This window comes from Methanothermobacter sp., from assembly GCF_049720995.1.
GTDB lineage: Archaea > Methanobacteriota > Methanobacteria > Methanobacteriales > Methanothermobacteraceae > Methanothermobacter.
On the sequence record NZ_JBNASF010000011.1, the window covers coordinates 1 to 52,011 of the forward strand.

At 49.4% G+C, this 52,011-nt stretch carries 60 protein-coding genes; 44 read left to right on the forward strand and 16 right to left on the reverse strand.

The features are described 5' to 3' along the window. From thsA to ACPLJI_RS04685, 3 genes are all read right to left on the reverse strand, one after another. Positions 1–1,349, reverse strand: a 1,349-nt coding sequence (gene thsA, locus ACPLJI_RS04675) for a thermosome subunit alpha (protein ID WP_424741151.1), incomplete at its 3' end; no start/stop codon positions are given. A gap of 135 nt (positions 1,350–1,484) precedes the next feature. After that, positions 1,485–1,898, reverse strand: a complete 414-nt coding sequence (locus tag ACPLJI_RS04680; RefSeq protein WP_424731120.1) for a hypothetical protein — start codon at positions 1,896–1,898, stop codon at positions 1,485–1,487. Between the two features lie 3 nt (positions 1,899–1,901). Beyond that, entirely contained in the window at positions 1,902–3,122 is a 1,221-nt protein-coding gene (locus ACPLJI_RS04685; protein ID WP_424731121.1) for an FprA family A-type flavoprotein, read from the reverse strand. A gap of 92 nt (positions 3,123–3,214) precedes the next feature. Between ACPLJI_RS04685 and ACPLJI_RS04690 the strand changes: the two genes are divergently transcribed. Beyond that, positions 3,215–3,772 (forward strand): hypothetical protein, encoded by a 558-nt coding sequence (locus ACPLJI_RS04690; protein ID WP_424741152.1) that lies wholly within the window; start codon positions 3,215–3,217, stop codon positions 3,770–3,772. 203 nt (positions 3,773–3,975) lie between these two features. Here the strand turns inward: ACPLJI_RS04690 and ACPLJI_RS04695 are convergent, their stop codons facing one another. The 4 genes from ACPLJI_RS04695 to ACPLJI_RS04710 form a co-directional block, all read right to left on the reverse strand. Beyond that, entirely contained in the window at positions 3,976–4,788 is an 813-nt protein-coding gene (locus ACPLJI_RS04695) for a 4Fe-4S binding protein (RefSeq protein WP_424731123.1), read from the reverse strand. Between the two features lie 85 nt (positions 4,789–4,873). Continuing rightward, positions 4,874–5,404 (reverse strand): RimK/LysX family protein, encoded by a 531-nt coding sequence (locus tag ACPLJI_RS04700; protein ID WP_424731124.1) that lies wholly within the window; start codon positions 5,402–5,404, stop codon positions 4,874–4,876. A gap of 15 nt (positions 5,405–5,419) precedes the next feature. Then, positions 5,420–6,808, reverse strand: coding sequence for a 2,3-diphosphoglycerate synthetase (locus ACPLJI_RS04705; protein ID WP_424731125.1), 1,389 nt, complete (start codon positions 6,806–6,808; stop codon positions 5,420–5,422). Positions 6,809–6,943: 135 nt separating this feature from the next. Continuing rightward, positions 6,944–7,252: a UPF0058 family protein gene (locus tag ACPLJI_RS04710; RefSeq protein ID WP_424731126.1), complete on the reverse strand. Its 309-nt coding sequence runs from the start codon at positions 7,250–7,252 to the stop codon at positions 6,944–6,946. Between the two features lie 318 nt (positions 7,253–7,570). On the opposite strand from ACPLJI_RS04710, the gene hisD reads away from it, so the two are divergent. The 4 genes from hisD to hemL all read left to right on the forward strand — a co-directional run bounded on the left by hisD (position 7,571) and on the right by hemL (position 12,172). Further along, the gene (gene hisD, locus ACPLJI_RS04715) at positions 7,571–8,842 is read left to right on the forward strand and encodes a histidinol dehydrogenase (RefSeq protein WP_424731127.1); all 1,272 of its coding nucleotides are present in this window, start codon (positions 7,571–7,573) and stop codon (positions 8,840–8,842) included. A gap of 44 nt (positions 8,843–8,886) precedes the next feature. Next, entirely contained in the window at positions 8,887–10,200 is a 1,314-nt protein-coding gene (gene aspS / locus ACPLJI_RS04720) for an aspartate--tRNA(Asn) ligase (RefSeq protein WP_424731128.1), read from the forward strand. A 12-nt stretch (positions 10,201–10,212) separates the two neighbouring features. Further along, positions 10,213–10,830: a cobalt-precorrin-8 methylmutase gene (locus tag ACPLJI_RS04725; RefSeq protein WP_424731130.1), complete on the forward strand. Its 618-nt coding sequence runs from the start codon at positions 10,213–10,215 to the stop codon at positions 10,828–10,830. A gap of 79 nt (positions 10,831–10,909) precedes the next feature. Next, entirely contained in the window at positions 10,910–12,172 is a 1,263-nt protein-coding gene (hemL, locus tag ACPLJI_RS04730; protein ID WP_424731129.1) for a glutamate-1-semialdehyde 2,1-aminomutase, read from the forward strand. A 115-nt stretch (positions 12,173–12,287) separates the two neighbouring features. Here hemL and ACPLJI_RS04735 read toward each other — a convergent pair whose 3' ends face one another. Continuing rightward, positions 12,288–12,860 (reverse strand): hypothetical protein, encoded by a 573-nt coding sequence (locus ACPLJI_RS04735; protein ID WP_424741153.1) that lies wholly within the window; start codon positions 12,858–12,860, stop codon positions 12,288–12,290. A 120-nt stretch (positions 12,861–12,980) separates the two neighbouring features. Then, entirely contained in the window at positions 12,981–13,691 is a 711-nt protein-coding gene (locus ACPLJI_RS04740) for a DUF4012 domain-containing protein (RefSeq protein ID WP_424741154.1), read from the reverse strand. A 221-nt stretch (positions 13,692–13,912) separates the two neighbouring features. Here ACPLJI_RS04740 and mtxX point away from each other — a divergent pair, with 221 nt between their 5' ends. The 3 genes from mtxX (at position 13,913) to ACPLJI_RS04755 (ending at position 16,270) form a co-directional block, all read left to right on the forward strand. After that, positions 13,913–14,608, forward strand: coding sequence for a methanogenesis marker protein Mmp4/MtxX (gene mtxX / locus ACPLJI_RS04745; RefSeq protein ID WP_424731330.1), 696 nt, complete (start codon positions 13,913–13,915; stop codon positions 14,606–14,608). 47 nt (positions 14,609–14,655) lie between these two features. Beyond that, a complete protein-coding gene (uppS, locus tag ACPLJI_RS04750) occupies positions 14,656–15,423 on the forward strand; it encodes a polyprenyl diphosphate synthase (RefSeq protein ID WP_424731329.1) in 768 nt (255 codons plus the stop codon). Between the two features lie 100 nt (positions 15,424–15,523). Continuing rightward, positions 15,524–16,270, forward strand: coding sequence for a TatD family hydrolase (locus ACPLJI_RS04755; protein ID WP_424731328.1), 747 nt, complete (start codon positions 15,524–15,526; stop codon positions 16,268–16,270). Positions 16,271–16,282: 12 nt separating this feature from the next. On the opposite strand, the gene ACPLJI_RS04760 is transcribed toward ACPLJI_RS04755, so the two are convergent. Further along, entirely contained in the window at positions 16,283–16,651 is a 369-nt protein-coding gene (locus ACPLJI_RS04760; protein WP_424731327.1) for a carboxymuconolactone decarboxylase family protein, read from the reverse strand. A gap of 89 nt (positions 16,652–16,740) precedes the next feature. Here ACPLJI_RS04760 and ACPLJI_RS04765 point away from each other — a divergent pair, with 89 nt between their 5' ends. The 4 genes from ACPLJI_RS04765 to ACPLJI_RS04780 all read left to right on the forward strand — a co-directional run bounded on the left by ACPLJI_RS04765 (position 16,741) and on the right by ACPLJI_RS04780 (position 22,760). Then, positions 16,741–17,391, forward strand: coding sequence for a 2,5-diamino-6-(ribosylamino)-4(3H)-pyrimidinone 5'-phosphate reductase (locus ACPLJI_RS04765; RefSeq protein WP_424731326.1), 651 nt, complete (start codon positions 16,741–16,743; stop codon positions 17,389–17,391). A gap of 11 nt (positions 17,392–17,402) precedes the next feature. After that, positions 17,403–17,939, forward strand: coding sequence for a DUF483 domain-containing protein (locus tag ACPLJI_RS04770; protein ID WP_424731325.1), 537 nt, complete (start codon positions 17,403–17,405; stop codon positions 17,937–17,939). Positions 17,940–18,178: 239 nt separating this feature from the next. Next, entirely contained in the window at positions 18,179–22,102 is a 3,924-nt protein-coding gene (locus tag ACPLJI_RS04775) for a cobaltochelatase subunit CobN (RefSeq protein WP_424731324.1), read from the forward strand. 508 nt (positions 22,103–22,610) lie between these two features. Further along, positions 22,611–22,760 carry a hypothetical protein gene (locus tag ACPLJI_RS04780; RefSeq protein WP_424730943.1) on the forward strand — a complete coding sequence of 50 codons (150 nt, stop codon included), beginning with the start codon at positions 22,611–22,613 and terminating at the stop codon, positions 22,758–22,760. A 217-nt stretch (positions 22,761–22,977) separates the two neighbouring features. Here the strand turns inward: ACPLJI_RS04780 and ACPLJI_RS04785 are convergent, their stop codons facing one another. Beyond that, on the reverse strand, positions 22,978–23,901 hold the full coding sequence (locus ACPLJI_RS04785; protein ID WP_424730944.1) for a hypothetical protein: 924 nt from the start codon (positions 23,899–23,901) through the stop codon (positions 22,978–22,980). A gap of 106 nt (positions 23,902–24,007) precedes the next feature. Here ACPLJI_RS04785 and ACPLJI_RS04790 point away from each other — a divergent pair, with 106 nt between their 5' ends. After that, positions 24,008–24,637, forward strand: a complete 630-nt coding sequence (locus ACPLJI_RS04790) for a hypothetical protein (protein WP_424730945.1) — start codon at positions 24,008–24,010, stop codon at positions 24,635–24,637. 13 nt (positions 24,638–24,650) lie between these two features. On the opposite strand, the gene ACPLJI_RS04795 is transcribed toward ACPLJI_RS04790, so the two are convergent. The 3 genes from ACPLJI_RS04795 to ACPLJI_RS04805 all read right to left on the reverse strand — a co-directional run bounded on the left by ACPLJI_RS04795 (position 24,651) and on the right by ACPLJI_RS04805 (position 28,009). Then, positions 24,651–26,060, reverse strand: a complete 1,410-nt coding sequence (locus ACPLJI_RS04795) for a replication factor C large subunit (RefSeq protein WP_424730946.1) — start codon at positions 26,058–26,060, stop codon at positions 24,651–24,653. A gap of 12 nt (positions 26,061–26,072) precedes the next feature. Then, positions 26,073–27,026, reverse strand: coding sequence for a replication factor C small subunit (locus ACPLJI_RS04800; RefSeq protein ID WP_300478044.1), 954 nt, complete (start codon positions 27,024–27,026; stop codon positions 26,073–26,075). A gap of 134 nt (positions 27,027–27,160) precedes the next feature. Then, on the reverse strand, positions 27,161–28,009 hold the full coding sequence (locus ACPLJI_RS04805) for a shikimate dehydrogenase (RefSeq protein ID WP_424731022.1): 849 nt from the start codon (positions 28,007–28,009) through the stop codon (positions 27,161–27,163). Between the two features lie 158 nt (positions 28,010–28,167). Here ACPLJI_RS04805 and ACPLJI_RS04810 point away from each other — a divergent pair, with 158 nt between their 5' ends. From ACPLJI_RS04810 to ACPLJI_RS04945, 28 genes are all read left to right on the forward strand, one after another. Next, positions 28,168–28,830 carry an RNA ligase partner protein gene (locus tag ACPLJI_RS04810; protein ID WP_424730947.1) on the forward strand — a complete coding sequence of 221 codons (663 nt, stop codon included), beginning with the start codon at positions 28,168–28,170 and terminating at the stop codon, positions 28,828–28,830. A 49-nt stretch (positions 28,831–28,879) separates the two neighbouring features. Further along, a complete protein-coding gene (gene hisS / locus ACPLJI_RS04815) occupies positions 28,880–30,163 on the forward strand; it encodes a histidine--tRNA ligase (RefSeq protein WP_424730948.1) in 1,284 nt (427 codons plus the stop codon). A 67-nt stretch (positions 30,164–30,230) separates the two neighbouring features. Beyond that, positions 30,231–30,635 (forward strand): phosphoribosyl-AMP cyclohydrolase, encoded by a 405-nt coding sequence (gene hisI / locus ACPLJI_RS04820; RefSeq protein ID WP_424731023.1) that lies wholly within the window; start codon positions 30,231–30,233, stop codon positions 30,633–30,635. Next, on the forward strand, positions 30,636–32,468 hold the full coding sequence (locus ACPLJI_RS04825) for a PINc/VapC family ATPase (protein WP_424730950.1): 1,833 nt from the start codon (positions 30,636–30,638) through the stop codon (positions 32,466–32,468). 8 nt (positions 32,469–32,476) lie between these two features. Then, positions 32,477–33,223 (forward strand): sugar phosphate isomerase/epimerase family protein, encoded by a 747-nt coding sequence (locus ACPLJI_RS04830; RefSeq protein WP_424730951.1) that lies wholly within the window; start codon positions 32,477–32,479, stop codon positions 33,221–33,223. A gap of 56 nt (positions 33,224–33,279) precedes the next feature. Beyond that, positions 33,280–33,954, forward strand: a complete 675-nt coding sequence (npdG, locus tag ACPLJI_RS04835; protein WP_424730952.1) for an NADPH-dependent F420 reductase — start codon at positions 33,280–33,282, stop codon at positions 33,952–33,954. A 26-nt stretch (positions 33,955–33,980) separates the two neighbouring features. After that, positions 33,981–34,565 (forward strand): 6-phospho-3-hexuloisomerase, encoded by a 585-nt coding sequence (gene hxlB, locus ACPLJI_RS04840; RefSeq protein ID WP_424730953.1) that lies wholly within the window; start codon positions 33,981–33,983, stop codon positions 34,563–34,565. Between the two features lie 131 nt (positions 34,566–34,696). Continuing rightward, a complete protein-coding gene (endA, locus tag ACPLJI_RS04845; protein WP_424730954.1) occupies positions 34,697–35,203 on the forward strand; it encodes a tRNA-intron lyase in 507 nt (168 codons plus the stop codon). A 15-nt stretch (positions 35,204–35,218) separates the two neighbouring features. After that, on the forward strand, positions 35,219–36,313 hold the full coding sequence (locus tag ACPLJI_RS04850) for a tryptophan--tRNA ligase (RefSeq protein ID WP_424730955.1): 1,095 nt from the start codon (positions 35,219–35,221) through the stop codon (positions 36,311–36,313). Beyond that, positions 36,303–36,947, forward strand: coding sequence for a stage II sporulation protein M (locus ACPLJI_RS04855; protein WP_424730956.1), 645 nt, complete (start codon positions 36,303–36,305; stop codon positions 36,945–36,947). The genes ACPLJI_RS04850 and ACPLJI_RS04855 overlap by 11 nt, the downstream gene beginning before the upstream one ends. Before the next feature lie 66 nt (positions 36,948–37,013). Further along, complete coding sequence (gene thrC / locus ACPLJI_RS04860; RefSeq protein ID WP_424731024.1) at positions 37,014–38,219, forward strand: threonine synthase; 1,206 nt, start codon at positions 37,014–37,016, stop codon at positions 38,217–38,219. Between the two features lie 221 nt (positions 38,220–38,440). Further along, a complete protein-coding gene (gene hmtB, locus ACPLJI_RS04865; protein ID WP_013295523.1) occupies positions 38,441–38,644 on the forward strand; it encodes a histone HmtB in 204 nt (67 codons plus the stop codon). 289 nt (positions 38,645–38,933) lie between these two features. Beyond that, positions 38,934–39,305 (forward strand): 50S ribosomal protein L7Ae, encoded by a 372-nt coding sequence (gene rpl7ae / locus ACPLJI_RS04870; RefSeq protein WP_013295524.1) that lies wholly within the window; start codon positions 38,934–38,936, stop codon positions 39,303–39,305. Between the two features lie 49 nt (positions 39,306–39,354). After that, positions 39,355–39,561 (forward strand): 30S ribosomal protein S28e, encoded by a 207-nt coding sequence (locus ACPLJI_RS04875; RefSeq protein ID WP_013295525.1) that lies wholly within the window; start codon positions 39,355–39,357, stop codon positions 39,559–39,561. 18 nt (positions 39,562–39,579) lie between these two features. After that, positions 39,580–39,741 carry a 50S ribosomal protein L24e gene (locus ACPLJI_RS04880; protein WP_013295526.1) on the forward strand — a complete coding sequence of 54 codons (162 nt, stop codon included), beginning with the start codon at positions 39,580–39,582 and terminating at the stop codon, positions 39,739–39,741. Continuing rightward, a complete protein-coding gene (gene ndk, locus ACPLJI_RS04885) occupies positions 39,738–40,193 on the forward strand; it encodes a nucleoside-diphosphate kinase (protein WP_370005244.1) in 456 nt (151 codons plus the stop codon). Before ACPLJI_RS04880 ends, ndk begins: the two co-directional genes overlap by 4 nt. A gap of 14 nt (positions 40,194–40,207) precedes the next feature. Next, positions 40,208–41,992: a translation initiation factor IF-2 gene (gene infB, locus ACPLJI_RS04890; protein ID WP_424730957.1), complete on the forward strand. Its 1,785-nt coding sequence runs from the start codon at positions 40,208–40,210 to the stop codon at positions 41,990–41,992. 21 nt (positions 41,993–42,013) lie between these two features. Next, complete coding sequence (locus ACPLJI_RS04895; RefSeq protein ID WP_424730958.1) at positions 42,014–42,394, forward strand: 30S ribosomal protein S6e; 381 nt, start codon at positions 42,014–42,016, stop codon at positions 42,392–42,394. Between the two features lie 24 nt (positions 42,395–42,418). Continuing rightward, a complete protein-coding gene (gene eif2g, locus ACPLJI_RS04900) occupies positions 42,419–43,645 on the forward strand; it encodes a translation initiation factor IF-2 subunit gamma (protein WP_424730959.1) in 1,227 nt (408 codons plus the stop codon). Positions 43,646–43,669: 24 nt separating this feature from the next. Beyond that, positions 43,670–44,023, forward strand: coding sequence for a PIN domain-containing protein (locus ACPLJI_RS04905; protein WP_424730960.1), 354 nt, complete (start codon positions 43,670–43,672; stop codon positions 44,021–44,023). Between the two features lie 14 nt (positions 44,024–44,037). Next, positions 44,038–44,568: an inorganic diphosphatase gene (locus tag ACPLJI_RS04910; RefSeq protein WP_424730961.1), complete on the forward strand. Its 531-nt coding sequence runs from the start codon at positions 44,038–44,040 to the stop codon at positions 44,566–44,568. Between the two features lie 29 nt (positions 44,569–44,597). Next, positions 44,598–45,143 carry a DNA-directed RNA polymerase gene (rpoE, locus tag ACPLJI_RS04915; RefSeq protein WP_424731025.1) on the forward strand — a complete coding sequence of 182 codons (546 nt, stop codon included), beginning with the start codon at positions 44,598–44,600 and terminating at the stop codon, positions 45,141–45,143. Next, positions 45,140–45,322 (forward strand): transcription elongation factor subunit Spt4, encoded by a 183-nt coding sequence (spt4, locus tag ACPLJI_RS04920; RefSeq protein ID WP_013295534.1) that lies wholly within the window; start codon positions 45,140–45,142, stop codon positions 45,320–45,322. Before rpoE ends, spt4 begins: the two co-directional genes overlap by 4 nt. Further along, on the forward strand, positions 45,322–45,810 hold the full coding sequence (locus ACPLJI_RS04925) for a GTP-dependent dephospho-CoA kinase family protein (RefSeq protein ID WP_424730962.1): 489 nt from the start codon (positions 45,322–45,324) through the stop codon (positions 45,808–45,810). Before spt4 ends, ACPLJI_RS04925 begins: the two co-directional genes overlap by 1 nt. 1 nt (position 45,811) lies before the next feature. Further along, complete coding sequence (locus tag ACPLJI_RS04930) at positions 45,812–46,114, forward strand: 30S ribosomal protein S24e (RefSeq protein WP_424730963.1); 303 nt, start codon at positions 45,812–45,814, stop codon at positions 46,112–46,114. Next, positions 46,115–46,270 carry a 30S ribosomal protein S27ae gene (locus tag ACPLJI_RS04935; protein WP_013295537.1) on the forward strand — a complete coding sequence of 52 codons (156 nt, stop codon included), beginning with the start codon at positions 46,115–46,117 and terminating at the stop codon, positions 46,268–46,270. It begins immediately after the preceding gene. A gap of 8 nt (positions 46,271–46,278) precedes the next feature. Next, on the forward strand, positions 46,279–47,688 hold the full coding sequence (gene argH, locus ACPLJI_RS04940) for an argininosuccinate lyase (RefSeq protein WP_424730964.1): 1,410 nt from the start codon (positions 46,279–46,281) through the stop codon (positions 47,686–47,688). Between the two features lie 59 nt (positions 47,689–47,747). Beyond that, complete coding sequence (locus ACPLJI_RS04945; RefSeq protein WP_171770393.1) at positions 47,748–47,888, forward strand: DUF3096 domain-containing protein; 141 nt, start codon at positions 47,748–47,750, stop codon at positions 47,886–47,888. A gap of 1 nt (position 47,889) precedes the next feature. Here the strand turns inward: ACPLJI_RS04945 and ACPLJI_RS04950 are convergent, their stop codons facing one another. Next, positions 47,890–48,903: an ATPase gene (locus ACPLJI_RS04950; protein WP_424730965.1), complete on the reverse strand. Its 1,014-nt coding sequence runs from the start codon at positions 48,901–48,903 to the stop codon at positions 47,890–47,892. A 236-nt stretch (positions 48,904–49,139) separates the two neighbouring features. Here ACPLJI_RS04950 and ACPLJI_RS04955 point away from each other — a divergent pair, with 236 nt between their 5' ends. After that, complete coding sequence (locus ACPLJI_RS04955; protein WP_424730966.1) at positions 49,140–49,748, forward strand: acyltransferase; 609 nt, start codon at positions 49,140–49,142, stop codon at positions 49,746–49,748. Positions 49,749–49,888: 140 nt separating this feature from the next. Here ACPLJI_RS04955 and ACPLJI_RS04960 read toward each other — a convergent pair whose 3' ends face one another. Next, positions 49,889–50,344, reverse strand: a complete 456-nt coding sequence (locus tag ACPLJI_RS04960) for a YbhB/YbcL family Raf kinase inhibitor-like protein (RefSeq protein ID WP_424741155.1) — start codon at positions 50,342–50,344, stop codon at positions 49,889–49,891. 46 nt (positions 50,345–50,390) lie between these two features. Here ACPLJI_RS04960 and ACPLJI_RS04965 point away from each other — a divergent pair, with 46 nt between their 5' ends. Both ACPLJI_RS04965 and ACPLJI_RS04970 read left to right on the forward strand, forming a co-directional pair. After that, a complete protein-coding gene (locus ACPLJI_RS04965) occupies positions 50,391–51,131 on the forward strand; it encodes an ATP-binding protein (protein WP_424730968.1) in 741 nt (246 codons plus the stop codon). Then, complete coding sequence (locus tag ACPLJI_RS04970) at positions 51,125–51,907, forward strand: UbiA family prenyltransferase (protein ID WP_424730969.1); 783 nt, start codon at positions 51,125–51,127, stop codon at positions 51,905–51,907. Before ACPLJI_RS04965 ends, ACPLJI_RS04970 begins: the two co-directional genes overlap by 7 nt. The last annotated feature ends 104 nt before the right edge of the window (positions 51,908–52,011 follow it).

Genomic DNA, 52,011 nt, shown 5'->3' on the forward strand with positions numbered 1-52,011 from the left:
AGTCCAGCGTTCTCTGCAAGTGTCTTTGGAACGATCTCAAGGGCATCTGCAAATGCTGAGACTGCAAGCTGCTCCCTGCCACTTATGCTATCAGCGTATTCCCTGAGTTTCCTTGCTATTTCCACCTCAGGTGCTCCTCCGCCTGCAACAACCTCGCCGTCCTCAATGGTTGAGGCCACGACACCTATTGCGTCCTCAAGTGCACGTTCCATCTCCTCTGCAACATGCTTTGTGCTTCCCCTGAGAATTATTGAGATGGCCTTTGGGTCCTTACAGTTCTCGACGAATGTCAGCACATCATCGAAGATCTTCTTCTCGTATACAACCCCTGCCTCTCCAAGGTCGTCCTCTGTGAGGTCATCAATGTTTGTAACAAGCCTTGCACCTGTGGCCTTCTCGATGCGTTTTATGTCAGATTTCTTGACCCTCTTGAGTGCAAGTATACCCTCACGTGAGAGGTAGTGCAGTGCAAGGTCGTCGATGCCCTTCTGGCAGAAGACAACGTTGGCACCTGAGCTCTTTATCTTATCAACCATGTCCCTGATCATCTGCTCTTCCTGCTCGATGAAGGCCTGCATCTGTGATGGGTCTGTCAGCCTTATCTTGGCGTCGGTTTCAAGGTCCTTGACCTCTATCGGGTACTTTAGGAGGGCTATTCTGGCATTTTCAACCCTCTTTGGCATTGAGGTGTCTGCCCTTGCCTTGTCTATCACTATACCATTCACTATTCTTGACTCGTTAACTGATGCTCCCTGTATCCTCTGTATGTTGATGTTGTCCCTGTCGATTTCACCATCCTCTTCCACCTGCATGACCGCATCCACAACCAGTTCAGCCAGTTTCTCCTTGGCCCTTTCTGAACCCTTACCTGTCATTGCGGTCACCGCAACCTTCATGAGTGTGTCCCTGTCACTTGCCTTGATGGATATGTCTTCGAGTATCTCCTGGGCCCTGAGGGCTGCCTGCCTGTAACCCACGGCTATTATTGTTGGGTGAACACCCATTTCAATGAGTTTTTCTGCTTCCTTAAGGAGTTCCCCTGCTATGATGACAGCTGTTGTTGTACCGTCACCCACCTCGTCTTCCTGGGTCTTTGCGACCTCAACAAGCATCTTTGCGGCAGGGTGGGATATGTCCATCTCCCTGAGGATTGTAACACCGTCATTGGTAATTACAATGTCTCCAAGTGAATCAACCAGCATCTTGTCCATGCCCTTGGGACCGAGAGTTGTCCTCACGGTCTCTGCGAGAACCTTACCTGCAAGTATGTTGATTCTCTGGGCTTCCTTTCCAACGTAACGGCTCGTGTCCTGTGGTAATATTAATATGGGCTGCTGTCCCTGTGCCATTAAATCACCTCTTAAATAAATAATGCAATTATCGATGGGTTTAAGGTTCTATAAATAATTTGTGCAGATGGAAGGTTACAGTCTAACATTTCAGGGTGCTGTGAAATGAAAGAATAAATGAATTCCAGTTTCATGCTACTGGTTGGGGAAGATTCTTGGAAGGAAGGTCTGGCAGAAGTCAGGTGTCAGCTTTGAGGTCTCATGTTGGATCTTTTCAACAATCTCATCCTCAAGTTCAGGAGTCTTTGATGCCTCAACAGCAAAGCCCTCGGAGTCAATCCAGACCCTCAGTGACTCCTCACCCATTGTCATCTCAAATTCAACCGTTTCACCCTTTTCAATATCACCGAGTATATCATCCATGACCTCATCTGAGAGCTTGAGGAGCTTCCTGCCCTCGGGTTCATAGGTGTTCTTCGATGTTCTGATCCTTTTGATCCTTACAGGGGCGCAGCCCTCCTCCCTTATCGTCTTTCTCACCGTCCAGAAGAGGCTGACAACAATTTTTTTCTCAGGGTCGTGGCTTCCCTGAAATTTAACGGACTTCATCAGTTACATCTCCTTTATCCTTTTGCCGATTGATTTTCCGATGCTGTAACAGCGCTCCAGGTCATCCTCATCAGGGACGTAGTTGACCTCAAGGGTCTCTGCAACCTCAAACCCCGCGGCACTGATTTCGTCTTTGAGTGTCCTCACTGCACCTCCACCCCATCCCTTTGATCCAAATACAACTGCCAGCCTCTTGAATCCGGTTCTATCGAATGTGAGCCCCTTGAGGTAGTACATTATGTCCCCAAGACTCGGGAATGGTCCGTTGAACATTGTGGGGCTTCCAATGAATAACGCCTTACTTTCAAGGATGTTCTTTACGATTTCACTTCTTTCATCCTCGTGGAGGAAGTGCATTGAAACATCCACGTCCTCGGCCATGAGTCCCTCTGCAAGTGCATGTGCAAGCATCCTGGTGGAGTAGTGCATGGTATCATAGATTATCGTGGCCCTGTCACTGCACTCCCCTGTTGCCCATGCTGTGTATGCCTCTATGATCTTCATGGGCTCTGTCCAGATCTGTCCGTGGGATGGCGCGATCATCCGGATCTTCTCGAGAAGCCCGAGGTCCTTCACCTCACTGAACTTCCTTAGCACAAGGGGTGATAGTGGTGTTAACAGATTGGCATAGAACTTCATTGCGGCGTCCATCAGCACGGTTTCAGGCACGTCGGTGTCGAACCTTCTGCTGATGCAGAGGTGCTGTCCGAAGGCGTCGTTTGAGAAGAGTATACCATCCTCCATGAGGAGGGTGAACATGCTGTCTGGCCAGTGGAGCATGGGGGCCTCAAGGAATGTGAGTGTCTTTCCCCCGAGGTCAATGGAGTCCCCTGTTTTCACGGTTTTAAACACGGCCTCATCAGGAAGCGGGTAGTGTTCCCTGAGTCCTTCAGAGGCCTTTTCTGTGCAGATTATTTCTGGCCTGTGGCGCTTCCAGACCTCCATGATTGAACCGCTGTGGTCCCTCTCTATGTGGTTCTGGATTACGATGTCTATTCTTTCATCCCTTTTCTCCCTTTCAAAGGCGTCACTTATCCTTCCAAACATCTGTGGGGATGTTCCGGGGTATGTGTTGTCAATAAGGGCGACCTTATCGTCTCCAAAGACGAGGTACACGTTGTATGTTGTGCCTCCAAGGGTGTAGCCATGGTAGTTCCTTATGTCCCAGTCCATGACACCAACCCAGTAGACACCATCTGCAATCTTCACTGCATCAGCCTTCATCTTATACACCATGTATCAGTTATGTCCGCCATTATTATTAAAATATAGCATTTTTTTATTGCCAGCACCTCATTTAGTATAAAAGATTATTTATGACCATGACACTCAACGCATACGATAAAAAACTAAAAAAGAGAATAGTAGAAGAAGCCCAGAATGTAGTAAACCTTGACAGAATCGCAGAAAAATACAGATTAGATACAAGCACCATCAGAACATGGATGAGAAAAGCGGGAGTAAAGCCATTAATCCCGGCTAACAGGGTCGATAAACAAATCCTTGAACTCTACCTCGAATGCGGTTACTCACCAGAAGAAATCGCCGAGAAAGTCAATAAACCCAAGAAGGCAGTCTCATACATCCTCAACCAGTACCCTGTCACCAGACCATCATCCAACCACCCATTCAACCTCCTAAAAAGGAGTATCTCCAGACTAATAACAGAATTAACCTCCTCTGGAAAAGAAGAAATAACCTATAAAGACTACAGATTCACAATGAAAGGCGGGGCAGTTTATGTCCAGCACCCAGAATACGCTCCTACACCGGAAAAACTATCATCAGTCAGACTGTACACCCATGACGGCCTAAAAATACACTGTTTCATCCACTACTATGAGGAGGATATACTCAACAAAATCAGAGACTAACTTATTTTATATACCTTTTGATGGGTATAGTTCTTTTTGATGAAGCCTACAATAAAATTCAACAATCCAGTATTCCATGAGGCCATCAACACAACAATCAGGAAATATTAAAATTAGATTTTTTTATTAGCAGCACATTTGTGGTGCTGTTTTTCGCTGGATCCAAAAATAGATACACTGAAATAAGCCAGACCTTTCCTGGCCTACCTCTGAGTTTTCGCTGCTCTTGTAAATGCCGACCTTATATTTTCATAGTCCTTACTGTAGAATGGGCAGCTCTCTATGCAGTGGGCGCATCCGTCACTGCAGCCGGTGCATCTATCATCAAGCAGCAGAACCGTGGATCCGCAGCATGTCTCAACCTCCACCAGGGCGTCCCTTGGGCAGGCCTTTATGCACCTGCCACATCTCCTGCAGTAGAAGGGTATCCATTCATGGGCACTGGAACCATAGGGAAGGTCTGATATTCCTGTGAGGACCGCGGATATCTTCTGTGCCGGGCCTTTCCCGGGGCTTATGAGAAGACCGTTCCTGCCCTTAAAACCGATACCTGCATTCTGTCCGAGGAGGGGGAGATCGATGAGGCCGCTCATGGGGTGAATGGCCACAGCACCATATCCGTTAATCCTGAGGTAATCAGCCAGCCTGAAGGTTAAATCTGCCAGTTTCTCGTATAGTCTGTCATTCAGCTCCCTCGCCTCTCTGCCTGGGGGAGTCAGCACGGCATCGTCATCCATGTCCACGGTGATGACCACGGCATTCCTGTAGGGGGGTTCACCTGCAAGGATAACATCAGGTGTTAGCCGGGCGTAGCCAATGTTCGTAATGCCTAGTGAATGTGCATATTCTTCGAGTCGGGCTATAAATTCATCATCTGCCTTTTCTGATGGATCTTCCGGCTCCGGCACCCTGCATTCATCAGGGTACTCCAGAAATCCGCAGCTGCAGATGCATTCACATTTTTCTTCATTAACTGCGGCTGTATCTTCACAGCAGCCACTGGTTTCTTTCTTCACTGTTAATCACCATCCATAACCACATTCTTATATTTACATATATGAATATGCTGGTTTGTGGAATCAGGGTAATCCATCTGAGATTTCAATCATCTTCTATTTCATATTTGAATTCCCAGAATGGGGTTCCCCGGGACTCCCTTCCCTCAAGGTGCTCCATCTCATGTGAAACACCATAGGCCCCCGAACCTGTGAATTTAAGGGGCTTCCTGAGCCTTTTAAGTTTAATCTTAAAATCAAGCGGATCAAGCACCGCCCTGAGGATGTAGTCACCATCCACGACGACCCGGTAGGGCCTCTTCACAAGTTCCCTCTCATTTTTTGAGCCACACTTCTCGAGCCGGTAAACGGTGCCCTCCTCCCTCACCACCCTGGGGTTCAGAAAGAGGTAAACTATCTCAAGGGTCCTCCCTGTCATTTCATCCTCATCAAAGCGGGTGACCTTCTCCTTCACCGCCATGAAACGCCCGGAGTTCTTCCTGAGGCTCCAGTCACCACCATACCTTATGGAAAAAAGGAGGGGTATGAATGCGTCGGGGGGTATCTGAAGCTCATCTATAACCCTCTTTTCACTGAGGGTGAACCTCAGAAGTTTCCTGATGTCGGAGTCATCCAATATACCACCTGCTCCCTATGGGGTCCTTCTGAGATTGAAGTCATCTATGGCGCTTTCCACAACCCTGATTATGGCGTCATCAAGTTCATCCTGCGAACCGTCCCTCACAATGGGTATGTTGTCGCAGTAGATGACCTCGAGCCCCGCCTCAAGGGCGTCCCTTGTTGCAACATCAACCGCAGCAGCCTTGAGCTCCGTCAGCATCACATCCGCGTCATCTATGTACCTCTCAATGTCCCGCTGGAGGAGCGGCCTGTTTGAAAGGTGTGGGGTTGTACCGACGACCCGGCAGCGATACTCAGACTCAAGGTATTCAACCAGTATATCCTTCACAGAGTCAGGGGCAGTGGTTGCAAAAAGAACATTCTTACCGCTGATATCCCCCAGTGGCTTGGGCCTGAAGACTGTGGTCACAACCTCTGCCCCGGGGTTCACGGATTCTATGAACTCAACTATCTCCTTAACCTTCCCATCATCTGCCATGGGCTCCTCGCACATAGTGACTATCACAAGATCTGCCAGCCTTATCCTGAAGGGTCCGAAGAAATTCTTTATATTTATGATGGGCTGATTTGCACCAACAAGGACTATGTGCCTGTTTGACTTCACCGGAGGTATTGCAGCCCCGCTTCCCTCGAGTATTATGAAGTCAGCGTCCAGGCTGTTGGCTGTCTCAGCACCCCTCTTCATGTTGGTTATGAACACATCCCCCACCATACCGCCACCGCAGCGCCTGCAACCAACCGTGAGTATCCGGCTCATGAGGGCGTCCTCCCAGTGGTCAGAGGCTGCATGAACACCCCTATCTGACTGCTCCATAAGGAACTCGGGGGTTATTTCTATCCTGTCACCCCTGACGATCTCCGGCTCCTCAGGACCGCCTCGACCCATCGCCACAACACAGGGGTTGTACTCACGTTCATGGATCAGGCGGGCCGCATAGGAAGATACAGCTGTTTTACCTATCCTCTTACCTGTCCCGAGAATCTTGAGGGATGGTTTTTTGAGTATATCATATTCTGTGAGGGGCTGGAACTCAAAGTCAGGACCCCTGTAGACCGCACCCTCCTCAAGGACAACAGATGCTATCCTGAACCTCTTTGAGTAGTCCAGGACGGGTTCATCACTGAGGTCCATAACCGTGTCTGCACCGTACTTTCTGATGAGTCTGGCTATCAGGTCATAGGGTATCCTGTGGGGATCATCACCGAAGTAAACGGGTCTTCCCATCATTTCGGTGTACTCCTCAGGTGATGATGTCCTGAGTTTTTCGGTTCCCCCTATGAAGATGAGTGCCTTGACGTCAATGTGTTCCATTGAGTCAAGGGTCTCAACAGCCGCCCTTGTCACGGGGAGGTAGTGCTCTCCATCAACAAGACAGATCATGCTTTCTGTGGCCTTCATAAAAACACCGTTTATGATATAAGTTGAGGAATATTAAAATAGTTGTTTCTTGTATGGAAGAGAATTGTTAAGGTTTGTTCCTGGCTGGCACCACATCTATTAGAAAAACTTAGGTTTTGGAGAATGGATGGGTTTCTATTTTGACTCCAGTCTGGCTTCCATCTTCACAACTTCCTTCCTTGACCGCTTTGCAAGTTCTGAGAGACCATTTACAACATTTGGCGGGAGGTTGTGTCCTTCCTTCTTTGCCAGGATCTCGGAGATGGCGCTTGAGAGTACAAAAATAGCGTATTTATGCTCGGCCTTTGTGCGGTGGATGTGGTGGGGGCTGATGTTGAGGGAGAAGTACTCTTCGCATTCATCCTTTATATCGTATCCATTCTCGAGGTACTTCAGAACATATACCAGAAATTGGTGCAGTTGTATCATTTCGTCCTTATACATGGTTACCAGCCTCAGTCTCCTTATAAGTGTGTATTAAATTTATTATTTAAAAATTTTGGTGGAGGGACAGTCCCATTATCAAAATTAAAGATATAATATGAATTAATGTAAAAATTACAGCAGATAGCCGGATATATCTGAATATCTTCCCTCATCTCACCATAGTTAAGTTAAAACTGATAAATAAAGCTTTATATTACTGAAACTTTTTAAATTATTAATTATGTGGGGGTGGGGTGTATCGTCTGCAAATTCTTAAAAGTGATGGATCCATAAAACTAACCATTCACCTTAACTTTTCCATGGAGGATCATCCTCATGAGGATAATAGAATTTGATCATGAAAGAGTCGATGAACTTGTTGAAAGAGCGAGGATTGATGTTGATGATGTCCTGGGACCGGTGGCGGATATCATCTCGATGGTGAGGACCGGCGGTGATGGTGCCCTCAGGGAACTCACAGAGAAATTTGATGGCGTCTCACCTGAGACCCTCACTGTTAGCCAGGAGGAAATAGATGCGGCCCATGAAAACCTGGACCCTCAGGTGAAGGAAGCGCTCACTGAAGCTGCAGGGAACATCGAGGAGTTCCACAGACTCCAGCTACCCTCTGAGTGGATGGCTGAGATCCGGCCAGGGGTCAGCGCAGGGCAGATAGTGCGACCCCTTGACAGTGTGGGCTGCTACATACCCGGCGGAAGGGCTGTTTACCCCTCAACAATACTCATGACCGTTATACCGGCAAGGATAGCAGGGGTGGAAAGAATAGTATGCTGCACACCACCGGCATCCGATGGCTCGGTTCCTGACGCTGTTCTTGTGGCTGCTGACATTGCAGGTGCACATGAGATATACCGTGTGGGGGGCGCCCAGGCGGTGGCTGCAATGGCCTACGGTACCGAGACCATTGGGGCGGTGGATAAGATAGTGGGTCCCGGCAACATATTTGTGACCGCAGCAAAGAAACTGGTATACGGTGACGTGGATATAGACTTTCCGGCAGGCCCATCGGAGGTGCTCATAATTGCAGATGAATCTGCAAATCCAGATTACATTGCCCTCGAGATACTGGCACAGGCAGAGCATGACCCCCAGGCTGCGAGTGTCCTTGTGACAGACTCAGAGGAGCTTGCAGCCAGTGTGGATGGGTTGGTACGTGAAAATATTAAATACATGGAAAGGGCCAATATCATAGAGGAGTCCCTTGAAGGATATGGAATGATAGTTTTAACGGAGGATATTGATGGGGCCGTGGACTTCAGCAACGCCTACGCCCCGGAGCACCTTGTTATAATGACGGATTCTCCTGAAAAAACACTCAAGGGTATCCGTAACGCAGGATCCATATTTCTGGGTGAACTCTCACCTGTGGCGGCAGGTGATTATGGTTCAGGGACCAACCACGTGCTTCCAACGTCTGGCTGCGCCAGGATGTATTCGGGGCTATCAACGGAGTCATTCCTCAAGAAACCAACGGTTCAGAGGATAAACCGGGAGGGTCTCAGGAACATCCAGGAAACCGTCCTCCGGCTTGCTGAATACGAGGGTCTATATGCCCATGCCGAGTCATTCCGGAGGAGACTTGATTAAACTTGAATCTGAAATAATTCACTTAGCTACAAGAGGTGATCTGATTGTTACTTGGAGATCTTAGAAGGACTCACTACTCAAAGGACATAAAACCTGAAATGGATGGAGAGGAAGTTACTGTCATGGGATGGGTCCATGAGATAAGGGACCTTGGAGGGATAATATTCGTGCTCCTAAGGGACCGTGATGGACTCATACAGATAACAGCACCCAGCAAGAAGATTGAGAAGGACCTCTTCAAATCCATGAGAAAGCTCAAAAAGGAATCTGTTGTGGCATTTGGGGGAAATGTGCAGGAGTCAGATAAGGCCCCAGGCGGCTTTGAAATAATACCATCCTTCATGAGGGTTCTGAACCCCTCAAAACAGCCACTGCCACTTGACCCCACAGAGAAGGTGAAGGCCGAGATAGACACAAGGCTTGACGCCAGGTTCCTTGACCTCAGAAAACCATCAGTGAGTGCAATATTTAAAATAAAGAGTCGAATGCTGCATTCAGTCAGGGTATTCCTTGAAGAGAATGGTTTTCTTGAAATCAACACCCCCAAGCTTGTTGCATCTGCAACAGAGGGTGGCACTGAACTTTTCCCCATAACCTACTTTGAAAGGGAGGCCTTCCTGGGCCAGAGCCCACAGCTCTACAAGCAGATGATGATGTCAACGGGCCTTGACCGTGTCTATGAGATAGCCCCCATATTCCGTGCAGAGGAGCACGACACCCTCAGGCACCTCAACGAGGTCATATCAATTGACATAGAGGCCTCCTTCGTTGACCATGAGGATGTCATGAATATACTTGAAAGGCTGATTGTGAGGGTCATTGAGGATGTTAACGAGCACTGCACCGACGCCCTTGAAACCCTTGGCAGGACCCTTGAGGTGCCTGAAACCCCCTTTGAGAGGCTTGAATATGATGAGGCAGTTGAACTGGTAAACTCCAGGGGGGTCCCAATGAAACAGGGCGAAGACCTTCCAAGGGCGGCTGAAAAGGCCCTTGGTGAGGTCATGGACGGCTACTACTTCATAACGTCATGGCCAACCGCAATAAAGCCATTCTATGTGATGCCAGATGAAGAAGATCCTGAAAGGAGCCATGCATTTGACCTCATGTACAGGGACCTTGAGATATCCTCGGGTGCAATGAGGGTCCACCAGCATGACCTCCTGGTTGAGAAGATAAGGAGGCAGGGATTAAACCCCGACTCCTTTGAGAGCTACCTTGCAGCCTTTGAGTACGGCATGCCACCCCATGCAGGCTGGGGTCTCGGAGCTGAACGGTTCAACATGACCCTCACTGGTGTCAATAATATAAGGGAGACAGTACTCTTCCCGAGGGACAGGAGGAGACTCACACCGTAGGTGATGGGATTGATGGGTGCATCCACAGGTCAGGGCTATGAGATAGCCAGAAAGAGCAGAGAAATAGTCAGGAAACTGATATCTGATGAGCTAGCCTCTCTCAGGGATGAGGAGGCAGCCATAGTTGAGCGCATCGTCCATTCAACCGCTGATCCGGAGTATGCCAGAATAACAGAGTTCAGCCAGGACTTTGTGGATGCAGCCCTGGATTCAATCAGGAGTTCAGGTGAGATACTCACCGACATTGAAATGGTCCGTGCAGGAATATCCAGACCTGCCAGCTGCCACATCAGGGACCCTGAGGTCAGGGAGATTGCAGAAAGAAGAGACATCACCAGGGCAGCCGCCTCAATGGAGTACGCTGCAGAGAGGGGCTTCAGGGGTGTTGTGGTTATAGGCAATGCCCCAACAGCCCTCATGAAGGTGATTGAACTTACAGTTGAAGGCATAATGGATGCAGAGGCTGTTATAGGAGTCCCGGTTGGATTTGTAGGGGCTGCAGAATCAAAGGAGGCTCTCAGGGAAACCGATATACCCAGCATGATAACCAGGGGCCCCAAGGGAGGCACACCGGTGGCAGTGGCAGCTTCAAATGCTCTTATAGCACTATCAGGGGGAGGGGAAGTTTAGAGGTTCTCCTGAGGAGACTATCATAAGTTTGAAGGGTTCTTAGCATCATCGAGGTTTAGAAATGTTTAGAGGTTCCATCATGAAGTCGAAAGAACTGTTTGAAAGGGCACAGAGGGTTCTGCCGGGTGGTGTTAGCTCACCTGTGAGGAGGTTCGAGCCACACCCCTTCTTTGCGGCTGGGGGTAAAGGGTGCATACTGGAGAGTGTTGATGGTGAGAGCTACATCGACTACTGCCTGGCGTACGGACCCCTGATACTGGGACATGCACACCCCCGGGTGGTTGAGGCGGTTGAAAGGCAGATAGAGAGGGGCACAACCTATGGTGTGCCATCTGAGGGGGAACTAGAACTTGCAGAGACAATAATAGATAGGGTCCCCTGTGCTGAGATGGTCAGGTTCATGAACTCAGGCACAGAGGCCACCATGGCCGCTGTGAGGCTTGCAAGGGCATACACAGGGAAAGAAAAGATTGTCAAATTTGAGGGATCCTACCATGGGGCCCACGATTACGTCCTTGTAAAGCCAGGTTCAGGCGCCGCCGCCGCACCCGATTCACCGGGTATACCTGAGGATACTGTAAAAAACACTCTCACCACAGTCTTCAATGATGAGGAGGCTATGGTTGAGCTCATTGATGGTATGGGGGATGATATAGCATGCATCCTGGTTGAACCTGTGATGGGTAACATCGGGTGCATAGAACCTGAAAACGGCTACCTGAATTTCCTCAGAGATGTAACGAGGGAGAACGACATTCTCCTAATCTTTGATGAGGTCATAACAGGCTTCAGGCTGGCAGCAGGGGGTGCCCAGGAGTACTACCGTGTTAAGCCGGACCTTGTGACACTGGGAAAGATAGTTGGGGGCGGCTTTCCGATGGGGGCCCTGGCAGGCCCACGACAGATAATGGAGAACATTGCGCCGGCTGGTAGCGTATATCAGGCAGGTACATTCAATGGAAACCCTGTATCGGTAACTGCAGGTCTTGAAACCCTTAAAATACTTGATGATAAAATGTATTCAGGTCTTGAGAGGATGGGTTCCCATCTCAGGGCAGGTTTAAGGGATTTCCTATCTGATATGGACCTTGAATACCATGTTGCAGGCCCGGCTTCAATGTTCCAGATATACTTCACTGAGAATGAGGTCAGAAACTACGCTGATGCCAGAAAATCAGACACCGAACTCTTCATGAAGTACTTCCATGGACTGCTGGAGGGGGGTGTCTTCATACCACCATCACAGTTTGAGTGCTGTTTCATATCCACTGCACATGAGATGGATCATATAAACAGTACCCTTGAGACTGCAGAGGATGTGCTAACCCATTTAAAGAATTAATAATCTCTTTATTTTTCATTGGCCTCCGGCTCACATGAACAGTTGGCCCTACTTTACCTGGTTTTTATGTGAATTTCATGGCTATGAAGAAGTAGAGGAAGCATAAATTAATTTTTTATGTGAATTTCATGGCTATGAAGAAGTAGAGGAAGCATATAACCACAAATATGAGAAGAACCGTGACGGCGGTCCTTAAAAATTTGCTGTTAAGTGTCTTTCCCTCACGTTCAGCAAGGAACTCCCTCTGTTCACGCACCTGTGATATGAAACTCTCTGCCTCTCCTCTGCCGCCTGTTACCAGATTGCTGTCTATTATCTCCTCATCAAGGAGTTCATCCACAATCTTTTTCTGCTCCTTAACATCGTCGATTATTCTCTTCTCTGCCACGAATTCCATGAGGGACCATTTGCCGCCTTTTATCTCCTGCAGTGTTCTCTCCTCATTGTCTATACTTCTGGAGAGGTTTTCAAGGAGGACTCTTTTCCGGTCACTTTCGCCGGGAATTTCAGGTTCAGGTTCCTCTGGTTCTTCATAGAAATCTTCGAGTGTGCTGTAGTATCCCAGTGAGCCTCCACATTCACAGGAATCAAAATCAGATGGGTCCTCACCATCTTTCAGCTGGTAGTAGCCCCCGCATTGTGTACATATAAGGTAGCCCATGGTTTTTTCCATGTTTTCATCGGACAAGGAGATCCCCCACACATAATATTTACATTATAGTAGTTAAGTTTTTTTGTTTAATCAGGCATTTTTTATGCACCGGGGTATCCTGTGATGTTTTTCAAAAAAAAATAAATGGTTTTTTTATCAGCTGGTCACCCTTTCAAGTCCTGTGGATATGAGGAACTGTATGAAGGCACCTTCGGGTACAACGACGATATTTCCCTGCTGATACTGCTGTATGCCCGCGTTCACCATGGCCATGTACTTTGAACGGTCCTTTGTGGCATTGAATATTGCCCTCATGAGTGACTGAACTGCAACGCCCCTTGCGGATCCCTGCTGCTGTTCCTCCCTGAGGAATGTTATGCTGTTTCCTGAAACATAACCCTGACCCTCAACATAAACGGGGCCTATTGCCTGTAGGATACCGTCCACTGCCTGGGGTGTCACTATCACGACGATGTCTGTTTTCACACCGGTGTTGTATTCCACGATCTCCTGTGCAAGTCTGGCACCCTTCTCTGTATCGTTTTCCCAGAGGGCGTCATGCAGGAGCCACCTGTTTACTCCCTGCGCCCTCAGTGACGCCGGAGGGGCTGCTGTTGGATGGGCCATGTTGTGAGGGTAGACAGCCGTTACATTGGTTATGTTACCCTCGTTCATGGTTATTATGAAGGCCATGTCAACGGCCCCTATACCTGGCCTTGGTTCACTGGGGTCTGCGCATAGAAGCAGCACGTGCTTTTCTCCCACAAAAACGTTCTGTGAATTTGTGATGTAATTTTCATATGTTACAACTGAAAGACCGAGTATAACTATGAAGAGGCCCAGTATTATCCTGTTTTTTGTGTCCATTATATCTTACCTTCCTTTAAGATGGATCTATTATTAGATCATGTGAGGAGTTGAAATTGAAAACCCTGCTTCAACAGATTTACGTTAACCTAAATTTTCTTAATTTCCATATAAATATTTGGCGCTGATGTATCATGTAAAACTGAATCTTTAATACATAAAACCTATATATTAATGTTGCTGTAGGTCCAGAGACATTCATAAGCTGGGGGACTTGATTCATGAGGATAGTGGCAGGGGTCGGTGAGAACAGGAACATCGAAAGTGCTGCATCATCTGTGGAATTTGATGTTGAACTGGTTTATTCCGAGGATGAATTCATCGAAAGGTTAAGAAGTGGAAAAGATGTATATGTGAGGGGATCTCTCCCATCAGCAGGAATAATGGCGGAACTCAGAAGTAATGGACCCTTAATGAGGGCTTCATGGATAGAGACGGGGAATGGGAGTTTTTTCCTGGCACCAGTGGGAATAGATGAGGGTGAAACGGTCACTGAAAGGCTCAGCATCGCAACTGCAGCAGGGGACTTTCTCAGGAAAACAGGAACCGAGCCGTTCATAGGTATAATATCAGGGGGACGGCCAGGTGATCTTGGAAGGTCCCCTGCAGTGGACAGTTCAATCCGTGATGGTGAACTTCTGGCTTCAATGGTAAAGGATAAATATGAAGTGAGGCACTACCATATACTGATAGAGGAAGCCGTGAGGGATGGGTGCAACGTCATCATGGCACCCGATGGGATAACAGGTAACCTCATATTCAGATCACTGGTTCTCGTTGGCACGGCCAGAAGCCACGGAGCTGTGGCCCTTGGATTTAATGGGATTTTTGTTGACACATCCAGGTCACAGACCACTGCGGGTTACCTCAGGGCACTGAGATTCGCCCACTGGCTTGCCACCAGTTGGAGAGATTAGATCAGCATTTTATAGATTATTAAAAACTCCAGTCAGGTAGATGGGAAATGTCACCTTTAAAACCTCTTTACAAACTTTATGAGTGGTACATATCGCGCAACCTCAAAAAGGACAGGATGCCAAGACACGTTGCCATTATAATGGATGGTAACAGGAGATACTCACGACTCCAGGGCAGCGTCGACCCTATAGAGGGTCACAGGAAGGGTATTGAGACACTGGAGAAGGTCCTGGACTGGTGCGTTGACCTTGGCATAGAGATAGTAACCGCCTATGCATTCTCAACTGAAAACTTTAAAAGGCCGGAAAACGAGGTTAAAGGCCTAATGAAGCTCTTCAAAGAGAACTTCGAGGCAATAGCAAGCAATGAGAAGATACATAAAAACCGTGTAAGGGTCAAGGCAGTCGGAAAACTTGAACTGCTCCCTGAAGATGTTAGAAAGGCAATAGAGGTCGCTGAGAGGTCAACGGAGGGATACTCTGATCGCCTTGTGAACATCGCAATAGGATATGATGGTAGGCAGGAGATAGTGGATGCTGCAAGGAAAATCGCCGAGGACGTCAGGGCTGGCCTCATTGACCCTGAGGACATAGATGAGGATATGATAAACAGGAACCTCTACACCGCTGGGCTGGAGGACCCCCACCTCATTATAAGGACCAGCGGTGAGGAGCGCCTCAGCGGTTTCCTTCTATGGCAGTCATCCTATTCAGAGCTGTACTTCTGCGACAGCCTGTGGCCGGAACTTCGAAAGGTTGACTTCTTAAGGGCCATAAGGTCATACCAGCAGAGGGAGAGGAGATTCGGTACCTAGTTACGCATCAGGTGATTTTAAGGGCTATAATGTCCTAACATGAACATGACCGGATCCTGATATCCATCAAGCGACTAATGGAGGGATCAGTATAATAGATGTGCACTGTCATCTGGACTTCAAGGACTTCAACAGGAACCGTGAAGAGGTTATTGAGAGGGCAAAAGGAAAACTCAGGGCTGTTATAGATTCAGGTGTTGGACTTGGGGGTAACAGAAGGGCCCTTTCCCTTGCCTCCGCTTATCCTGGATTCATATACCCGACCATGGGTTTTCATCCAGCCGACGCATCAAAGGCGAGGCCTGAACTCATAGAGGAGGTTGTGGGGCAGATAGAGTCACACATTGACAGGATAGTGGCCATAGGCGAGACAGGCATGGACTTCCACCACACCCGTGATGCAGGGGGTAGGAGAAGACAGGAGGAAGCATTCAGGATCTTCGCAGGGCTTGCAGAGGAACATGAGATGCCCCTGGTTGTCCATGCAAGGGACGCTGAGGAGAGGGCACTTGAGATAGTCCTCGAGCACAGCATACCCGAGGTGGTATTTCACTGCTACAGTGGCAGCCTATCCACTGCAGAGAGGATAATGGACGCTGGATACCACATATCAATATCGACACTGGTGACCTTCTCGGATCACCACATGAAACTTGTTGAGGAACTTCCACTGGAGTGCATGCTTACAGAGACTGACAGCCCATATCTCTCCCCTTTCAGGGGAAAACGCAACGAACCCGCATTTGTGGCTGAAGCGGTTAAGAAAATAGCGCTAATAAAGGATACTGATGTTGAGGATGTTGACAGGATGACAACGTCCACTGCAGAAAGGGTGTTTGGCCTATAAGGCCATCTGAATTTATTTCTCCATCTCCCTGAAAACCTCAGCTGCCGCGGTAACACCATTTATGGCTGCAGGAAACCCTGCATAGACCGCCATCTGGATGAGGACCTCAATTATCTCCTCCCTGCTGCACCCTGCATTGAGTGCACCCTTCACATGACTTTTCAACTGTTTTTCAGCCCCAAGAACCGTGAGTGCAGCCACAGTCACAAGTTCCCTTGTTTTAAGATCCAGAGAACCCCTGGAGTAGATGTCACCGCATGCAAATTCAACCACGTACCTTGAAAGATCAGGGGCAACGTCCTCAAGTTCATCACGCAGCTTCCTGTAGGACTCCCTGTGTATCCTTTCAAGTATCTCCATTCCAGCATTGTATCTGTCCATATTTCAACCTCCCGATCTGGAAACCACATGGTTTCCACAGTAATTTAATAGTATGGTGGCTATAAACCTATAGACTGGAGGAGAAGTTCATGAGGCCATACGTTATACTCAACGCAGCCATGACACTCGATGGTAAGATTGCAACAAAAACAGGGAGCTCTGAGATATCCGGTGAGGAGGACCTCAGGAGGGTCCATGAGCTTCGAAGGGAATGTGACGCCATAATGGTGGGTATAAACACTGTACTCGCAGATGACCCCCGCCTCACCGTCCACAGGGTTGATGCAGAGGAGGGGGATAACCCTGTGAGGGTGGTGGTTGACAGCAGGGCAAGGACACCCCCGGATTTCAGGGTTCTCAACGATGAGGCCCCAACGGTGATAGGTGTCTCTGAAAGTGCCCCTGCATCAAGGGTTAATGAACTCAGGAGGAGGGCTGAGGTTGTGGTTGCAGGAAAGGACAGGGTGGACCTGCACCTGCTCCTTGAAAGGCTCCATGAAATGGGTGTCAGGAGGCTGATGCTTGAGGGGGGTTCAACCCTCAACTACTCCATGTTAACAGGGGGCCTTGTTGATGAGGTCCGGGTGTGCATAGCCCCTATGATCGCAGGCGGTGAGGATGCAAGGACACTAGTTGATGGTGAGGGTATAGAAGATATGTCTGAGGCCATAAAACTTGAACTTGAGAGGTTCTACACCCTGGGGGAGGACCTCATAGTTGAGTACACCGTAAAGAGGTAGATGTGGTTTTCATGTTAGAGAGGATCTATGAGAGGATACTGAGGATAAGGGAAGATGGATGCAGGGACTGCCTGAAGGTTGTCTGCCGTATGGATGACTTTCAGTTCAACCAGCTCATGTCGAGGCTCCAGCTGCAGATTGAGATAACCTCTTGGTATGATCCGCCTGTGAGGCCCGCCCTGGATCCCATGATATCCACGGAACTTGGTGTTTACAGGGGTGATGATGAGAACATAGGGAGACTCCTTGGCTATCCTGAGTGCTGCATACAGAGCTTCTCTGAGAACACCAGGTATGCGATTGATGAGGATCACCTTTCAGAGGTGGATGAACTTGAGGTTCCCCCGGGTAAATGCGCCCTTGTGCTCCCATCGGGTTTCATACCCTGCAGCCTCAGATGCAGAGAGGCATGGGAGAGGAATCTCATAGCCTTTGCAGACAGGGAGGAGTTTAAGAGGATACTTGAACTTGAGGATGAACTCCGCATTAAGCTCCCACATTTTCACCTGGCATATGATGAGTATTTTGAGAAGATAATCCTTGAGTGAATCTTTTTATTTTTTTGGGTGATTTCTGAGTATTTTTGGAAGATAATCCTTGAGTGAATCTTTTTGGCGTGCCAGACAGGACATCGGCTTTTATTTAAATCAGGTATTACTTTTAACCGGTATATCATTTAAATTATTCATACTTTGAATTTTTTAATTAAGATTTAAATATAGTTAGATCAAATCTATTTAGGATATTTAATCAGAAAATTATTAAAAATTGTAAAGGAGGTGAAAAAATGAAGAAGTTTCTACTGATGGCACTTATTCTGCTCCTAGTTTCAGTTCAATCAGTATCAGCAGCAGACAACGATACCAACACAACGGATTCAAAGATGCTGAAGGACACAAACATGGTTGTGCTCCTCACAGGCTGCGTGGTGGGGACCGTTGACCCCATAATGAATGATGCATACCGCAACGACCTCCTTCCTGCCGGATACAACTTCACTCTGAAGATATACACAATGGACACCTTCAACCTCAACTCAACGGCATCCAGCCAGTTCAGAAATGACCTCAGGAACGCAGATGTATTCTTCCTCTTCACAAGACCCGGTTACCCGGTTACCGGGATGAGCTATGGGACAGAATTCGATGCAGCAGTCGACTTCCAGGCCCTTGCAGCCAGTATGAAACCAGGGGCGCGAATATTCGTCCTGGGCCCTGTAAAACCCAACGTCACAGGTGTTAATGTGACCAACCTTCCAGCCTATGGTCCAGTGGCAGCACCTGCACTTTCACAGGAAAACATAAAGAGGACGCTCCTGGAGGTCCTTAGGCTCAGCGGGGCCGTGAACCTCACGGCCAACGACACAAAACTGGTACCTGGAATGGTGGACTTCCTCTACCATCCACTGGCACCACGTGTTTACACGGACAGGGCATCCTACATGGACTGGTACATGAACACCACCCTCTACAGGCCAGGAGCCCCATGGGTGGGGGTTGCCATACTGAACCGTTACTACCTCTCGGGTAACATGGACGTCTATGAGACCCTCATACAGAAGCTCGAGGCGAAGGGACTCAATGTGATACCCTACTTCTACTGTTCAGACCCCATAGGGGCCTCAAGGCGCTTCTTCATGGTAAACAACAGTTCAGTGATTGACGCCCTTGTTGCCTGTGTACAGTTCGGTTACTGGCCAGACAACAATACCATAACCTTCTTCACTGACCTCAACGTGCCTGTGCAGGGACCCCTACCGGTTTTCCTGCAGACCTCCCTTGATGACTACATAAACAGCAGCAGACAGCAGGGCCTCAGGGGTCTGGAGTACTACTGGCTTGCAATGTTTGAGATGCAGGGACGAATAGAGCCCATCCTGATAGGTGGTAACAGGGTATCGGACCCTGACCCGCTAACCGGGGTCACACTCAAGGAATACGTGGCCTATGAGCCAGGGATAAACCAGCTGGTGGAGCGCACACTCGCCTGGGTTAAACTCCGGAAGAAGATGAACAGTGATAAGAGCATAGCCCTCATCTACTTCGACAGCACCCATGATGAGGGAATGCCAGCAACAAATGGCCTCAACCTATACGGCAGTCTGAGCAACATACTCCTCGCAATGAGGGCAGCGGGTTACACAACAGGAAGTGGAAACCTGACTCCAGAGTACATCTATGAACTCATAAACAGGGCTGGAAGGAACCCCAGGAACATGACACAGTCAGAACTCAGGAAACTAGTTGAAGCTGGATGCATCACAGTACCGGTTTCAGAGTACCTCAGGTGGTATTCAAAGCTCCCTGAAACCCTCAGACGCCAGGTTGAGGCAATTTGGGGTCAGGCTCCAGGAAACATCATGGTCTACAACGGTAGCCTTGTGATCCCTGGCTTCATGCTCGGCAACATTTTTATAGGTCCGCAGCCGGTCTGGAAGTGGAATGGCACACTCAACAACGGCACGCTACCACCGACACACCAGTTCATAGCATTCTACCTCTGGCTTCAGAATGGATTCAGGGCAGACGCAGTGGTACACATAGGACAGCACGGCACACTGGAGCTGCTCCCGGGCCATGTTAATGCCATGACAGAGGATGACTGGCCAAACACCCTCATAGGATCCATCCCCAACATACACCTCCTCAAGATGGAGGACCCACTTGAGGCTGTTATAAACCCTGCCAAGAGGAGGGCATACGCCGTTACCATCTCATACCTCATACCACCGGTAATGAGGACAGAACTCTATGGCGTATACCAGGAACTTTCAGACCTACTGGGTTCATACAGCACTGCAGAGGCATCAGGGGATAGGGATAGGATGAATGTCCTTGAATCCCTTATAAGGGATGGTGTGAAGAGGGCGGACCTTGACGTGAGGCTCAATGTGAGTAATTCAACCGCCTTCAGTGTTCTCAGGGTGAGGCTTGAGGAGTACCTCCATGAGCTCACAGAGATCCTCATGCCCTATGGACTCCACACATTCGGGGAGCTTCCTGACAGTGAAACCCTTGAGAGGTTCCTGGATGCAATCATATCCTTTGACCCTGCAAACAGGACAGCAAGGAGGGATGAGATAAGGGACCTCCTCATCATGAGCGCCAACAGTGAGATGGCATCACTCCTGAGGGCCCTTAACGGGGAATTCATACAGCCAGCTCCAGCAAGAAGCCCCATAATCAACCTTGCAGCGCTTCCAACCGGCCGGAACATGTACACCTTTGACCCATCATCCATACCTGACCCTGCAGCGTTTGTGATTGGCTCAAGGGCTGCAGAGGAGATGCTTAAACGCCACAGGGAGGCAAACGGCGGAAGGTTCCCTGAAACCGTTGCCGTTGATATAGGTGACGTCATATCAACTGGCGGCCAGAGCATCGCGGCAATATTCTACTTCCTGGGTGTTAAACCAGTCTATGAGAGCGGAGCACTCATCGGGACAGAGATCATCCCACTCAGTGAACTTGGAAGGCCAAGGATCGACGTTGTGATAAGCGACTTCCACAACTTCCGCGGGGCAATTCCAGGGGCAATGGACGTCATAGACAGCACGATTAAGAGGATAGCGAACCTCAACGAGTCAGCTGAGATGAACTACGTGAGGAAGCATTACCTTGCCCTCAGATCAGGCATCTACAGTGAACTGGTGGCCTCAGGAATGAACAGTTCAGCGGCTGATGAAATGGCTGACAGGCTTGCAAGGACCAGGATCTTTGGGCTGCCACCAGGTGCAGACCCCCATGGTGCGGGTGTCGACAGGATACTCTGGTCACGGGATGACTGGACAGCCGAGGAGCTTGCAGAGACCTACCTCAGCTACTACTCATATGCCTATGGAAGGGACATCAACGGCCTCCAGAGCCCGAAACTCCTGGAGTCCCTCCTTCGTACAGTTGACGCAAGCATGGTGATAATGCCCTACAGGGCACCCGGCGAGGGAACCTGCCTCTACAGGGTCTCGGTCACCGTGAACTTCATGGTGAACCACCTCACAGGGAGGAACATAAACAGCTACATTGCAAAAACAGCCTATGGAACACCCATCATAAGGACCCTCCAGGAGTCAGCCTACGATGACCTTGCAGTGACACTCCTCAACCCCACATGGATCCAGGGCAAGCTGCGTGAGGGACCATCTGGCAGCGCATCAATAGCACTGCAGGTGAGGGACCTCTTCACCAGCGATGCCCTCGTTGACGTGGCATCAGCCGATGTCTGGAGGAGGATTGCCGACACATTACTCTTTGACAGCTCTGTGAGGTCACAGCTTGATGCATCAGCCCTCCAGATGATAGCACGCTATGTGAGACAGGCCCATACGAGGGGGCTTGTGTCCCTCTCAGGGGCTGAACTTGCAGCAATATCAGGGATGCTGGGTGAGGGGACATCCACAGACACTGAGCAGGGAAACAATCAGGGTTCAGATGATGGAACCACCACAGGATCCCATGGATCAACTGGAAGAGGGGGAGGAAGATCTCCCGGCACACATGCAGGGGTTTTGGCACAGTCCCCTCCTTCAGAGTCAGGTTCATCATCCCCTGGGGTTGCAGGAGCATCAGAACAGAAACCTGGAAGTGCCTATGAGATCTCAACTCCAGAGGTAGAGGAGAAATCAGGCAGCGCACAGCTCTACGCTGTTGCTGGCATACTTGGAATCTTCTGCCTTCTGGGGGTTGGCTACTACTTCGGACCTCTCAGAAAATAATTTCATCCCCCTTTATTTTTTTAATTTTTGACGATAATTGATTTTTCCTCCTATCTAACGCTTAATAGCTGGTTTTTCATTATAAACATCATGAACCGCCAATTGTGATTTCCGCATATTTCTCATGGGCTGAATACCTTTTACTGAATTCATGGTTCTAAGATAAGCTTTAACATGAATCCCTAGGAAGTTACTGGCCATCTTCATTTTGTTTTTCCTGTAATGTTGAGGAGAATCAGGGGACTGCGATGAGTATGTAATCAAGTGCATGGAGAGGTCTCAGGGAGAGTCCAGCCAGGATAAGGAGGATAATCACAGCATTCAAGGATGAGGAACCATGGTATGGAACCGGCGAATGTGTGGATAATGCGGTCCATCCTGGCTATACCTGCGGGGAGGGATATGGGGGTTCTGATAAACGTCAGCACCCCCTGAGATAAGAATGGTATCATGCCCGTAACCCTCAAACCATTCATCGGCTGAGTTTGCCATCTGTTATCATGATGCAGTGGCCATACCTCGCAGGGAAGGGACAACCGCCCTTAAAACCTGCAATATAGGCGAGAGGGGAACCCAGAGGTTACCCGTTGTAACTGTAATTACAGCGCCAGTGAGGGCCAGATTACGCTGCCATGCCATGTATCCGCTGAATGGCTAACTCACCTGGAACTGGTAATAAATGCACTTTCAGGGTCCTGAGAATAAACTATACAGGAATACAACCTCAACAACAAGGACTAAGAGGAGGACGATGATGGGTTCATGAGAAAAACTATACAGGAATACCCGGTTTCCTCCACATCACAGAATCTTTAGAGGTCAGGTTAAGCATGAGACCCTTTATCCCATGTGAATTTTTCATTGGGACATGTTTTCTATGAAAATCTATGGAATAAGTGTGGCCTGAAACCCAGTCCCAGCAGGATTTTCTTGTCATCATCCTTTAATTTGTGCTCTGAAGTTGGGGGAACAGGTTTCCCACCCCTTGCAAGTATCACACCACCCCTCCTCTGGGCCCCAATGAATTTACCGGCACTTCCATTCACTATGAGGTAACCGTCCCTCATGTCTATGCCTGAGAAGTCATCACAGTCACCATCTATGATAACCGTTCCCCCACTCAGGAGTGCCCCTGTATTTTTACCGGCGTTACCATTCACCCGGACTGTCCCATGCCTCATGAGTATACCTGTTGATAGATCCACGTCCCCGTTGTGGATCACCTCGGCGTCAACATCAAGCCTGGCACAGAGCGTGTCCCTGACATGACCATCATCTATGACCATCCTGCCGGGGGTGAATGTAAAATTAACCGGTTTTTCACCCCCAAGATCCGATTTGAGGATGTCAGTTACTGATCGGAACTTCTTATAGCCCCTTCTATCAGATTTAACCTCAACCACGTTTCCCACAGGGTCCTTAACCTTCCCCTTAACATAGATCGTGCCTGAGACCATGCTGATACCCATACGGGTGTCCACGTCCCCCTCAACGGTCAGGACCCCCGTATCCAGGGCGCCGCCAGTCCCCCCGAAGTATGCAAGGTCCGCCCCCATGCTCGATGCGAGCCTGTGGCCGGCATCCCCCCTCACAACCACCTCACCTCCACCCTTGAGGTGTTCAACAACATCCCTGAAGGTTAAGGATGTGCCTGGAATCCTGTCCTCAGGATCAAGCTTCTCACCCCTGTGCTGCCAGTGGAAGTTGTAGGTGAAATCTGCGATGCAGTCCACCGGACCGTCGGGTTCAAATTCAATAACTTCCCTTTCATCCCTCCTCCTTCCAAGAAATCCAAACATGAGAGCACCCCACATATTTATTACTCCTACCACAGATTTATGTATCCCATACAATTAAGTTCCTTTCTGTTCTATCAATCAAGAGGATGGTAACTTGCCCGCTAAAATGGAGATACTCAGAGCCCTATCTGAACTGGGAGTGGATACAAGGTTTGTAAGTGTGACAGACAGTGAGGTCCTCATAAACAACCTGCGGTTCTCAAGGTTCTCAAGGAGGAGGGAGGAGGAGTTCAATTCAAGGTACCCTGAGATCAGGGTTGTGAGGTCAGGGATCTTCCAGAGGATATGTTCAAGGGCATCCAGGGTCCTTGCATCAACCCTGAGGCCCCGGGTGGGTGTGAGGATCAGGGCTGAGGGTGAGATGGCCCATGCGCTCCATGTGATCCTTGAACCCTACACAAGAAAGTACGGCATAAAGATCGGTGAGGGGGAGGTCACGGCGCTTCCCGCCACACTGGATCACTCCATTGCAGCTGCACTTGAGGATATGGTGAGGGGTGAGCGTATAAGGTACCATCACAGGTCAACATCCACCGTCATATACCCCCTCTCAACTGTGCCTTCAGGGTGGATTGAATCATGGCTTGGTACTGAAATCACCATCACAGGGAACCCCATCGTGGCGGAATTCATGGAGTTCTTCAATGAGAATGTGCCCCAGTTCAGGGATAAGATGAGAAAGTCCCTTGAGTTCATAGGGGAGGATGTTTTTTCACAGAGAAAAAATAGGGGGTGAATGAACTCACAGATCACCCTGAGAACTGGAAGAGCGAAGTCTGCTTCTCACGAGGCTTTTTATTATCTGAATCTGATCCAGAGGATTTATCATTGGATTCACCTGTTTTACCTTCAGTTGACTTACTGCCTCTCTCCACCCCCCCGGACTTCTTCCTTTGGGTGTAAAGTGGTCCGGTCTTATCAGACTTTTTACGTGTCTTCTTGGCTTTGGGAGCCTTTATCTTCCTTTTTCTGAACAGTTTAACCTCTTCGTCTGTGAGTTCAAGGAATTCCTTCATCTCATAGGCCATTTCATCGTTCTCGAATATTATCTCCATGTAGGGGAACATTGAAATTGCAACCTTTGGTGATATGTGCATCTTCTCAGCCATCTTACCTGCAACACTGTCACGGAGGTTCCTCTGCTTTCGTGTTCTTCCAAGTAACCTGAAGGAGGATGAACCTGTGTACCTGACGAATTTCCTGTAGGTCTTCTCCTTTGAGAGGGCGACACCGGGACCCATGAGATCCGAGGCGTAGCGCCAGTAGGTGTAGTTCCTGCTTCTCACAGCACGGCCAAAGAATATATCTGCATGGGATAGCATGTCATAGGCCCTGCTGATCTCCTCTGGCTTCTCATATTCCCTTGGAACATTCTCCGCAATGAATTCAAGTACAAGTGTCGGGTCATCATCCACCCTCATGGCATCCCGGATCTTTGAGACGTTGCGGCTCTTCAGCACGGCCCTCACAGCATCAAAGAGGCTGGATGTGGAATCCTTCTCACCCATGCTGAGGAGTTCCTCACCAACGCGCTCCTCACCACCGGCCACCGCCTCAAGGTCATTGATTGCTGAACGGAGATCTCCATGGGACCTCTTTGCAAGTTCCTTGAGGACATCATCGGGGCAGTCAATACCCTCTGCAAGGCATATCCTTTTCAGGGCCGCGGCTATGGATGATGTGTGGACCTTCCTGATGTTTATGACCTTACACTTTGGTTTGATGCTCTGAAGCCTCTTGCTGTAGGGGTCATTGGCGGTTAACACAATGGGGTGGCGGCTCTCCCTGAGTATCCTGTTTATGGCCTGGACACCGCCCCGGTCCTCGTTGCCGTGTATACCATCCACCTCGTCGAGGATGATCAGTTTGAGGTCATGGTTGAAGAGGGAGCGCGTGGCTGACGCCTCACCGGCCGTCCTCATTATGGCATCCTGTGAGCGCTTGTCACTGGCATTGAGTTCAAGGGTGTCTGAGAATTCCCTCCCTATTATGTGTGCTATGGTTGTCTTTCCGGTACCTGGCGGGCCCACCAGGAGGAGGGGTGGCTGGGGCTCACCGGCCTTCCAGCCATTGATCCACTCCTTTATCTCGGCTATGGCCTTCTGGTTCCCGGCCACCTCATTGAAGGTCATGGGCCGGTACTTCTCTGTCCATGGCATTGAGATACCCTCTTAATGTTCAAGGAACCTTGCAAGGAGGGCTTCGAGCTGTATCCTCGGATTGGCACCCTCCCTTATCCTGAAGTCGTACTCTCCAACAGCCTCGATGAGCTTTATGTACCTCTCACCCTCAATGGATCCCTCCATGGCGAGCCTTGAGAGTTCCTGGTAGATCTGGGTGACCATGTCCTCACCGCTTATACCCTGGAGGACCATGATCTCCCTTAGCATGTCCCTTGCCTCCATGAACTTCCCGTCGAGGATGGTCATTATCATCTTCCGCACATCCTTTGGCCTGGCCCTTGAGACCACCTCGTAGATGCTGGATTCTGTTATCCTCTCACCCAGGGAGGCCGCTGACTGGAGGATGTTTATGGCCTTCCTGAGGTCACCCTCTGCAAAGTATACCACGGTATCAAGGGCCTGGGGCTCATATTCCAGCCCCTCCTGCTCTGCGATGTACTCCAGGCGGCTGATTATGTGGCGGCCCTTAAGCGGGAGGAACCTGAAGATGGCGCACCTTGACTGTATGGGGTCTATGATCTTTGAGGAGTAATTACAGGAGAGTATGAATGAGGATGTCTTGGTGTACATCTCCATCTCCCTCCTGAGGGCATGCTGGGCGTCCTTTGTCATGTTGTCAACCTCGTCAAGGAATATTATCCTGAAGGGCGCCCCCACAGGTTTCAGGCGGCAGAAGTTCTTTATGCTGGTCCTCACGGTATCTATGCCCCTGGCATCTGAGGCGTTAAGCTCCAGGAAGTTCTGCCTCCAGTACTCCCCGAGGATCTCCCTTGCAAGGGCAAGGGCCGTTGTGGTTTTACCAACACCTGCCGGCCCTGTGAACATGAGGTTGGGCATGCTCTTCTCTTCAACGTAGCGTTTGAGGCGTGGTATTATGTGCTCCTGGCCAACGATATCATCAAGTTTCTGTGGTCTGTACTTCTCTACCCAAGGTCCATTCATAAGATCACCGGTAATGGTTAAGAATTATCTTTCAGCAGGATCAGGATTGGGGTTAACATTTCTGGATAATGTGATATATCCTTCTTTCTGAAGGGGTTAATGGTCACCCACTCTGTGGCTGACATTCATTGGGGTTACACCCCATTAAGGGCGTCAAGAAGGGCATGTTCCATGACATCCAGGGGAGGCTCCCTCCCGGTCCATATCCTGAAGGCCTCAGCACCCTGATAGAGGAGCATCCTGATACCTGAAACCGGAACCGCGCCTGCTGCCATGGCCTCCCTCAGGAGGACTGTCTCCGGGGGATTGTAGACAAGGTCATATACAACGAGGCCCTCATGCATGCTTTCAGCTCTTACAAGGGGTTCATCATCCATGTGCGGGTACATCCCGACCGGTGTTGTGTCTATGAGGATATCTGCCCCCTCCACACAGCGGGGTATGAGTTCGTAGCCACCATGTTTTACCTCAATATCGAGGGCCCCCTTCATATCCTCTGCAAGGGCCCTGGCCCTTTCAGGGGTCCTGTTGAGTACTGTCACCATGGCCCCCTCCACTGCGAGCTTGAATGCGCAGGCCCTTGCAGCCCCACCAGCGCCAAGTATGATGACAGAGGACCCATCAACGGATGTAACCTCCTCAAGGGCCATCAGGCAGCCAGAGGCATCTGTATTGTATCCCTTTATGGTTTCACCCTCAAACTTCAGGGTGTTCACTGCCCCGATGAGGGAGGCTGTTTCATCAATCTCACTGATGTATTCAGTGACAGACTCCTTGTGGGGTATTGTGACATTCACACCCCTGACATTGAGGGCTCCAAGGCCCCGAACAGCTTCTTCAAGCCCTGATGGTTTCACAGGGAAGGGTACATAGGCCCAGTCCATTCCAAGGGATTTGAATGCCGCGTTGTGCATCTGTGGTGAGAGGCTGTGGGTGAGGGGGTAACCTATTATTCCCGTGAGCTGTGTATTGCCGGTTATCAGTTTATCACAACCATCATCCAGTTCCTGGCCTGTTCCTGGCTTCATTTCAGAATTATTCTCATCTCTCAGTTTATCACCTTTTCCTCTGCAATATTTATTTATCATCAGCGATAAATATTGTTTCCATCAGTTACCCATCTTGAGTGGGAGTGTGTGACATGCTTGCCAAGCAGAGATTTGTCCTTGATACAACGGCCTTTACAGATAACCAGCTCCGGGAGATGCTGGGTGACGGTGACCTCAACAGGTCGGTGGATGTCATGCTTGATATCATTGCAAGGAGCAGGATAAAGCTCAACATAAGCTGTCACATGCCCCCCATAACCTACAAGGAATTCACCGACTACATGACACGGTATGAATGCCCCGAGGAGACCCTGGTGAAGGCCGAGACATGGATAGTCAAGAAGACACCAAACCGCTACGACACCCAGATACCCTCCCAGATATTCTACGAATACGTCCATGATATAAGGGAGAGGATGAACAAGGGGCTCCGGATTTCAGAGACCCTCCTCTGGGAGGCGGGGATACAGTCCATAATCATGGCATCCCGTGGAGTCAATAAGATTGAGATTGAGGGTGAGGTGCTCGGGAAGGCCATAAAGGACCTCAGGAAGAAGTACCGTTCAGCCCTCAGGAAGGGGACTCTTGACAGTGCCCCGGACCTTGACGTCCTCCTTCTTGCCAAGGAGCTCGGTGCCGGTGTTGTGGCTGCTGATGATGGTATAAGGGTCTGGGCAGAGCGTCTGGGGCTGAGGTTCCTGAATGCAACATCCTTCCCCAAGATGCTCAAGGAATACCTTAAATATTATGAATGATGAATCTCCTATCATCCTCTTTATCATTTTTACTGGAGGAATTACTGCCATGGATATATCAAGACCGCGAGGAACCAGAGATTTTCTTTTCGCTGAGATGAGAAACAGGAAAGAGGTTGAAAACGTACTGAGAAGGACATTTGAGACCTACGGCTACCATGAGATCAAAACACCCATCTTTGAGGACCTCAAACTCTTCACAGTAAAATCCGGTGAGGAGGTGGTGAACCAGATCTACCACTTCACAGATAAGGGTGGCCGGGAACTTGCACTGAGACCGGAACTCACAGCACCGGTCGCCAGGCTCTACATGAATGAGATGCAGCGTGATCCCAAACCTATAAAGATGTACTACTTCGGCAGCTGCTTCAGATATGAGAGGCCACAGGCGGGCCGATTCAGGCAGTTCTGGCAGTTCGGCTGTGAACTGATAGGGGGAAGGTCACCGCTTGCAGAGGCAGAGATCATAACCCTTGCAGCGGAGTCCCTCCGGAGACTTGGACTTGAGGGCTTCGAGGTCCACGTTGGGCACCTTGGAATCCTCAGGGGCATCCTTGGCAGGGAGAACATAGAGGATGAACTCCAGGACAGGATAATGGGTATAATAGATAAGGGCGACGTGGATGAACTCGAATCCTGCCTTGAAGGGGTTGAAATATCCTCTGAGAGTAGGGATATCCTCATAAGCCTCATAGGCACACAGGGGGGTTCTGAGGTACTTGATGATGTCAGGGAGCTCCTTGAGGGTTACTCAGAGTCCCTCAGGGCCCTCGAGGAGTTCTCTGAACTTGTGGATACCCTTGGGCATTTTGGTCTTGAGGAGTACCATGTGAACCTTGGAATCGCAAGGGGACTTGACTACTACACCGGTGCAGTATTTGAGATTTATGTTCCCAGACTCGGCGCCCAGCGACAGATCTGTGGCGGCGGCACATACAACCTTGTTGAAACCTTTGGAGGCGAAAGGGTTGAATCAACGGGCTTTGCATTTGGCTTCGATCGCCTCATGAATGCCCTTGAAATGGATGAGGGGAACATGAGGATGGTTGACGTCTTCGTGATACCCATACATGAATCAACACTCCCTGAGGCGGTCAGGATCACACAGGAACTCAGAACTGAGGGTGTATCGGCTGACATGGATCTGGCAGGGAGAAAACTCCGCAAGGCACTTTCCTATGCTGATAACCTCGGGGCAAGGTTCGTGGTCCTCACAGGTGAAAGGGACCTCCAGGAGGGTAAGGTCACATTGAGGGACATGGAGGACGCTTCACAGGAGGCTGTGGATAGAACTGAGGTTGTGGATAGGTTGAGGAAGCTCTGCTGTGAATGAAGGTTTTGAATGTCGTTTCAGGTTGTGGACTGGGTTTGAAGATGGTTAAAGATGAAAAGTAGAATAAATCAAGGGAGATGTTAACATTTTAAATTTCAGACATAGTATCAATGGCGAGGACCTCATAATTGCAGTGGCACAGGACCACAGGACAGGTGAGGTCCTCATGGTGGCCTACATGAACCGTGAGGCCCTCGAAAGGACACTGGAGACAGGACTGGCCCACTACTGGAGCACTTCCCGTGGGAAACTCTGGCTCAAGGGTGAGAGTTCGGGACACCTCCAGAGGGTCATGGATGTCCTTGTGGACTGTGACGCCGACGCAGTTGTGCTGAAGGTGGAACAGGAGGGGGGTGCCTGCCACACAGGTTACCGGTCCTGCTTCTACCGCAGCATTGATGGAGATGAACTCAGGGTCAGGGAGGACGCCGTAAGGGTCTTTGATCCTGATGAGATATATGGAGATGGTTAGATGAAAATCGTTCCAGATACAAGTGTTATAGTTGATGGGCGGATCACCGGCATAGTTCAGGAGGAGGAGTTCAGGGGCAGCGAGGTGATAGTGCCCGAGGCAGTTGTATCTGAACTTGAATACCAGGCCAACCGTGGAAGGGAAACCGGGTTCAATGGCCTTGAGGAGCTGAAGAACCTCCAGAGGCTCCACAAGGAGAACATAATATCAATGATCTTTGTGGGGCGCCGCCCAACAGTGGATGAGATCTCACTCTCAAGGGGCGGTGAGATAGACGCCATGATAAGGGCAACCGCAAGGGAGTACGATGCGCTCCTCATAACCAGCGACAGGGTGCAGGCAGAGGTCGGAAAGGCCCAGGGACTTGACGTGTTCTACATTAAACCCGAGGTCCTGGAGTATGAGGAACTTGAGATAAGCAGGTACTTCGATGATTACACCATGTCGGTGCACCTGAAGGAGAACGTTGTACCCATGGCCAAGAAGGGGCGGCCAGGGGAAATAAGACTGGTTAAAATAGGCAACAAGCCACTTAAACATGCAGATATAAGCAGGATGGCCCGTGAGATAGTTGAAAGAGCCAAGAGCGACTTCAAAAGCTTCATTGAGATAGAGATGGAGGGCGCCACTGTGGTCCAGTTCAGGGAGTACAGGATATCAATAGCAAGGCCGCCCTTCTCAGAGGCCTTTGAGATAACCGCCGTGAGGCCTGTTGCCAGGGTATCCCTGGAGGACTACAGGCTCTCAGAGAGGCTGATTGATAGGCTGAGGGACACTGCCAAGGGGGTCCTGATAGCAGGTGCACCCGGGGCAGGTAAGAGTACATTTGCCCAGGCAGTGGCAGAGTTCTACAGCAGGGAGATGAGGGCGGTTGTGAAGACCATGGAGTCCCCCAGGGACCTCCAGGTGGGTGACGAGATAACCCAGTACGCGCCCATTGAACGGGATATGCAGAAGACAGCTGACATACTGCTCCTTGTAAGGCCAGACTACACGATCTATGATGAACTCAGGAAGACCCGCGACTTCAGGATCTTTGCGGATATGAGACTTGCAGGTGTGGGCATGGTGGGGGTTGTCCATGCCACAAGACCCATAGATGCCATACAGAGGATCCTGGGCAGGGTGGAGCTTGGTGTGATACCCTCAGTGGTTGACACAACCATATTCATTGAGGACGGGGAGGTTAAGGCGGTCTATGATGTATCCCTAACCGTCAAGGTCCCCACAGGTATGCAGGAGGCCGACCTTGCAAGGCCGGTCATAGAGATAAGGGACCTTGAGTCAGGTGAGCTCATGCATGAGATATACACCTACGGTGAGCAGACGATAGTGATGGATGTCTCAAAGGCGGCTCCAGGAGGTCGGAAACCATCGGCCCACAGGATAGCTGAGAGGGAAATCGAGAGGGAGTTCCGCAAGAGACTACCAGGTGCAAGGGTCAGGGTTGAACTGGAATCCGATGAGAGGGCAAGGGTATGGATAGAGGAGAAGTACATCCCCCAGGTCATAGGCAAGAAGGGAAAGACCATCGAGGAGATCGAAAAGAACATCGGTATAAGTATCGGTGTTGAGCCACTTGAGGAGCGGGAACTTGAGGAGACTGTTGAGGTTCCGGTGGAACTTGCAGGAAACTATGTGGTCCTCAACTTTGGCAGGGATGCCGTGGGTGTTTCATTCGACATACTGGTTGAGGACGAGTACCTCTTCACAGCAACGGTGGGTAAGAAGGGCACCATAAAACTCAGGAGGGACATAGAACTTGCAGATATAATCATGGAGGCGGTGAAGAGGGATGTACCTGTAAGGGCAAGGGTGCGACCAGAGGCCTAGGTGATCTGATGAGGATAGGTGTCTCAACACTTGCACTCTCCCCATTTTCACTGGAGGAGATGCTCACCTGGATTGAGGATGCAGGGGCAGATTGCTGTGAGATAATCTATGAGTACCCCCTGGATAACGTGGAGGTGGCTGATTCCTTCAGCCTGGATTTCACGGTGCATGCACCAATCTCGGACATAAACATAGCATCACTCAACAGGGGGATCAGGGAGGCTTCCATAGCTGAGGTTAAATCTGCGGTTGACCTTGCAGCTGAACTCGACTCTGAGGTGGTTGTCGTGCACCCGGGCAGTGTCCCCTTCCTTGGAAGACCCCACAGGGACCTCATAGTTCAGCGAAACCTTGAATCACTTTCAGTGATATCTGAATATGCAGAGGATAGGGGTGCCGGAATCTACCCTGAGAACATGCCCTGCCTTGAGGGTCCTCTTCTCAGGGAACTTGAGGAGCTCTGGTGGCTTGCAGATGAACTTGAAATCCAGGTGACACTTGACGCTGCCCACGCAGCAACCATGGGGTACAGTGAAGAGGAGATGGTGTCCTCGAGGGTGGGGCACGTCCACCTATCCGACAACAACGGTGAGGTTGACAGCCATGATGCCCTTGGCGATGGTTCACTGGATTTCAGGACCATTATTGATGGTTTAAGTGGAATCGGTTACAGAGGTATTCTCACGGTTGAGGTTAAAACACCCGCGGAGGTTGAGAGGAGTATTGAATTCCTTAAGGGGATCACTGAGCGGTAATCATATCATATCTAGGAGTATTGATTTCATGGGAATGAGGTAATAATGGTGATATTATGAAGATCGCAGTTCTTGGTGGAACAGGTGACCAGGGCCTTGGAATCGCCCTGAGACTTGCATTAGCAGGAGAAGAAATAATCATAGGTTCAAGGGATGCTGAAAAGGCTGTCAGTGCAGCTCAAAGGGTCCTTGAAATCGCTGGAAGAGATGACCTGAAGGTCAGAGGTGCCACAAATGATGAGGCCGCTGAGGAGGCTGATGTGGCAATCCTTACAGTGCCGCTGCAGGCACAGATGGCCACACTGGGCTCAGTTAAGGATGCAATTAAGGGTAAGGTGCTCATAGATGCCACGGTCCCCATTGACAGCTGCCTTGGGGGCTCAGCGGTGAGGTACATTGACCTCTGGGACGGCTCAGCAGCTGAGAGGGCTGCAAGGTTCCTTGAGGATCAGGGCACAAGGGTTGCGGCGGCATTCAATAATATAAGTGCATCAGCCCTCCTTGACATAACAGGACCCGTGGACTGTGACTGTCTCATCGCCTCTGACCACAGGGATGCCCTTGATATCGCATCTGAACTTGCAGAGAAGATAGATGGTGTGAGGGCCATTGACTGCGGCGGCCTTGAAAATGCACGGGTCATTGAGAAGATAACACCGCTGCTTATAAACCTCAACATCAAAAACAGGATAAGGAATGCAGGTATAAGGATTACGAACCTGCCTGAATGATAGGAAATAATATAAAGTTGATTGCAATGGAGATACTGAAAAACACTGTCCATAAGATAACTGAACATGCCATAAACGCCATTGAAAAGGTTGACGAGTCTGAACTTGAGCAGATGATAACCAGGATAATGGATGCCAGGGCTGTCTTCATCGTCGGCACAGGGAGGTCGGAGCTTGTTGGAAAGGCCTTTGCAATGAGGCTCATGCACCTTGGATTCACAGTTTACGTTGTTGGGGATGTTACAACACCTGCAATAAGTGATGAGGACTGTCTCATTGCGATTTCAGGGTCAGGTGAAACAAAGACTGTCACCCTGGCAGCCACCACATCAAAGTCTGTTGGGGCAACGGTCATCGCGGTAACCGCAACTCCCCAGTCAACACTGACAGGTTACAGCGACGTTGTAATATGCATACCAAGCAAAACAAAGGAGGCCTGGAAGTACTACACCTCCGGTGTTTTAAGGGGCGACTATGATGACCTCACACCGATGGGCACACTCTTTGAGGACAGCACCCACCTCTTCCTGGATGGGCTCATAGCAGAGTTCATGGCAATCCTTGGAAAGAAGGAGAGGGATCTTAAGGAGAGGCATGCTATTATTGAGTAGGTTCTTCTCTGGAGAGAGGGATCTTAAGGGGCATGCCCCTATTCTGATACATTTTTTTCCAGGCATGCGTTATCTCCAAAACAGAATGATCTGTGTGCATATAAAATTCCATAAATTAGAGGGGTTTATAGATGGAGGGACAGCTGGGAGACGAGGTTGTAACCATAAAACCGGACCCGGATGCAAGGAGGCTGCACGGCAAGAGCCACTACGGTAAACTCTATGAGGACAGACTGCAGATTTCACTGATTGAGGCAGCGCACCTCATGGAGAGGGGTAAACTCACACTTAGGAGGGACGACGATGAGGTCTCAATGGAGGAATTCATATCACTCCTGGCTGAGAGGGGCCTCTACGGCAAGTACCTGGTCTACAGGGACCTCAGAAACAGGGGTTACATCGTAAAAACAGGTTTCAAGTACGGTGCAGAGTTTAGACTGTATGAGAGGGGAGGGGCTCCAGGCAGGACACACTCGGCATACCTTGTGAGGGTTATATCTGAGAATGACACGATCCATGCCCTGGACTTTTCAAGCTACGTTAGGGTGGCCCATGGTGTGAACAAGAAGCTCCTCCTGGCCTTCCTGGATGATGAAGAGGATGTAACCTACTACCTTGTTGACTGGATAAGACCATAAGTGCAGGTGATATGATTGATAGACCCGTGGGGATCAGCAAACCTTGAATACATGGATCTTATTGAAAAATTCGGTGTAAGGCCATTCAGTGAAGTCCTGGAGGATGTACCTGAACCCAGCTGGCTCATGAGGAGGGGTATTGTCTTCGGGCACAGGGACTATGACAGGATAATTGAGGCCATAATGAGTGGCAGTGACTTTGCAGTTGTAACAGGGATGATGCCAAGTGGTAGAATGCACATAGGCCACAAGATGATCGTGGACCAGCTCAGGTGGTACGATAAACTGGGTGCCGAGATATTCATACCGATAGCCGACCTGGAGGCCTACTCGGCCAGGGGCATTGACTTTGAGACCTCAAGGAGGATAGCCATCGAGGAGTACATTGCAGGCTACATTGCACTGGGACTTGACCTCACAAAGGATAACATACACGTCTACCTCCAGTCAGAGAACATCATGGTGGAGGATCTTGCATATGTCCTTGCAGGGAAGGTCAACTTCAATGAACTGAGGGCAATATATGGCTTCACAGGATCAACAAGCATGGCCCACATGTACGCACCCATAATACAGGTTGCAGATATACTCCACCCCCAGCTTGAGGAGCTTGGGGGGCCGAAACCCACCGTTGTCCCTGTTGGCCCTGACCAGGACCCCCACATAAGGCTCACAAGGGACATAGCAGGGAGGTTCAGGGAGAAGTACGGCTTCATTTTACCATCATCAACCTATCACAGATTCATGGGGGGCCTCACCGGCGGCAAGATGTCAAGCAGCAGGCCAAAATCTGCTATCTTCCTGAGTGACACTCCAGAGGAGGCTGAGGAGAAGATAAGGAATGCCAGGACAGGTGGAAGGGAGACCCTTAAGGAGCAGAGGGAACTTGGGGGTGTCCCTGAGGATTGCATAATCTATGAGACCCTCCTCTATCACATGTCGGGATCTGATCCTGAACTTGAGGAGATCTATGAATCCTGCAGAAACGGTACACTTATGTGTGGGGAGTGCAAAAATAATACTGCAGAGTTTATCAGGAAGTTCTTTGAGGAGCTTTCCAGAAAAAGAAAGAAGGCCCTTTCCACTGCGGGGAGGGTGCTTGAGGGGTAAAATGAAGAAGGAGAAGTATGAGGGGACACTGGCTTACCTTATGAGGAGCAATGAGACCTTCATCCTGGCCTCAACCTTCCTGTTCCTCATATCCCTTTTTGCAGGATACGCTTTCTCAGGGGCCATCGAGCCGTTACTGAAGCCAATGATGGATGAGTTCAGAAGGAGCATAGCGGAGGGTGAACTGAAACTCTCAACGGTTTCGATATTCTTTCACAATCTCCAGGCCGCCCTGCTGATCTATGGAGGAGGTCTGCTTCTGGGGGTTTTCACGGCACTGTTCCTTATAATAAATGGTCTTTTCATAGGGTTCTTTGCGTCACAGGCCCCACTGGGGGACTTCATAATTCTGACGGCCCCCCATGGAATATTTGAGATTCCAGGACTGATAATTGCAGGGGCGGCTGGTTTCAGGCTTGCAAGTTTCACCTACCACTTCTTCAGCGACCTCTTCACCGAGACATGGTACGGTTCCTTTATGGAAAGGCTGGTCCATTTCTTCGAGAGGAATCAGGATGAGCTTCAGGAATCCATCATGCTCCTTGGTATAGGGGTTCTGTTCCTTGTGGTGGCGGCATTCGTTGAGGCAAACCTGACACTTGGAATCTACAACTACATAAAGGCATCAATATAGGCAGGGGATCCTCAGGAGGGACCCCCTTGATTTATTCTGATAATACATTCAATGGATGGTGACTATGTGATAAGGTGCATATCATGTGGTAAGGAGTATGAGCTAAACGAGATCATATACACCTGCAGTGAATGCGGGTCAGTACTGGAGGTTGAATGTGAAGTCCAGGTTTCAAGGGACACATTCAGCTGCAGAAGGCAGAACATGTGGAAGTACAGGGAGTTCATGCCTGTGGACCCCTCAAGGATAGTGAGCCTTGATGAGGGGGGAACACCATTTGTCAGGTGCGATAACATTGGGGGAGAACTTGGCATTGAACTCCACGTGAAGGTGGAGGGCTCCAACCCGACAGGTAGCTTCAAGGACAGGGGTATGAGTGTCGGTATCACAAAGGCAGTTGAACTGGGCGTTGATACGGTGGGGTGCGCATCAACCGGCAATACATCTGCTTCCCTCGCAGCCTACGCGGCAAGGGCGGGTCTCGGTTGTGTGGTACTTCTCCCTTCAGGTAAGGTTGCTCTTGGCAAACTTGCACAGGCTATGTTCCATGGTGCCCAGGTTTTATCTGTCAGGGGGAACTTCGATGAGGCCCTTGAGGCGGTAACGGAACTTGCCCTCATGGGGGAACTCTACCTCCTCAACTCGGTTAACCCCTTCAGGCTTGAGGGGCAGAAGACCATAGGCTTTGAGATAGTGGATGACCTTGGCTGGGAGTCCCCGGACCGCATCATCCTCCCTGTTGGTAACGCAGGGAACATATCGGCCATATGGAAGGGTATCTCAGAGTTCCACAGGGCGGGCTTCATTGATGAAAGGCCAATGATGACAGGTATACAGGCAGAGGGTGCCGCACCGGTAGTTGAGGCTTTCCGGAAGGGTAAGATGGAGATTGACCCTGTTAAGAATCCTGAGACTGTTGCAACCGCCATAAGGATTGGGGCGCCTGTGAGTTACCTCAAGGCCCTGAGGGCCATCTATGAGTCAGATGGATATGCTGAGACAGTCACCGATGAGGAGATCCTATCTGCCCAGAAACTCCTTGCAAGGAGGGAGGGTATAGGTGTTGAACCGGCTTCTGCAGCATCCATAGCAGGCTTGCTGAAACTGGTGGAGGAGGGTGTCATTGACAGGGGCGAGCGGGTGGTCTGCGTTGTAACAGGTCATGTACTTAAGGATCCTGACACCGCCATAAGGGCTTCAACAGAACCTGTTGAGGTTGAACCCGATATAAACCAGCTCAGGTCCGTTATAAAGAAAAAGGGGGCAGTATAGAAACTTAAATTTTTTATGAATATTTTTTCTGTTTAAGTTTTTCTATTTTTCATTAAACCACTTGGAGGTTAATCTCTCACCCTCCAGCCACTTGTGAATATACTGATTCTGTTTAGGTGCCCCATGGACCAATAAATGGGCCAGAGAGACCTTCAGATTAGCGATATATTTATATAGGATAATATGAATAGATTATATTACATAAAATGAGGTGGTTAATTATGGAATTGCCAATAGCTCCAATTGGAAGAATAATAAAGAATGCCGGTGCAGAGAGGGTAAGTGATGATGCAAGGGAAGCCCTTGCAAAAGTGCTTGAAGCCAAAGGTGAAGAGATAGCTCTTAACGCAGTTAAACTTGCAAAACATGCTGGAAGAAAAACTGTTAAGGCTTCTGACATTGAACTGGCAGCTAAGAGGATGTAATTCTCACATACATCCATCATTCATTCCCTTTTTGCCCGCGGCAAAACTTTATATGTGATGAACCCACAATTTTATTTAATCCTTGTTTTCCTGGGTGTCTCAGGGGATTATCCGGGATTAATCTAAGTACGATTTCTGATGAAAATCTGTATCCAGCAAGTTTTATATAAGGAGAACATATAAAGGGTACTACCCACCTCATGTTAATCCATAATTTGGATTAGTTGTCCAGATTGGTGTAATTACCGATGGATGGTAGAAAAACCAGATGAAAAAGGAGGTAAATAACATGGCAAAGGCAATCTATGTGAAATTTGATGTACCGAAGGAACTGGCTGACAAGGCCGCAGAGGCACTTGAAATAGCCAGGGAAACAGGTAAGATATCAAAGGGTACAAACGAGGTTACCAAGGCGGTTGAAAGAGGAGTCGCACAGCTTGTACTTGTGGCTGAGGATGTTGAACCAGCCGAAATCGTGGCTCACCTCCCGCTCCTTGCAGAGGAAAAGGAAATACCATACATATACCTTCCAACCAAGGATGAACTGGGTGCAGCTGCAGGTCTCAACGTCGGCACAGCATCAGCAGCCATAGTTGAAGCCGGCGATGCCGAAGACCTCATAAACGAAATAATAGAGAAGGTTGAAGAACTTAAAAAATAGATGAAAGGCAGAAAAAGCCTTTCACTTTCAATTTAATAAAGGTGGTTTAATGGAGGAAGCAACTCCAGCAGAGGTTATTGAGGTTCTGAAGAGAACCGGGATGACTGGAGAGGTAATGCAGGTCAAGTGCAGAATCCTTGATGGAAGAGATAAGGGAAGGATACTCACAAGGAACGTCATGGGTCCAATAAGGGAAGGCGATATCCTTATGCTCCTTGACACAATCAGAGAGGCAAAGGAAATCAGGACCCCCTGATCAGGCAGGTGTTTGTAAATGAGAGTCTGTTCATTCTGCCATGAAGAAATAGAGCCAGGTACAGGAAAGATGTACGTTAAGAAGGACGGCACAATCTATTTCTTCTGCAGCAGCAAATGCGAGAAAAACATGATCAAACTGGGAAGGGTTCCAAGAAAAGTTAAATGGGTTAAAAAATGATGGAAAAAAGCTTTGTAATGTTGAAACCTGACGCAGTAAAGAGGCGCCTCGCAGGAAGGATAATATCCAGGTTCGAGGATAAGGGACTCAAGATAGTCGCTGCCAGGATGCTCCAGATCCCTGAGGACCTTGCAATGGAACACTACCAGGAACACAGGGAGAAACCATTCTTCAGGGACCTTGTGGACTACATCACATCAGCACCCGTACTTGCAATGGTCATAGAGGGTAAGGACTGCATCTCCATCATAAGAAAGATGGTGGGAGCAACAAACCCTGCAGAGGCAGAACTCGGAACAATCAGGGGAGACTTCGCCCTTGAAACAGGTAGAAATATAATCCATGCCTCAGATTCTCCAGAATCAGCTGAAAGGGAGATTAAACTTTTCTTTAAGGAATCAGAAATTTGCAGCTACGAGATGCCTGATAGGGAAATGGTATACGAGGAATGAACGCGGAGATTTCAATGAAAATCAGATCACCCATAGTTTCAGTACTCGGACATGTGGATCACGGGAAAACCACCCTCCTTGACCATATAAGGGGCAGTGCAGTTGCCGCAAGGGAGGCGGGCGGTATAACCCAGCACATAGGGGCCACAGAGATACCCATGGATGTCATTGAAAACATATGCGGAGATTTCCTTAAAAAATTCTCAATCAGGGAGACGCTGCCAGGACTCTTCTTCATAGACACCCCTGGACATGAAGCGTTCACAACCCTCCGTAAACGTGGGGGGGCCCTTGCAGACCTTGCAATACTCATCGTTGACATAAATGAGGGATTCAAGCCCCAGACCCAGGAGGCTCTCAACATCCTCAAGATGTACAGGACACCCTTTGTGGTGGCTGCAAACAAGATAGACAGGATCCACGGCTGGAGGGCCACTGAAGGCTTGCCCTTCATGGAGACATTCAGCAAACAGGACATTCAGGTCCAGCAGAAACTGGACACAAAGGTCTATGAACTTGTGGGCAGGCTCCACGAGGAGGGCTTCGAATCAGAGAGGTTCGACAGGGTAACCAACTTCGCCTCACAGGTCAGCATAATACCCATAAGTGCGGTGACCGGAGAGGGAATACCCGAACTCCTAACAATGCTCATGGGACTTGCACAGCAGTACCTCAGGGAACAGCTGAAAATTGAGGAGGATTCCCCTGCGAAGGGGACCATCCTTGAGGTTAAGGAGGAGACAGGTCTCGGGATGACAATAGATGCGGTCATCTATGACGGCATACTCCGTAAGGACGATACCATCGCAATGATGACATCAACGGATGTCATATTCACAAGGATAAGGTCCCTCCTGAAACCCAGACCCCTCGAGGAGATGAGGGAGTCCAGGAAGAAGTTCCAGAAGGTGGACGAGGTGGTGGCTGCTGCGGGTATAAAGATCGTGGCACCCGACATCGATGATGTAATGGCGGGTTCACCCCTCCGTGTCGTCACGGATCCAGAGAAGGTCAGAGAAGAGATACTCAGTGAAATAGAGGACATCAAGATAGACACCGACGAGGCAGGTGTGGTTGTAAAGGCCGATACCCTGGGGTCCCTTGAAGCGGTGGTGAAGATACTGAGGGACATGGATGTCCCCATCAAGGTGGCTGACATAGGGGACGTTTCAAGGAGGGACGTTGTGAATGCAGGAATATCCCTCCAGGAGGACAGGGTCTACGGGGCTATAATAGCCTTCAACGTGAAGGTGATCCCATCAGCGGCCCAGGAACTCAAAAACTCAGATATCAAACTCTTCCAGGGAAACGTCATCTACAGGCTCATGGAAGAATATGAGGAATGGGTCAGGGCCATTGAGGAAGAGAAGAAGAGAAGGTGGATGGATGCAATTATAAAACCTGCAAGCATAAGGCTGATCCCTAAACTTGTCTTCAGGCAGAGCAAACCTGCAATCGGTGGCGTTGAGGTCCTTGCAGGTGTCATAAAGCAGGATTACCCCCTCATGAACGAGGAAGGAGAAACTGTGGGTACAGTTGAGAGCATGCAGGATAAGGGTAAAAACCTCAAATCAGCATCACGCGGCCAGAAGGTTGCAATGGCAATCAAGGACGCCGCTTACGGGAAGACGATCAATGAGGGCGACACGCTCTACGTTGACGTACCCGAGAACCACTACAGAATACTCGTGGATGAACTTTCAGGGGATCTGACAGAGGAAGAACTTGGTCTTCTGGAGAAGATAGCGGAGATCAAGAGGAAGAAGAATCCTGACTGGGGAATGAAGGCACCATTTTAATTGAAGAAAGGAGGAGATATATTGGCATTTAAGGTTGTGATTTCAGATAAGGAGAAGAGTGTCCAGATGGAGGTAGAACCATCAGAATCAAGGGCCCTCATTGGCCTCACAATAGGGGATGAATTCGATGGTTCAGTAATAGGCCTCAAAGGATACAGACTGAAAATCACAGGTGGAAGCGATAAGAACGGTTTCCCAATGAAGAAGACTGTGCCCGGTGCAAGGAGAGTTAGAAGCCTTGTATCAGGTGGCGTGGGGTACAAACCTGCACGTAAGGGTGAGAGGAGAAGGAAAACATTCAGGGGAAACACTGTATCAGAGGACATAGTACAGATAAACACCGTGGTTATCGAAAAGGGTGAAAAGCCACTTGAAGAGCTTCTTGGCGCCGATGAGGAATAATAAAAGATTTTATAGGTGTAATCCGTGAAAAATCAATCTGAAATAAACATTGGTCTTGTGGGGCACGTGGACCATGGTAAAACAACCCTTACAAAGGCCCTTTCAGGTGTCTGGACAGACACCCACAGTGAGGAAACCAAGAGGGGCATATCCATCCGTCTGGGCTATGCTGACATAACATTCAGAAAGTGCCCCCAGTGTGAAGCCCCGATGTGCTACACAACTGCAGTGATCTGTGAGAGGTGCGGCACCGAGACAGAGCTTCTGAGAAAGGTGTCCTTTGTGGATGCACCCGGCCATGAAACACTCATGGCAACCATGCTTTCCGGAGCCGCCCTCATGGACGGAGCCATACTTGTAATAGCCGCCAATGAGCCATGTCCCCAGCCCCAGACAAAGGAGCACCTCATGGCTCTTGACGTGATAGGGGTTAAGGATGTTATCGTTGTCCAGAACAAGATAGACATAGTCTCCAGGGAAAGGGCCCTTGAGAGTTACAGGGAGATCAAGGAATTTGTGAAGGGTACATGTGCTGAGGATGCACCTATAATACCTGTATCTGCACAGCAGGGCGCCAACATTGACATTCTCATTGAGACAATTGAGGAGAAAATCAAAACACCCAAAAGGGATGTTGATAAGCCTGCCAGGATGTACGTGGCCAGGTCCTTTGATATAAACAAACCAGGGGTTGACCCTGAACACCTTGCAGGTGGAGTTATAGGCGGCTCACTTGTCCAGGGTAAATTCAGGGTGGAGGATGAGATAGAGATAAAACCCGGCATACAGGTTAAAAAGGATGGTAAACAGTCCTGGATGAGCCTCCACTCCACCATCACAGGCCTTGTGGCAGGGGGAGAGGAGATGGATGAGGTTGGTCCAGGGGGCCTCGTGGGTGTTGGAACACTCCTTGATCCCTCACTGACCAAGGCAGATTCACTTTCAGGTTCAGTGGCCGGTGAACCAGGCACCCTCCCACCTGTGAGGCACTCCTTCACCATGGAGACCCACCTCCTTGAGAGGGTCGTCGGTACCAGGGAGGAGACCAAGGTGGAACCCATTAAGACAGGGGAGCCCCTGATGATAAACGTCGGTACCACAACCACCGTGGGTGTTGTTAAATCAGCAAGGGCTGCTGATGCCGACGTCGTCCTTAAACTACCCGCCTGCGCAGAGGAGGGTCAGAGGATAGCCCTATCAAGAAGGGTTGGAGCAAGATGGAGGCTGATAGGATATGGTATCATCAAATAGGGTGGTTATAGACACCAATTTTTTATGATACCCCACCAGTTCAGGGTTGACATAGTATCTGAGCTCCGGAGACTCTTCCCGACCCATGAGCTCCTTGTCCCCTCCTTTGTGATAGGGGAACTTGAGGGTATAAGGAGGCATGCAGGTGGCGATGCAAGGATAGCCGCCTCAATTGGCCTTTCTCTGGCACGAAGACCACCATTCAGGGTGGTTGAGGAGGAACTCCGTGAAGGTGAAACTGCTGACGATGCGCTTCTCAGGATCTCAGACGTGCTCTGCACCGCTGACCGGGAGCTCAGGGAAAGGGCGAGGTCACAGGGCATACCCGTGGTCTATCTGAGGCAGAAAAAATATCTTGCAGTTGATGGGCATATATAAATAGGAGGTTTTTCATGAATCTGTGGAAGGATATTGAACCTGGACCATCAGTACCAGAGGTAGTATATGCAGTTGTTGAAATACCCCGGGGTTCAAGGAACAAGTATGAATACCACAAGGACCTTGAGGCATTTGCACTTGACAGGGTGCTCTACTCACCGGTATTCTACCCTGCAGAGTACGGTATAATACCCCGGACCCTCTACGATGACGGCGACCCAATGGACATCATGGTACTCATTGATGAGCCAACATTCCCTGGATGCATCATAGAGTCAAGGCCCATAGGCCTTCTCAGGATGATAGATGGGGGGGACCAGGACGATAAGATCCTGGCGGTGCCTGTTGATGACCCCCACTACAGTGATGTTAAGGATATATCGGACATACCCCAACACATCCTGAAGGAGATAGCACACTTCTTCCAGGTTTACAAGAACCTTGAAGGTAAGGAGACAGAGATAATCGGATGGGAGGGCGCCGAAAAGGCACTTGAAGCCGTTAATCACTCCATAGAACTCTACAGAGAGAAATGTATGGAGTAATTCTTTAATGGGGGATCCCATTGTATTATATAACAAAAATTGTTGACACAGTCAGAATACCTCCAGACCGCTTTGAGGAGCCACTGGAGGAGGTTGCCATAGAGGTTCTCAACGAAACCTACGTTGGAAGGATGGACAGGAACCTCGGCCAGATGATAACCGTAAATGAAATAGAGGATATAGGAATCGGAAAGGTCATAATGGGTGACGGTGCTGCCTACCATGAGGTGACATTCACAGCCCTATTCTTCAAACCGGAACTACATGAGATCGTTGAGGGCGAGGTAATAGAGATTGCAGAGTTCGGAGCATTCGTGCGCATTGGGCCGGTGGATGGTCTTGTGCACGTTTCACAGGTGACAGACGATTACATAACCTATGATGCCAAGAAGGGCTCCCTTACAGGTAAGGAGACAGGTAAACGCCTGGATGAGGGGGACCTTGTAAGGGCAAGGATAGTCGCGCTGAGCCTCAAGGGCCGAAGAGAGGGTGTGAAGGTTGGACTCACCATGAGGCAGCCAGGACTTGGAAAATTCGAATGGATTGAAGAAGAGAAGAGGAAGAGTAAAAAATGACTGAGAAGGCATGCACAAGGTGTAAGAGAATCACCAGCGACGAACGCTGCCCGGTCTGCAATGTTCCAGCATCCACCAACTGGAGCGGACTGCTCATAATCATAGATCCAGAGAAATCAGATATAGCCAGGGAGCTGGATATAAAACTTCCTGGTGAATACGCACTGAGGGTCAGATAGTGTACATTCTACCGGAAAAACTCAGGGCAGAGCTCAAGAAACCCCTTGGAGAGCTCCACGAATCCTTCAGAAACATCGATGTGGGGGATTCGTTTCTCATAACGGTTGGTGATGTCACAACACGCAACGCACTGGAGCATGGCCTGAAACCGGACATCAGCATAATAGACAACAGGATACAGAGAAGGGACTCTGACCATGAATTCAATGACACAGCAACCATTATCAGATCCACAAACCCGCCAGGCACCATAACAGAGGACCTCTGGAACTCCATCAAAAAGGCCATGGATGGGGCAAGAGCCGGCGAACGCTTCATGATAGTTGTTGATGGAGAGGAGGACCTGGCTGTTTTACCATCAATCTTAATGGCCCCAGCAGACACTGTCATACTCTATGGACAGCCAGATGAGGGTGTTGTGCTGGTAAAGGCCATCGAAACACGGAAAAGAGCTGAAGAACTCATAAAAAACTTTGAGGAGGCATAGAATGGAGATCAGAATAATCGAGGAAAAGGAAAACCCACTCTTAAACAGAAAGGAGATAAGGTTTGAATGCTTATATGAGGGCGAATCAACACCGAAGGTCCTTGATGTTAAGAACAAGCTCGTTGCAATGCTTGACGCGGATAAGGACCTCCTTGTGGTCGACAAGATCGACCAGGGATTCGGCGAGCCAAAGGCCTCAGGATACGCCAAGATATATGATTCAATGGATAAACTCACCGAGATAGAACCTGAACACATCATAAAGAAGAACACAGAGGCACAAGAGGAAGAGGAGGAGGAATAGATGAAGAAGTTCGAACTCTACGAGGTAAAGGGGGATAAACTCGTAAGGAAGAACCCCTTCTGTGTGAGATGCTCAAACGGTGTCTTCATGGCGGACCATGGGGACAGGTACGCCTGCGGTAAGTGCGGATACACCGAATGGAAAAACAGGGAATAGGTGGAAACTTGAACCTGAGGGCTGGCAGACTGAAGAGGGGCATGGAGGATGAGGCAGCAGAGTTTACCTCATCCCTCACATTCGACCACTACATATTTGAGGCAGATGTTGACTGTAACATTGCACACACAACCATGCTGGCCCATGAGGGTATAATACCGGAGGAAGTGGCAGATAAGATCATAGAAGCCCTTGAAACCCTCAGGGAGGAGGGTGTCGAGGCCCTTGACATGGACCCATCGGTGGAGGATATCCACATGGCTGTCGAGAACTACGTGACAGCCATGATAGGTGAGGAAGCCGGGTTCATGCACACAGGCAAATCCCGGAACGACCAGGTTGCAACTGACCTGCGCCTGGCCCTGAGGGAGAAAATAAAAATTATCAGCCACGAACTCCTCGATTTCATTGATAAGATAGCTGAAATGGCACTTGAACACACAGGGACGGTCATGGTTGGCTACACCCACCTACAGCATGCCCAGCCAACAACCCTTGCCCACCACCTCATGGCCTACGCCTATTCCCTCAGAAGGGATTATGAGAGGCTCCAGGACGCCCTGAAGAGGATTGACATCAACCCCCTGGGTTCCGCGGCCATGACAACCACAACCTTCCCCATAAACAGGGAACTTACAACGGAACTTTTAGGGTTCTCTGATTACATGAGGAACTCCATGGACGCGGTGAGTGCAAGGGACTTTATAGCAGAGACAATCTTTGACCTCTCGGTGCTGGCGGTGAACCTAAGCAGGATCTCAGAGGAGATGATACTCTGGAGCACCTACGAGTTTGGCATGATAGAGATCCCTGATGAATTCTCATCAACATCATCGATAATGCCCCAGAAGAAGAACCCTGATGTGGCCGAGATAGCCAGGGCAAAGACCTCCACACTCCATGGGGCCCTCTTCTCTGTACTTGGAATCATGAAGGCCCTCCCCTACACCTACAACAGGGACCTTCAGGAGATCACACCCCACCTGTGGAGGGCCACCGAGACTGCACTATCAATGATCCGCGTCGTGAGGGGGATGCTCCTTGGCATCAGGGTTAACCGGGAGCGGGCCCTTGAACTTGCAGGGGCCAACTTTGCAACCGCAACTGACCTTGCAGATATCCTTGTAAGGGAGCGGGGCATACCCTTCAGGGTGGCCCACAGGATAGTCGGAAGACTGGTCACAAGGGCCATTTCCGATGGTCTCAGGCCCTCTGACATAGATTCAGAGTACCTTGATGAGGTCAGCCTCGAGGTCACCGGCAGGAGACTTGAACTGGACCGGGAACTTGTGAGAAGAGCACTTGATCCACTTGAAAATGTCAGGATGAGGATGGTTCCAGGTGGACCAGCCCCTGAGATGGTTAGGGCGGCCATTGATGATATCAGAGCTTTTGTGGAGTCTGAAAGGGGCACTTAAGGATTATTTTTTTCATGGAGCAGAAATTTTATATATAATTTTTGACATACAATTATTACATGAAATCTGAAACCGAAACAAGGGTTGTTGGACTTCTGGCGGTACTCATCGGTATACTGATGATAATCTACCCGCAGCTTGTCGGGTATCTGGTTGGTGTGTTCCTCATAGCCTACGGTCTTCTCAAGATATTCAGTTAGTTCACCGGGAGCCGCAGATACTCCATACAAGTTCCAGGGCCTCGCCGGGTTCAAGCACACCGGCACGGGTCTCCCTGAGGACCCTCTGAATTGAGTAGCGCCTCATGTGGGGATACCTGCGGTGGACCTCCCCAAGAAGGGGACAGCCGAACCCTGAGGGGGCTCTGATCCCGTAATCGGATACAGAGGACTTCAGTTCCTGCTTTGAGGCCGCAAAGAGTGCAGGTAGATTAACCCTGAGGATATCATCGGTTACCTGGAGCGAACGGTATCCTGCTGAGAGTAGATCACCGAATATCACAGTATCAATTCCCTCATTCTTTATTTTTTCCATGATGACTTCCTCAATCATGGATGAGCACCTACCGCAGGGGTGGAACCTCCCCTCCAGTGCATCCCTCTGAAATTCAGTGAAGTCCATCCTGATGTACTCGTGCCTCACCCCGAGGGAACTGGTGAGTTCATCCACAGCCTTCCTGACGTGACCTGGCAGTACAATGGTGCCAGGGTCAGCGGTGAATGCCACAGGTTTTAAACCAAGATTAAATGCTGCTATGAGTGAAAATGAACTATCAGTACCCCCTGATAGTGCCACAGCAGCACCGGGCTCTTCGATGGAGTTTGGGGGTGCACTGCTGCCTCCTGTGAGAAAGTCAAGTCCCGCAGGATATTCAAGCCGTTTCCTCAGCGGTTCCTCAAGGAGGGAGAGCACCCTGAAGGATCCCCTGAGTTCAGCCAGTCGCTCAAGTGCAAATTTAACCCGTTCCCTTCTCATGATGATGTCGATCTCTGATTCAACATGTATCCTGCTGATGCCAAGTTTCTCCCGTAATCTGCCCACAACCCATCCACCCTTCCCTATTATGATGGACTTATCTGAACGGTCGGGCGCGACTATGAGGAGTTCGTCTCTTTCCCCATTGAATATGGCCTTGGCTATCCTTACCTCTGTATCCTCATGACCTACCTCGGATCTGACCTCCCTGATGAGAACCGCAAGTTCATCTGCATCCATGGAATCCTTCCTGATTATTTCCTGATGATTGAATGTCCCCAGTGAACCACCTTTTTTGATGAGCCGATGTAATTATAGATGGTATGCATGAAGTAAAGTATATTATGGATACTGTCAATATCTGATATAAGGGAAGGATATGACTTCCTCATAGATACTGTCAATATCTAATATAAAAGGATATGACTTCCTCTGTACCTGGACTTTAATAAAGCATTTGGGGGATGCATGGGCAAATGCCAAATATTAAAAGTCTTCTTTTTGGAGATCAGGAAGAAGAATGGGGTTATAAAAGGGAAAGTGAGAATATAATAGTTGGTTATGGCTACAAAAAGTTCAGTAAACCCCCGGTTATAGGTAAAAACCCTCTTCTGCGCTCAAACACAGTTATATACAATGATGTTACCATAGGTGATAACCTCAGAACAGGCCACAACGTCCTCATAAGGGAGAAGACAACAATAGGTGATGATGTACTCATAGGTACAAACACGGTCATTGAGGGTCACTCAAAGATAGGGAGCAATGTCAGCATCCAGTCAAACGTGTATCTGCCCAAGAACAGTTACATAGAGGACAATGTATTCATAGGACCCTGCGCATGCTTCACCAATGACCGCTACCCCATAAGGGTCAATTACAAATTGAGGGGCCCCATAATAAGGCAGGGGGCATCCATAGGTGCAAACTCCACCTTCCTCTCCAGGATCGAGGTGGGTGAGGGTGCAATGGTGGCAGCGGGGGCGGTCGTAACCAGGAACGTGCCCCCATGGTCACTGGCAATCGGTGCACCTGCCCGTATAAAGGCTCTTCCTGCCAAGCTGAGGGTTCCCAACAATATTTAGTTTTTGATTCTTTCCTGTGATGTTGGGGATGCATAGGAGTTCTGTATTTCTTTTTCCCAACAATATTAGATTCTTCTGCATCAGCTGGATCTGTTCTATTTTTTCCCCAGTCTGCAGTGACTTCTGAGTGATTGAATGAGCTATTCTCTTCTGTAGAGCCCCACTATTCTAGCCTCAGCCAGAACATGGCCCTCCATTGCCTTGAGGACGTCCTCCTTGCCTGCACCGGGTTCAAGGTCCAGCATGGTGTCAAGGGCGTAGAGCCTGAAGAAGTACCTGTGAACACCGGATGGAGGGCAGGGGCCCCTGTAGCCTATGGTTCCAGAGTCATTGTAGCCCTGGACTGAGCCATCAGGCAGCCTCCCCATGGATGGAATGTTCTCATCAAGGCCCCCTGAGCCTGGGGGCATGTTGAATATTACCCAGTGGGTCCACACCTTTGATGGGGCATCGGGGTCGTCGCATATGAGTGCAAGGGATTGGGCCTCTGGAGGGACGCCATCCCATTCCAGGGGTGGCGATATGTTTTCACCATCACACGTGTACCTTGAGGGTATCCTTCCACCATCATTGAATGCACGGGTCTTGAGGTTCATGGTATCACCTAACATGATTATATGTTTCCTGTCATTAATTATTATTATGGACTACAAGGTGAACTCGGCATCCGATAACAGTGTCTTCGTTGTGACTGAGTCCTACAGAAGGCTTCTTGAAGCCCTTGAGGTTATCAGGGAGTGCCGTGGCAACATACTCCATGTTGTGGGCGCCCCCGGGACGGGCAAATCAGCCAACATCTACAGGGGTATCCAGGAGGTGGGGCTTGATGTATATGAAGTGCCATGTAACCTTGAGTCAGCGGATGTTGATGCAGATTATGTGTTCAGCCACCTCTTAGATGAGATGAAGGCGGAGCTGGGTGCAGATAGCAGGAGGGATCTTTACAGGAAACTTGCCGAATTTGATGCTGTGGTCTTTGCTGACAGGTTCCATGACAGCCATGATTTCTCAGAATTCATGGGTTTCAGTCAGTGGACAGCCAGGGCGGGATCTGAAGCACTGAAGTTCTACCTCAGATGCATTGGTGAGTACCTCAGAAACAGGAAAGCATTCAGGGACATGAACATGATCTTCCAGACAGCCTGGAGGTTCTACTTCAGGGGTAAAAAGCTGGACATCTTCACCGACATACCCATCCTCTCTTCAGTGCTCTTTCACTCCCTCAGGATTCCCTTTACAGCTGTAAGGATAGATTACACTGTAACTGAAACCTTAAATATAATAAGGGCCCATTCAGGTGCTGATGAGGAAGAGATAAGGCGTTACATAGAATTATATGGCTGCAGACCAAGAACCGTTCTGGAGAAGATGAGATCATGCTGAGTACACTCCTACGTTCAACGAGAATGAGCTGGTGTGCCAAGAACATCCACATGTACATTCTGGCACTCACCTATGCCTCAGATGCAGACCCCATCAGATTCATCTCAGGACTCTTCACGGTGACGCTCCTCTGGGGGGCTCTATATTCACTTAACGACTTCACCGACATTGAAAGTGACAGGAACGACCGCATGAAAAGGGGAAGGCCCTTCATAGAGAACCATGTTGAACCCAGGGAGGTCCTGCTTTTTATATTTGTCCTTCTTGTGGTGTCCACTGCAGCTGCATATATCATCCATCCGGTATTCTGCCTGATACTCCTTCTAATGGTCCTAAACCAGTTCATCTACACACTCCCACCAGTAAGACTGAAGGACACTCCGCTTGCACCACTTGCAAGTACTGCAACAAATACAGTTCTGAGACTGGCATCCGCCGCTGTTCTCCTGGGGGGTATTCTCACCGTACCTGTCCCGGTCTACATTTTAATGTACCTTGCGGGTATGGGCACATACCTGATGTACAAGGAAAAAAAGGCTCAGACAACCCTTGTTTCCGTTCTGTTCTGTGTTCTCCTTGCCTGGAGCTACACTGGAGGTTACATCAGCCTGCTGCAGATCCTTCTTGTGATAGTTCCACCATTCATAGCCACCGTACCACTTTATCTATCCAACTTCACGAAAAGGGAGCGGATGGTGGAGGTGGCTGATCTGATTTACCACAGGGTTCTTGTGGCATTCTACCTGGTATGCATAGCGGTGCTTTTACTGGGTTAATTACTATTTCAATCTTTACAGTGGAGAATTATTCTAAAAATTAGATTAAAGAGGATGGGGTTTCAGTTGCTGGGTTCTTCGCTGGTGCTTGAATGGAAAATTAG

Excerpts from the sequence above, each read along its gene's own strand:
- ACPLJI_RS04680 (WP_424731120.1), bottom strand. The coding sequence starts at position 1,898 with ATGAAGTCCGTTAAATTTCAGGGAAGCCACGACCCTGAGAAAAAAATT.
- ACPLJI_RS04685 (WP_424731121.1), bottom strand. The coding sequence starts at position 3,122 with ATGAAGGCTGATGCAGTGAAGATTGCAGATGGTGTCTACTGGGTTGGT.
- ACPLJI_RS04690 (WP_424741152.1), top strand. The coding sequence starts at position 3,215 with ATGACCATGACACTCAACGCATACGATAAAAAACTAAAAAAGAGAATA.
- ACPLJI_RS04705 (WP_424731125.1), bottom strand. The coding sequence starts at position 6,808 with ATGAAGGCCACAGAAAGCATGATCTGTCTTGTTGATGGAGAGCACTAC.
- ACPLJI_RS04710 (WP_424731126.1), bottom strand. The coding sequence starts at position 7,252 with ATGTATAAGGACGAAATGATACAACTGCACCAATTTCTGGTATATGTT.
- hisD (WP_424731127.1), top strand. The coding sequence starts at position 7,571 with ATGAGGATAATAGAATTTGATCATGAAAGAGTCGATGAACTTGTTGAA.
- ACPLJI_RS04725 (WP_424731130.1), top strand. The coding sequence starts at position 10,213 with ATGGGTGCATCCACAGGTCAGGGCTATGAGATAGCCAGAAAGAGCAGA.
- hemL (WP_424731129.1), top strand. The coding sequence starts at position 10,910 with ATGAAGTCGAAAGAACTGTTTGAAAGGGCACAGAGGGTTCTGCCGGGT.
- ACPLJI_RS04740 (WP_424741154.1), bottom strand. The coding sequence starts at position 13,691 with ATGGACACAAAAAACAGGATAATACTGGGCCTCTTCATAGTTATACTC.
- mtxX (WP_424731330.1), top strand. The coding sequence starts at position 13,913 with ATGAGGATAGTGGCAGGGGTCGGTGAGAACAGGAACATCGAAAGTGCT.
- uppS (WP_424731329.1), top strand. The coding sequence starts at position 14,656 with ATGTCACCTTTAAAACCTCTTTACAAACTTTATGAGTGGTACATATCG.
- ACPLJI_RS04760 (WP_424731327.1), bottom strand. The coding sequence starts at position 16,651 with ATGGACAGATACAATGCTGGAATGGAGATACTTGAAAGGATACACAGG.
- ACPLJI_RS04765 (WP_424731326.1), top strand. The coding sequence starts at position 16,741 with ATGAGGCCATACGTTATACTCAACGCAGCCATGACACTCGATGGTAAG.
- ACPLJI_RS04770 (WP_424731325.1), top strand. The coding sequence starts at position 17,403 with ATGTTAGAGAGGATCTATGAGAGGATACTGAGGATAAGGGAAGATGGA.
- ACPLJI_RS04775 (WP_424731324.1), top strand. The coding sequence starts at position 18,179 with ATGAAGAAGTTTCTACTGATGGCACTTATTCTGCTCCTAGTTTCAGTT.
- ACPLJI_RS04785 (WP_424730944.1), bottom strand. The coding sequence starts at position 23,901 with ATGTTTGGATTTCTTGGAAGGAGGAGGGATGAAAGGGAAGTTATTGAA.
- ACPLJI_RS04790 (WP_424730945.1), top strand. The coding sequence starts at position 24,008 with ATGGAGATACTCAGAGCCCTATCTGAACTGGGAGTGGATACAAGGTTT.
- ACPLJI_RS04795 (WP_424730946.1), bottom strand. The coding sequence starts at position 26,060 with ATGCCATGGACAGAGAAGTACCGGCCCATGACCTTCAATGAGGTGGCC.
- ACPLJI_RS04800 (WP_300478044.1), bottom strand. The coding sequence starts at position 27,026 with ATGAATGGACCTTGGGTAGAGAAGTACAGACCACAGAAACTTGATGAT.
- ACPLJI_RS04810 (WP_424730947.1), top strand. The coding sequence starts at position 28,168 with ATGCTTGCCAAGCAGAGATTTGTCCTTGATACAACGGCCTTTACAGAT.
- hisS (WP_424730948.1), top strand. The coding sequence starts at position 28,880 with ATGGATATATCAAGACCGCGAGGAACCAGAGATTTTCTTTTCGCTGAG.
- ACPLJI_RS04825 (WP_424730950.1), top strand. The coding sequence starts at position 30,636 with ATGAAAATCGTTCCAGATACAAGTGTTATAGTTGATGGGCGGATCACC.
- ACPLJI_RS04830 (WP_424730951.1), top strand. The coding sequence starts at position 32,477 with ATGAGGATAGGTGTCTCAACACTTGCACTCTCCCCATTTTCACTGGAG.
- npdG (WP_424730952.1), top strand. The coding sequence starts at position 33,280 with ATGAAGATCGCAGTTCTTGGTGGAACAGGTGACCAGGGCCTTGGAATC.
- hxlB (WP_424730953.1), top strand. The coding sequence starts at position 33,981 with ATGGAGATACTGAAAAACACTGTCCATAAGATAACTGAACATGCCATA.
- endA (WP_424730954.1), top strand. The coding sequence starts at position 34,697 with ATGGAGGGACAGCTGGGAGACGAGGTTGTAACCATAAAACCGGACCCG.
- hmtB (WP_013295523.1), top strand. The coding sequence starts at position 38,441 with ATGGAATTGCCAATAGCTCCAATTGGAAGAATAATAAAGAATGCCGGT.
- rpl7ae (WP_013295524.1), top strand. The coding sequence starts at position 38,934 with ATGGCAAAGGCAATCTATGTGAAATTTGATGTACCGAAGGAACTGGCT.
- ACPLJI_RS04875 (WP_013295525.1), top strand. The coding sequence starts at position 39,355 with ATGGAGGAAGCAACTCCAGCAGAGGTTATTGAGGTTCTGAAGAGAACC.
- ACPLJI_RS04880 (WP_013295526.1), top strand. The coding sequence starts at position 39,580 with ATGAGAGTCTGTTCATTCTGCCATGAAGAAATAGAGCCAGGTACAGGA.
- ndk (WP_370005244.1), top strand. The coding sequence starts at position 39,738 with ATGATGGAAAAAAGCTTTGTAATGTTGAAACCTGACGCAGTAAAGAGG.
- infB (WP_424730957.1), top strand. The coding sequence starts at position 40,208 with ATGAAAATCAGATCACCCATAGTTTCAGTACTCGGACATGTGGATCAC.
- ACPLJI_RS04905 (WP_424730960.1), top strand. The coding sequence starts at position 43,670 with ATGATACCCCACCAGTTCAGGGTTGACATAGTATCTGAGCTCCGGAGA.
- ACPLJI_RS04910 (WP_424730961.1), top strand. The coding sequence starts at position 44,038 with ATGAATCTGTGGAAGGATATTGAACCTGGACCATCAGTACCAGAGGTA.
- spt4 (WP_013295534.1), top strand. The coding sequence starts at position 45,140 with ATGACTGAGAAGGCATGCACAAGGTGTAAGAGAATCACCAGCGACGAA.
- ACPLJI_RS04930 (WP_424730963.1), top strand. The coding sequence starts at position 45,812 with ATGGAGATCAGAATAATCGAGGAAAAGGAAAACCCACTCTTAAACAGA.
- ACPLJI_RS04935 (WP_013295537.1), top strand. The coding sequence starts at position 46,115 with ATGAAGAAGTTCGAACTCTACGAGGTAAAGGGGGATAAACTCGTAAGG.
- ACPLJI_RS04945 (WP_171770393.1), top strand. The coding sequence starts at position 47,748 with ATGAAATCTGAAACCGAAACAAGGGTTGTTGGACTTCTGGCGGTACTC.
- ACPLJI_RS04950 (WP_424730965.1), bottom strand. The coding sequence starts at position 48,903 with ATGGATGCAGATGAACTTGCGGTTCTCATCAGGGAGGTCAGATCCGAG.
- ACPLJI_RS04955 (WP_424730966.1), top strand. The coding sequence starts at position 49,140 with ATGCCAAATATTAAAAGTCTTCTTTTTGGAGATCAGGAAGAAGAATGG.
- ACPLJI_RS04960 (WP_424741155.1), bottom strand. The coding sequence starts at position 50,344 with ATGAACCTCAAGACCCGTGCATTCAATGATGGTGGAAGGATACCCTCA.
- ACPLJI_RS04965 (WP_424730968.1), top strand. The coding sequence starts at position 50,391 with ATGGACTACAAGGTGAACTCGGCATCCGATAACAGTGTCTTCGTTGTG.
- ACPLJI_RS04970 (WP_424730969.1), top strand. The coding sequence starts at position 51,125 with ATGCTGAGTACACTCCTACGTTCAACGAGAATGAGCTGGTGTGCCAAG.